The organism is Methylobacterium sp. NEAU K (assembly GCF_030700285.1).
In the GTDB taxonomy this organism is placed as follows: domain Bacteria; phylum Pseudomonadota; class Alphaproteobacteria; order Rhizobiales; family Beijerinckiaceae; genus Methylobacterium.
In genome coordinates, this window is sequence record NZ_JAUYZJ010000015.1 from 55086 (window position 1) to 111723 (window position 56638).

The window sequence follows — 56638 nt, forward strand, 5'->3', positions numbered from 1 at the left end:
ATCCCGTCCATCTCCCTCATCCTGAGGGCCGGGCGATCGAGGATCGCGCGGCCTCGAAGAAGGCCTCCAGGGATCGCGCGCCACCTGGAAGACTCCTCCGAGGCCCGCTGACGCGGGCCCCTCAGGATGGGGTTTGGTCGGAATCTCTGGTCGTGGAACGAAAGGTCACGTCACTCGGGCGCGCGGAAACCCAGCACCCGGTCGGTCGGGAAATCGTAGATCTTGCCGGTCTCGGTCCAGTCCGGTGCGGCCAGACGCACGAAGTGGGGGGCAAGTTCCTCGGGCGTCCTGAGCGTCTCGGGATCCTCGCCCGGCATCGCCGAGCGGCGCATGCCGGTGCGCAGGGGACCCGGGTTGAGCAGCATCGCCCGGATCGCCGTGCTCTCGTTCTCGGCCGCGTAGGTGCGCACCAGTGCCTCCAGGGCCGCCTTGGAGACGGAGTACGGACCCCAATAGGCCCGGCACTTCGAGGCCGCGCCCGAGGAGACGAAGATCGCCCGGCCGGCGTCGGACATGCGCAGCAGCGGGTCGAGGGAGCGGATCAGGCGCCAGTTGGCGGTGACGTTCACGTCCATCACCTGCCCCCAGATCTTCGGGGTGATGTGGCCGATCGGCATGAGCGCGCCGAGGATGCCGGCATTGGCGACCAGGATGTCGAGCCGCTGCCAGCGCGCGTGGATCGCCGCGCCGAGCCGGTCGATGGCGTCGTAATCCGCGAGGTCGAAGGGCACGAGCGTGGCGCTGGATCCGGCCGCCCGGACGGCGTCGTCCAGCTCCTCCAGGGCCCCGACCGTGCGGGCCACCGCGACCACGTGGGCTCCGGCACCGGCCAGCGCCAGGGCGGCAGCGCGCCCGATGCCCCGGGACGCGCCTGTGACGACCGCGACCCGGCCTTCCAGTTTCTTCTGAGACTCAGCCATGCGGGTGACCTAGCGCATTTCCACGCGCAGGGGATGCCCGTTTCCGCGACGAATGTGCAGGCCGGGTCAGTCCGCCTCGGCCAGCATGGCGAAGCGCTTCGGACCGGCGATGGAGAGATCCGTCAGGCCGGTGGGATAATCGCCCGTGAAGCAATGGTCGGTGTATTGCGGGCAGGCCTCGTCCCGGACTTCCTCGCCCATCGCCCGATAGAGGCCGGGGATCGACAGGAAGGCCAGCGAATCGGCGCCGATATACTTGCGCATGCTCTCGAGATCGTGGGTCGCGGCCAGCAGCTTCTCCCGCTCCGGCGTGTCGATCCCGTAGAAATCCGGGTAGGTGATCGGCGGCGAGGCGATCCGGAAATGCACCTCCGCGGCACCCGCCTCCCGCATCATCCGGACGATCTTCACCGAGGTCGTGCCGCGCACCAAGCTGTCGTCGACGAGCACGATGCTCTTGCCCTCGATCGCCGCGCGGTTGGCGGAGTGCTTCATCCGGACGCCGAGTTCGCGCACCGACTGGGTCGGCTGGATGAAGGTGCGGCCGACATAGTGATTGCGGATGATCCCCATCTCGAAGGGGATGCCGGTCTCCTGCGCGAAGCCGAGCGCCGCGGGCACGCCGGAATCCGGCACCGGCACGACGATGTCGGCAGGCGCGGCGGCCTCCCGGGCGAGTTCCCGGCCGATCGCCTTGCGCACCGCGTAGACGCTCTTGCCGTTCACAATCGAATCAGGACGGGCGAAGTAGATGTATTCGAAGATGCAGGGACGCATCGGCACGGCGTCCGCGAAGCGGATCGACTCGATGCCCTCCTCGGAGATCACCACGATCTCGCCGTTCTCGATGTCGCGCACGTAGCGGGCGCCGATGATGTCGAGGGCGCAGGTCTCGGAGGCCAGGAGGTAGCGGCCGTCGAGCTCGCCCAGCACCAAGGGGCGGATGCCCAGCGGGTCGCGGGCGCCGATCAGCTTCTTGTTGGTCAGCGCGACGATCGCGTAGGCGCCCTGGATCGCCTGCAGCGCATCGATGAAGCGCTCGATGATCCTGGGCTTCCGGGATCGGGCCGCGAGGTGCAGGATCACCTCGGTATCGGAGGTCGACTGCGTGATCGCGCCGTCGCGCACGAGGTCCCGGCGGATCGACAGGGCGTTGGTGAGGTTGCCGTTGTGGGCGACCGCGAGACCGCCGCTGGCGAGCTCGGCGAACAGCGGCTGCACGTTGCGCAGGATCGTCCCACCGGTGGTCGAGTAGCGCACGTGCCCGATCGCGGCGCGGCCCTTGAGCCGGGCGATGGTGTCGCCGTCCGAGAAGGAGTCGCCGACGAGGCCGGGCCGCCGCTCGGAATGGAACACCGAGCCGTCGAAGGAAACGATGCCGGCCGCCTCCTGGCCGCGGTGCTGCAGGGCGTGCAGGCCGAGCGCCACGATGGCGGAGGCATCCGGATGCCCGAAGATGCCGAAGACCCCACACTCCTCGCGAAGCGTGTCGCCGTCGAGGTCGAAATCGGCGGCGGAGGTGGCGGCAGATTGGGACATGCTGCGATCGATCACTTCAGGAGTCCCTGCGGCGACGGGCCGGGCGCCGGTCGTCGCGGATATCATCCGAGCGTCTCCGGAGCCGCTATCTAGGCGCTCCGGGCGCGCCGACCAACGGCGCTCGCCGCAGGTCAGCGTCGCGTCGGGCTCGGCGCGGTCTCGGTGCGGCGCTGGGGCGCCGTATCGGTCTCGGCAGGCGCGTCGGAGGCCTCATTGGGCGGCGTGACCGCCTTCGGCTTCTTGAACTGCTTCAGGAAGCCCTCCGGATTCTCGGGCAGCTGCGCCACCAGGGCGTCGCCGGATTTCTCCAGCATCGGCCGCGTGCGCGCCTGCGCCGCCCAGTCGGGTACCTTGCCCTGCACCAGCCAGGACAGGAACACCCAGCCGATCACGCAGATCAGGAAGCCGCGGCCCGCGCCGAACAGGAACCCCAGCGAGCGGTCGACGGCGCCGATGCGCGAATCGAGCACCACGTCGGAGATCTTCACGGTGATGATCGAGACGACGATCAGCGTGCCGAGGAAGATCGCCGCGATGGAGGCGACGAGCGCCACGGTATCGCTGTTCACGTGCTGCTTCACGGTGGGAAGCAGCATCGGGTAGAACGACCAGGCGACGGCGGCGGCGGCCACCCAGGCGATGATCGCCAGCACCTCGCGGGTGACGCCGCGCACGGCCGCCAGCAGCGCGGAGACCGCGACGATGCCGAGCACGGCGAGATCGAGGACGGTAAACGGCATCTGTAAACTTTTTGGCACCAGAGGGGATGCCGCGACGGCCCTGCGGCTCCCCTGGACCGCGGCCGAAGTATACCAAGCCGAACCTCGGCCGTCACCCTCGGGCACCGGCCTCCGGCGAATCCTGTGCCGTCCCTGTATCAGCGGCGCCCAGCCGTGAGCGCGCACCGGGCCGCCGGCGGTCCCGTTTACCTCGTTCCGATCGCCGGCCTGCTCGGCGCGGTGCCGATGATCGCGCTGGTGCTGGCGGGCAAGATCGCCTGAGACCGATGCCGCGAACCGACTCGCGTCGCGGGTCCGCATCGTGCATCGGTCCGCGGGGAATCGCGGATCGGGAGCGCTTCGGTGGCGGGTAGCGGGTCGGTGACGGAATCCGGGACTGACATCGGCGCCCACGGCGCCCGGCTGACGATCGATCTCGGGGCGATCGTGGCGAACTGGCGGATGCTGTCCGCCCGGGGCGCTGCCGACTGCGCCGCCGTGGTGAAGGCCGATGCCTATGGCTGCGGCGTCTCTCGGGTCGGGCCGGCCCTGTTGGAGGCCGGGTGCCGGACCTTCTTCGTCGCCCACCTGTCCGAGGGCGTCGCGGCCCGGGGCGCCCTGCCGGAGGCCGCGATCTACGTCCTGAACGGCCTGCCGCCCGGCGCGTGCGAGCCCTTCGCGGCCCACGGCCTGCGCCCGGTGCTCGGCAGCCCCGAGGAGCTATCGGAGTGGGCGGCGTTCTCGGGCGGGCGCCTGCCCGCGGCGCTTCACGTCGATACCGGCATGAACCGCCTGGGGCTGCCGGTGCCGGAGGCGCTGGCGCTGGCCGGCGACCCGCGCATCGCCGCCTGCGGCATCGACCTGATCCTCAGCCACTTCGTCAGCGCCGAGAAGCCGGCGGACCCGGTCAACGCCCGGCAGATCGCCGATTTCGGCCGGGTCAGGGCGGCCTATCCGGGCCTTCGGGCATCGCTGGCGAATTCGTCGGGTGTGTTCCTCGACGGCGCCCGGCACGACCTGCTGCGGCCGGGCTATGCCCTGTTCGGCGGCAACCCGACACCCGAGGCCGCCAACCCGATGCGCCCGGTGGTGCGGCTGGAGGCCATGATCACACAGGTGCGGAACGTCGAGGCCGGGGCCAGCGCCGGCTATAACGGCCGCTGGACGGCCCCCGCCCCGAGCCGGCTTGCGACGCTGTCGCTCGGCTACGCCGACGGCTTCCCGCGGGCGATCAGCGGGCGCGGGCAGGCGCTGGTCGGCGGCGTGCCCTGCCCGATCCTCGGCTTGGTCTCCATGGACCTGATCATCCTCGACGTCACAGCTGCGCCCGCGGCCCGGCGCGGTGCCACGGCGGTGCTCATCGGCGACGGGCTCGACATCGACACGGTCGGCCGCGCTGCCGGCACGATCGGCTACGAGATCCTGACGGGCCTGGGTTCGCGTTATGTTCGAATCTATGTAGGGTAGTGCGATCCTTCCCTCGGACGCCGGACCGGCGGCGCACGGACCCGAATGGCCAAGATCCACCAGACCTTCGTCTGCCAGTCCTGCGGGGCGGTCTACAACCGCTGGCGCGGGCGCTGCGAAGCCTGCAACGGCTGGAACACGATCGTCGAGGAGGCAGCCGCGGCCCCCGGCCAGTCCGGTCCGGTCGCGACCCGGCCGTCCCGCGCCCGCGGCCGGGTGTTCCCCCTGGAGGGGCTGACCGGCGAGGCCAAGGAGGCGCCGCGCAGCCCCTCGGGGATCGGTGAGCTCGACCGGGTTACCGGCGGCGGCTTCGTGCGCGGCTCGGTGATCCTGCTCGGCGGCGATCCCGGCATCGGCAAGTCGACCCTTCTGATGCAGGCCTCGGCCGCCATGGCCGGCACCGGCGAGCGGGTCGCCTACATCTCCGGCGAGGAGGCGGTGGGGCAGGTGCGCCTGCGGGCCGAGCGCCTGGGGCTCAGTTCCCGCCCGGTGGACCTCGCCGCCGAGACCAATGTCGAGGACATCATCGAGACCCTCAGCCAGGGCCGTCCGCCGGCGCTGGCGATCATCGATTCGATCCAGACCATGTGGACCGAGACGGTGGAATCGGCCCCCGGCACGGTCACGCAGGTGCGCTCCTCGGCCCAGGCCCTGATCCGCTTCGCCAAGACCACCGGCACGGCGGTGATCCTGGTCGGCCACGTCACCAAGGACGGGCAGATCGCCGGCCCCCGGGTGGTGGAGCACATGGTCGACGCGGTCGCGTCCTTCGAGGGCGACCAGGGCCACCATTTCCGCATCCTGCGCGCGGTAAAGAACCGCTTCGGCCCCACCGACGAGATCGGCGTGTTCGAGATGACCGATGCCGGCTTGGCCGAGGTACCGAACCCCTCGGCCCTGTTCCTGGCGGGCCGCGACCACCAGGCCGCCGGCACCGCGGTGTTCGCCGGCATGGAGGGCACCCGGCCGCTGCTGGTGGAGATCCAGGCGCTGGTGGCACCCTCGTCGCTGGGCATGCCCCGGCGCGCGGTGGTCGGCTGGGACCCGAACCGGCTGTCGATGGTTCTGGCCGTTCTGGAGGCCCATGGCGGCATCCGCCTCGGCACCCACGACGTCTATCTGAACGTCGCCGGCGGCCTGCGGATCACCGAGCCGGCGGCCGACCTAGCTGTGGCCGCCGCCTTGGTCTCGTCCCTTTCGGGGGCGGTGCTGCCGCCGGAGACGGTGTATTTCGGCGAGATCGGCCTGTCCGGGGCGATCCGGCCGGTGGCCCAGGCGGGCGCCCGGCTGAAGGAGGCCCAGAAGCTCGGCTTCGCCAAGGCCTTGATCCCGCAGGGCCGCGGCGAGGGCGACAAGGCGCTGTCGGTGGAGACGCTGCGCCACATCGCCGACCTGGTGGCCGGGATCAGCGCCGGAGCGCCGCGGCGCGGCTCGGGCCAGCGCGGGCGGGCGTCGTCGCGCTACGCAGACGAGGAAGTGTGAACTCTACCCCCCGGTCACGCTCATGTGCCGCGGGACGGCCGCCGGGCGCTGGCGTTCGATAACGAAGTCGTGCCCTTTGGGCTTGCGGGTGATCGCCTCGACCACCGCCGCCGCCAGCACGGCATCGTCCTGGGAGGCGCGCAGCACCGCGCGCAGGTCCGCGGAATCCTCCTGGCCGAGGCAGAGGTAGAGCTGGCCGGTGCAGGTCAGGCGCACACGGTTGCAGCTCTCGCAGAAATTATGGGTCAGCGGCGTGATGAAGCCGAGCTTGCCGCCGGTCTCCTCGACCCGGACATAGCGCGCCGGGCCGCCGGTGCGGTCGGGCAGCGGCGTCAGGGTGTAGCGGCTCTCCAAGCGCTGGCGGGCGACCGACAGGGGCAGAAACTGGTCGGTGCGGTCGGCCTCGATCTCGCCGAGCGGCATCACTTCGATCAGCGTCATGTCCATGCCGAGGCCGTGGGCCCAGGCGATCATGTCGGGAAGCTCGTCGGCGTTGACGTCGCGCAAAGCCACCGCGTTGATCTTGACCTTCAGGCCGGCCGCCCGAGCCGCCGTGATTCCGTCGAGCACCACGGCGAGATCGCCCCGGCGGGTGATCGCCCGGAACTTGTCCGGGTCGAGCGTGTCCAGGGAGACATTGATCCGGCGCACGCCGAGGCTCGCCAGCTCGTCCGCGAAGCGGGCGAGCTGGGTGCCGTTGGTGGTCAGGGTCAGCTCCTCCAGCGTGCCGGCTTCGAGGTGGCGCGACAGCCGGCGGAACAGGTGCATGATGTCGCGGCGCACCAGCGGCTCGCCGCCGGTGATCCGGAGCTTGCGCACGCCCCGGGCGATGAACACGCCGCAGAGCCGGTCGAGCTCCTCCAGGGTCAGCAGGTCGCGCTTGGGCAGGAACTCCATGTGCTCGGACATGCAATAGGCGCAGCGCAGGTCGCAGCGATCCGTCACCGAGATGCGCAGATACGAGATCGCCCGCTGGAACGGGTCGATCAGCGGCGCGGGAGCCGGCGCGCGGGGCACGTCGACCGGAAACCCCTGCGGCGTGAGGGAGATGTCATCGAGCATCATTGGGCATATGATGCCGTCTCCAGTCATGGGCAAGCCGGCTCTGGGCCGCAGCCCCGGATTGCGTGAGGAGTGTGACCCGTGAACGAGGATCTGTGGCCGACCGAGATCCGCCTGTCGGCCGACCGGCGGGTGCTCAACGTCGCCTTCGAGGACGGGTCGCGGTTCGCCCTGCCGGCCGAATATCTGCGCGTGTCGAGCCCGTCCGCCGAGGTGCAGGGCCATTCGCCGCTCGAGCGCAAGGTGATCGGCGGCAAGCGCGCGGTGGCGATCCTGGCGGTGGAGCCCATCGGCAACTACGCGATCAAGCTCGGCTTCGACGACATGCACGATACCGGCATCTACGGCTGGACCTATCTGCACACGCTGGGCCGCGAATATGACAGCCGCTGGCAGACCTATCTCGCCGAACTCGCAGAGCGCGGGCTCGACCGCGAGACGGCACGCACCGCCCCGGTGAAGCAGGGCGGGGGCTGCGGATCGGGCTCCTGCGGCTGCCATTGAGGGCCTTGCCTCGCAGCCTCCCCCTCCTCCCCCGCAGGATGAGGGGGAAGGAGGGATGTTCATTGGTCTTGAATGTGGCTCGACTGAACGTGTCGATTCACAGGCCCCAGCGCATTTGATCCACTCTCGAGGATGTCCTCTGATCCAGAGTGATCGACGCATCCACGACGCAGCACGAGCCCCGGAACCGACATGGCCTTCACCTGCACGATTCCCGCCGTGCCCACCGTCCAGCAGGACGATTCTGCGGTGCGCATCACCCGCTGGGATTTCTCGCCCGGCGCCGTGACCGGCTGGCACGAGCACGGCTGGCCCTACTTCGTGGTGATGCTGGTGGACGGCGTGCTGCGCGTCCATGACGGCGCGGCCGTGAGCGAGACGGCGCTGGCAGCCGGGCAATCGTACATGCGCCCCGCAGGCATCCGGCACGACGTGATGAACGGATCCGACCACCCGATCGCGTTCATCGAGATCGAGGTGAAGCGCCCGGACGCATTGGTGACGCTGCCCGGCGCGGTCTGAACGCGAGAAGGCCGGCCTCGTCGAGGCCGGCCCTTTATATCCGGCGTACCGGGGACGATCAACGCTGGACGATGACCTTCGTGCCGACCTTGGCGTGGGTGTACAGATCCATCACGTCGTCGTTGGTCATGCGGATGCAGCCCGAGGAGACGGCGGTGCCGATAGTCTCCGGCTCGTTCGAGCCGTGGATGCGGTAGATCGAGCCGCCGAGATACATGGCGCGGGCGCCGAGCGGGTTCTCGATGCCGCCCTTCATGTAGCGCGGCAAATCGGGACGGCGGCGCAGCATGGTCGCCGGCGGGCGCCAATCCGGCCATTCGCGCTTCATCGTGATGGTCTGAACACCGCCCCAGGTGAAGCCCGGGCGGCCGACGCCGACGCCGTAGCGCAGGGCCTGGCCGCCGCCCATCACGTAGTACAGCCGCCGCTCGGCCGTGGAGACCACGATCGTCCCCGCGCCGTAGGGGCCGTTATAGGCCACGATCTCCCGCGGGATCGCCGACATCTGCGGCACGGCCGCATCCATCGGGTCGGCCGGGTTGAGCGAGGCGTTGGCCACCGGCACCGCCACGGTCTCGACGGCCTGTGGGCGCACGCGCACGGAGAGCGCGTCGTTCAGCGGCTGACGGGTCAGAGGGTCGATCTCGTAGGCGAGGACAGGCGCGGCACACGCGGCCGCGCCGAAGAGCCCGATCAGGGCGGGGAGGAAACGACGCATCAAAGCCTCTCGGGGCAGGCGCGAAATCTGTTGGGAACGCGGCGAATTACCGGGGCACGATGCCGTGCCGATCCTCGCCAAGGGGTAAACGCTCGCGCCCCAAAGCCAAGCCTGAAACCGCCTCGCTGAGCCGGTTCCGACCGCCCGTGACTCGATGGCAACACTGTGGCAGCTTGGCCGTAACGCCGCGGATGACCCGGCCGAGATTGGCGTGCTCGTCTCGTCCTGAACGGGGTCGCCGACCCTCAGGCCTCGTCCGCGGCGAGCCAGATGGCGGGCTCCCGCGACACCGGCCGGGCCAGAGCCTGAGCGGCCGGCGGAAGGACCGCCAGGCCGCGGATCTGGGCAAGCTCGGCCAGTTCGGGCGCCTGCGCGGTGTCGTCCGCGGTGAGGAACAGGCCCCGCGCCCGGGCAGCGCGGCCGAGATCCGCTCGACTCGTCCAGACGCTCTGGGCCGGGCTCGCCAGCAGCGCCAGGGCGAGCGGGGCCATCCAGAGGCCGAGCCACGCATCGCCGACGAGGACGAGGGCGAAGACGATCAGCGCCCCGACCACCACGGCGTCGGCCTGGAGCCGGAAGGCCTCAGACCAGGAGACCTGCCGGTCGTCGCGGTCCTGGGTCTCCCAGCGAACCACCCGGCCCAGGAAGGTCGAGACCACGGCGCCGGCGGTGAACAGGGTCAGCACCGGCCACAGGAGCACCCAGGCGGCCTGTTCCAGGGCGGCGCTTGCCAGCAGCGCACGGGTGCCGCCGAATGCCGCCCGGCGCTCCGGCGAGGCCAGGACATGGCCGAGGCTGAGGACCTTGGGCAACGCCAGCACGGCGAGGCTGAGGGCGGCCAGGGCCTGCGCCGCTGCGCCGTGCCCGGTCAGCCCGTAGGCGAGCAGGCCGAGATCGCCGGTCCGGGCGGCCTGCCAGGCTGCGAGCCCCAGGAAGGCGATCCAGAGCGGCAGCATCCCGTAGGCGAGGATGCCGACGGCGAGATGCCAGCGGCTCGCGGCGTGCAGGCCCGCCCAGGGCAGCACCCGCAGGTGCTGGAGATTGCCCTGGCACCAGCGGCGCTCGCGGCCGAGCAGGTCGACGAGGTTCGTTGGCATCTCCTCCCAGGTGCCGCCCATCTCCGGCAGCAACCGAACCTCCCAGCCGGCGCGGACCATCAGCGCCCCCTCGACGATGTCGTGGCACAGGATCTCGCCGCCGAGCGGCGCCCGGCCCGGCAGGACCGGCAGCTGCGCGTTCGCGGCAAAGGCCTCGATCCGCAGGATGGCGTTGTGGCCCCAGTAGCTGCCCTCGGGGCCCTGCCAGGTCTCCAGGCAGCGGAGCGCCAGCGGCGCGTAGAGGCGCACGGCGAATTGCTGGATGCGGGCGAACAGCGTGTCCCGGCCGGCCGCGTAGGACACGGTCTGGATCAGGCCGGTGCGGGGGCTCTCGTCCATCAGCCGCACGAGCCGCGTCATGGCGGCGCCGGTCATCAGGCTGTCGGCGTCGAGGACGATCATGTAGGCGTATTCGGCACCGTGGCTGCGGCAGAACGCGTCGATGTTGCCGGCCTTGCGGCCGACATTCTCGGTCCGGCGCCGGTAGCGGATCCGCGGCAGGGCCGGATCGGCCGACGCCCAGGCCCGGATGCGCGCGAATTCGTGCTCCTCCACGGCCGCGATGGCCCCGTCCCGCGTGTCGGAGAGGACGAAGATGTCGATGTCCCGCGCACCCGCATGGGCGAGCGAGCGGGCCATCACCCGGAGCCGGGCGAACACCGCCACCGCGTCCTCGGCGTGGATCGCCACCACGGCGGCGGTACGGCCCGAGACCGTGGAGATCGCGCACGCCACCTCGGAGCGACGCTCCAGCATCGACTTCGCCCGGTCGCCCAGGATGGCGGCGGCGAGCCCGTAGACGTATTGGCAGGCGACGAAGGCCTGCCAGCCCATGACCAGGCCGAACAGCACGAGGATCGCCCAGGCCAGGGGGCTGGCGCCGGCCGGGTAGGCGAGAGCGGCCAGCCAGGCGAGGCCGCCCGCGGTAACGAGGCTCGGGACCGCGAGGGCGAGGCGCCGGGCGCGGAGACTCCGTCGGCGGCCCGCGCCGGTCCAGACCTCGCTGTCGGTCGCCGCGGGCGAGGGATCGGGAGCGCCTGGGACTGCGTTCCGGTGCGGCCGCTCGGCGGAGGAGGTGACGCGTGGGGACATGGCGCGAGGAACTCGACCGTGGAAGGCTGCCGGCTGCCCCGCCGCGCGAGGGCGGAGACCGATGAGCGTGGACACCGATATGCGGGGCGAGGACACGGAGCCGACCCGGCCGCACGGGCGGCCGGAGGCCGAACGGATCGATCCCCCCTCCCGGCGCCGCGTTCTTGGGACCGTCCTGACCGCGGCTGCCGGCAGCATTCTACCTAGCGCCGCAGATCTGAATGGCGCCCGAACATGGGCCGGGCCGGCGCTTCAGCCGCAGGCTCCGCACACGTCGCAGGAGGGGGCGATGACCTTCGAGGCCCTGTCGGCGCGGGCGGAGCGGCTCGCGGCCGCCCCCTACGCGGCACCGCCCGCCGACCTGCCGCCGGCGCTCGCTGGTCTCGACTACGACGGCTACCGGGGTATCGTGTTCCGGCCGTCCGAGAGCCTGCGTCTCGGCAGCCATTTCAGCGCGCAGTTCTTCCACCGCGGCTTCCTGCAACGCAAGCGCGTGGCGCTCTACCTCCAGCCGCGCGGCGGGCCGGCGCGGCCGATCCCCTACGAGAGCCGGTTGTTCGACCTCGGCAGGCGGCTCGCCGGCCAGGCCTTCTCGCCGGATCTCGGCTTCGCGGGATTGCGCCTGCACTATGCTTTCCCGGACACCCCCGCCTGGCGGCCGAAAGGCTTCCAGGAGGAGTTCCTGGTCTTCCTCGGCGCGTCCTATTTCCGCCTGCGCGCGGCCAACCAGGAATACGGCCTCTCGGCCCGCGGGCTCGCCATCGGCACCGGCGCGCCGGAGGGCGAAGAGTTTCCCGACTTCATCGCGCACTGGATCTGCGAGCCGGAGGCCGGGGCGCGCACGCTGACGCTCCTCTCGCTCCTCGACAGCCCGAGCGTGGCCGGCGCCTACCAGTTCGAGATCGCCCCCGGGGACCCGGCCCGGATCACCGTATCCGCCGCGCTCTACCCACGCAGGTCGATCGCGCGGCTCGGGCTGGCGCCACTCACCAGCATGTTCCTGTACGGCCAGAACGGGCCCGGCGCCCGCGGCGCCAAGGCGTTCGACGATTTCCGCCCGCAGGTGCACGATTCCGACGGGCTCTGCGTCGCCGCCGGAGGGGGGGCGAGCGCTGACCGGATCTGGCGCCCCCTGGTCAACGGGCGCAGTCAGCCGCAGATCTCGGCCTTCGCGGCCAAGCCGCTCGGGGGTTTCGGGCTGTTGCAGCGCGAGCGGAGCTTTGCCGCCTATCTCGACGTGGAGGCGCGGCAGGAAGCCCGGCCCGGCCTGTGGGTCGCGCCCGACCCGCAGGCCGGGGCCGCCTTCGCGGAGGGCGCCGTGCAGCTCTTCGAGATCCCCTCGGGTGAGGAGTACATGGACAACGTCGTCGCGGCCTTCGTGCCGGCGGTTCCGGCCCCGGCGGGCACAGCTCTGCGGCTCGCCTATCGCCTGACCACGGTGGGGGCGGAACCCGTGGAGTCGATCCCGGAGGCGGCGCTCGCCCGGGTGACCTCGACCCGGTTCGGCTCGGCGGAGCGCCTGCGGCCCATGGATCCGCCGAGCCCGCAGCGGCGGCTCTGCGTGATCGACTTCGAAGGACAGAGCCTGCCGAAGGGCGTCGACGACGCCGTGGCCGCGGAGGTCTCGGCCAGCGCCGGGACGCTGCACGAGCCGGTGGCCAATTTCGTGCCGCAGACCGGCGGCTGGCGCATCTACGTGGAGTGGCGTCCGCCCCAGCCGATGCCGGCGGGGGACGTCGTGCTGCGCGCACGCCTCGTCCGCGGCACGGTGCCGATCAGCGAGACCTGGGACGCGGTGGTCTGAGCCCGTCTCAGGCCGAGCGCCGGTCGCGCTCCAGCCGCCGGGCGAGGCGGGTGGCACCGTAGACCTCGCTCAGGCGGCGCCGGGCGGCGTGGACCGGGGGCGCCTGCCGCTCGACATGGGCGGCCTCGATGACGCGCAAAGCGGCCGCCACCGAGCGCTCCAGGCGACGCTCGGCCGTGGCGGCCGTCTCCTGCTTCGTGTCCGGCATGCGATGATCCCTCGTGCGAGGCCGGGCCCGCCCTCTCGGGGGGCGGTGACCGGCGGCAGGGGGCAGCTTCCGCACCCGGCTTGGCCGGAACAAGGCAGCTTGGCCGTATGGCTTCAGCCCATCGCGCAGGCCCTATCGCAGCTCCTCGTGCCAGGTCCGCCCGTCGCGCTCGATCAGCGCGATGGCGGCGGTCGGCCCCCAGCTGCCGGCCGGGTAGGGCCGGGGCGCCTCAGGCCGGTCCGCCCAGGCCTTGAGCACCCCGTCGGCCCAGGCCCAGGCGGCCTCGACCTCGTCGCGGCGCATGAACAGGGTGGCGTTGCCCCGGACTACGTCCATCAGCAGGCGCTCGTAGGCATCCGGGTAGCGCTGCTTGAAGGTCTCCTCGAAGGAGATGTCGAGGTCGGTCGGGCGCAGCCGCAGGCCGCCGGGGCCGGGATCCTTGGTCATCACCTCGAGCTTCATGCCCTCTTGCGGTTGGAGCCGGATGACGAGGCGATTCGGCTCGCGCCCGAACGCCTCCTCGGGGAAGATCGAGAACGGCGACGCGCGGAACTGGACCACGATCTCGGACAGCTTCCGGGGCAGGCGCTTGCCGGTGCGCAGGTAGAACGGCACTCCGGCCCAGCGCCCGGACTGCACCTCGAGCTTCATGGCCACGAAGGTCTCGGTCCGGCTCTCGTGGCCGAGCTCGGCCAGGTAGCCCTCCACGGGTTTGCCGTCGACGGCGCCCGCCACGTACTGGCCGCGCACGGTCATGGCCTGGATGTCGTGGGCGGTGATCGGCTTGAGTGCGCGCAGCACCTTCAGCTTCTCGTCGCGGACGGAATTCGCTTCGAGGTTGAGCGGGCTCTCCATGGCGGTCAGGCACAGGAGCTGCAGCATGTGGTTCTGCAGCATGTCGCGCATCGCGCCCGAGGTGTCGTAGTAGCCGGCCCGGCCCTCAACCCCGACCGTCTCGGCCACGGTGATCTGGACGTGGTCGATCACGTCCGAGGTCCAGAGCCGCTCGAAGATGGTGTTGGCGAAGCGCAGGGAAAGCAGGTTCTGCACCGTCTCCTTGCCGAGGTAATGGTCGATCCGGAAGATCTGCGATTCTGGAAAGACCTCGCCGACCGCGTCATTGATCGCCTGGGCGGATTTCAAGTCCTTGCCGATCGGCTTCTCCAGCACGACCCGGGATTTCGGGCCGATCAGCCCGCTGGCGGCGAGGTTGCGGCAGATCGAGCCGTAGAGGTCGGGCGAGGTGGCGAGATAATAGGGCCGCACTTGGTCGGGCCGCTCGCCGAGCTTGGCCGCGAGGTCGCCCCAGCCGCTCTCCCCCGCGCCATCCACCGCGACGTAGTCCACGTGGTCGAGGAAGCGGGCCAGCACGTCCTCTGCCAGGTCGGCGGCGGGCACGAAGCGCTTGAGCGCGTCCCGGGCATGCTCCCGGAACGCGTCGACCGACAGGTCCGAGCGCGAGGCGCCGATGATCCGGCTGGTCTCCGGGATCTGCCCGTCGCGGAACCGGTAGAACAGGGCCGGCAGGAGCTTTCGCGCGGTCAGATCGCCGGTGGCGCCGAACACGACGCAGTCGAAGGAGGCGACGGGGATGATCGTGGCCAAGTGCGGCTCCCTGGTGTCGTGCGCGGTTGCGGTGCGGCGGTCACGCCGCACTGACCTAACCTGAGTGCAGTCGCTTCGCCAGACGAGGGGGCGCTCAGAGCGCTGTGGCACGCCCCTATAAGGACGGCCGGAAGGCATAAAAATCCGGCGTCCGGCGCGACGGCACGTGGCGGTTGTGGACAAGACCCTCCATCCGCCAACTTCTAAGATTCTAAGTCGGTGTGGTAGCGAGCCGTTCGGTCAAATTGCTTTTTGATGAGCATATCTACCAGCCATATCACACGCCATCCGCAGGAATGTCCGATAGTTGTCTTGATCACCAAATCCGATTTATGATCTTGAATTTTTCAAAATGGCCATCAATTACTCTTGTTTTATATTCGTAATTAATATTTTTAAATCAATGACGTAAATCAATCGACAGTTGTTTACAAATAATTGAAATATTTATTATACTAATACATTAAATTTCTGATCATGCAGATCATTATCTTAATGAAATAACTTATAAAATTCATGCGTGGCGGGATTTATAGCTGCCACCTCTAGATTTATGAATCAATCGAGGCCGGAATTATTCGGGTAGGCAGTGATAATTCGATATTCTCGGGCATTTGAGGCATCGCGAACGGCCAAAACAACAAATTCGTAAATATTTTTGATTTAAATAGGCGATCATTTAGAACTTATTACTTTCTCGCGGCCGGTTTAATCGCAAAATATTATTTATACAAAAGCGTTATATCCACAACTGTCAAACATTACCATGAATTATTACTGGCTTTTCAAAATATCTTGTGAGATATAATATTTCTTTGCCTCGATACCATCGGATTTTTCAGATATACTTCTTATATAGATTGGGAATAAACCCCAGCGCAGAGAACTCTTGTGACTCGGCGACACGCGCTATCAGTTCTTGATCGGTCCTCCCGACATGCCTGTCTACAATAGACGATTGAGGCAGGGATCTTTCGCAAGTTCTTGCCCAGATAACCGGTCACGTTCCTGGCCGGCTGCTGGCTGGCTCAGAGAGCCATCATTGGCCCACTGACCACCCTCACGATGTCCCGCAGGCACACGCGGCTGGAGCGGATTGAAGAGTTTGGAATGCGCGGCGCAGCCGGACTAGAGCCAGTTCGTCAGCGAGACCCCTGAGTTCCCACCGGATCTGCTGAGCCACACGAGCGAAGCGTGGCTGTGTCTTCGCTGCCTGCCGCCGACCCCGCGGGCGATCTAAGACATCAAGCAGATAATGCCAGGATTTTCCTACAGTCAGCCGACGCCTGTGGGTGGCCAGCCTTCACCCTGCCATGAAACGCTTGAACGCCACCGCGAAATCCGGGTGCCAGCGCGACAAAGCGGGCCGGTTCTCGATGATGTCGCCGGCGGCCCAGGCGATCCGCTTCTCGTCCTGCGCCCGGGTGGTCTCGTTGTCGGGGCAGAGGATGTAGAAATCGCCGGCTTCGAGCCGCTCCAGCAGGAATGCCACCGTTTCCTCCGGCGTCCAGGCACCGGCGGGCTTCTCGGCGACGCCGCGGGCCTTGGTCAGGCCGGTATAGACGAAGCCCGGGATCAGCAGGTGCGCGGTGGTTTGGCAGCCTTCCCGGCTGCGCAGCTCGTGGGCCAGCGCCTCCGTGGCCGCCTTCACGGCCGCCTTCGAGACGTTGTAGGGCGCGTTGCCGGGCGGCGTGGTGATGCCCTGCTTCGAGCCGGTGACGATGACCGCGCCGGGCTTCTCGCCCGCGATCATGCCGGGCGCGAAGGCGTGGATGCCGTTGACCACGCCCCCGAGATTGGTGCCGAGGATCCGGGTCCAGGTCTCGGCGTCGGAGAACAGCTTGCCGCCGGCCTCGATCCCGGCGTTCAGCATCACCACGGCCGGCGGCCCGGCCTTCGCCACGGCGGCCGCCAGGGCCTCGACGGCGCCCCGGTCCGATACGTCGGTGGGGACCGCGCGGACCTCGACGGCAGCGAGTTCGGCGACCGCGCTCCGGGCCTCCTGCAGGGCCGGACCGGGCAGGTCGGCGAGCCAGACATTCATGCCGGCCCGCGCGAAGGCCTTCGCGGCAGCGAGCCCGATGCCGCTCGCCGCCCCGGTGACGACCGCGCTGCGTCCGGGGCTGATCGCGGGATGCTGGCTCATGGGTCTGTCCTCGGCTGGATGGCGCCCATCAGATGGGGCGAGCCGGGGCGAAGGCGAGTTGGAATTGGCGCGACCGGGGATTGCGAGTGCGCTTGCTTACCCGCGGGATCGCATGAAGAGATCCTGGTCTTTCAAGGGTTGATCATTTCCTGGGCGCCCGACCTGCCACCCTGTCATCCCGGGGCCGCGAAGCGGAGCCCGGGAATGACCGGGTGATCGGTCCGGATAACCTGTCACCAAAGGGACGCGGCATGAACCCAGGACCCGGCCTGCCGAGCCGCCGCGCGCTCCTCGCCGGGGCAGCCTGCGCAGGGCTCGCCACGGCGGCACGGGGCGCCCCTGGCGGGTTCGGTCCGCTCGGCAAGCCGTCCTGGTCGGGTGACAGCCTTCAGGCGGCGGCGGCGGCCAAGGGGCTGCTCTACGGCTGCGAGGTGCCGTTCCACCGCTTCGACTCGACACCCGCCTACCGGCAGGCGGTGGCGCGGGAATGCGGGATCCTGGTCTGCGGCACCGAGATGAAGATGGAGGAGGTGCTGCCCGCCCCCGGCCGCACCGACTTCGCCCGGGGCGACGCGATCCTGCGCTTCGCCAGGGCCAACGGCCAGCGCATGCGCGGGCACACGCTGGTCTGGCACGCAGCGCTGCCGCCCTGGGTCGGCCCGCTGCTGGGCCGGGCGAATGCCGCCCAGGGCGAGGATTTCATGCGGCGCTGGATCGGGACCGTGGCCGGGCATTATCGCGGCCAGGTCGTCGCCTGGGACGTGGTCAACGAAATCCTCGGTAACGAGAGCGACCCGGACCGGGGCGGGGGCCTGCGCGACTCGCCCTGGCTGGCTTCGATCGGCCCCGGCTATGTCGATCTCGCCTTCCGCATCCTGCACGAGACCGACCCGGCGGCGGCAGGGACCTGGAACGAGGACGCGGTGGAGCAGGGCGCGCCCTGGATGGAAGCCAAGCGCACCAGGGTCCTGCACAGGCTGGAGGCGATGCGGTCCCGGGGCGTACCGATCCGGCGCCTCGGGCTGCAATCGCACCTCACCAGCACGGTTCCGATCGATCAGGGCCAGTTGCGGCGCTTCCTGCACGAGGTCGGCCAGATGGGCCTCGGGATCGAGGTCACCGAGTTCGACATCGACGACCGGGCCTTCCCGTCCGACGTGGCGACCCGCGACAGGATGGTGGCCGACTTCGCCCGGCGCTACCTCGACGTGGTGCTGGACGAGCCCGCCCTGCTCAACGTGGTGAGCTGGGACATCTACGATCCGGACACGTGGTTGAACGACCACCCCTACCGCAAGCGGCCGGACGGCCTGCCCCAGCGGGCGCTGCCGCTAGACGCGCAGTTCCGGCGCAAGCCCCTGTGGCACGCGATGCTGGCGTCCTTCCGCGCGGCGCCGAACCATGCGGCGGCGCGGGACAAGCTCAGGCGGGCGTGACGGCCCGGCGCCCACCGTCGGCAAGGGCGGGCTCGGGCGGCCGATCCGCCAGCAGCCGGCGCCGCAGGCGCGCGCAAGGGCGCTCGACGAGCCCGTACATCCCCCAGCACCAGAGCAGCGTCGCCGGGAAGGCCGCGCCCATCAGCGCGAGTCCGGGCAGCCCTGGCGCCATGTGCAGCACCAGCGCCACCACGCTCATATGCGCGAGGTAGAAGCTGTAGGACCAGAGCCCGATCTGGCGCATCGGCCGGCTCGCGAGCAGACGGACCGCCCTTCCCTCCCCGTGCAGCAGGTAGGCGAAGGGCACGAACAGGGCCGCGCTCTGGAGGCTGTAGCGCAGGCTCTCGCGGAAGGCGGCCTCGCGCAAAGCCAGCGTGCCGAGGACGACGGCGAGGCTCGCGGCGACGTGCCAGGGCCTCGGGCGCCACGCCCGGTCGGCCGGGATAACCGGGTTGTTCCACAGGCCGAGGCAGCAGCCGAATAGGATCGCGTCGATGCGGGTGTGGGTCCAGGAGTAGTTCAGGCTGTAATCCGGAAGCCGCCAGACGTTGAGGCACCGGATCGCCAGGACCACCCCGCAGATCGCCAGGCAGGCGAGCGCCGCCCGGCGCGGATGCAGGCGGCCGAGCCACAGGACGAAGGCCAGCGGGAAGACCAGGTAGAAATGCTCCTCGATGGCGAGGCTCCACAGGGGCACCGGCAGCACCGCCTCCGTGCCGAACAGGCCGGGATAGTTGGTCAGGAACGTCACCTGCCCCAGCAAGGCCGCCGGCTCGACCCGCATCCAGTCGAGGAGCCCCGCCGCGTAGAGCGCCCCGGAGGCGACGAGCGTCAGGTACATCGGCGGCAGGATGCGCAGGCTGCGCCGCAGATAGAAAGCGGGGAGCGACACCGCGCCCGTCCGCGCGCGCTCGATCCGCAGGAGCGTCGTGATCAGGTAGCCGCTGAGGAAGAAGAAGACCGTGACGCCGAAGCCCCCCGGCACCACGTGGCCGTAGCCGCAATGGGCCGCGAACACGATCAGGATGGCGAGCGCCCGCACCCCGTCGAGCTGCGGCAGGTAGGGCATCGCCCTGGGGACTTCCTGGGAGAGCTGGTGTCCGGAATCCGGCATGGCGGAGGCCGATCTCCCTTCGCGGCACGGCGTGACAGTAAGCGCCATTTTCGCGCGAACGGACATCCGCACAGGCCCCGGAGCGGCTGATCCGGTCACCGCATGGTGAATGGCTGTCACGGGCCGCCCAATGCCCCTGAGGAGATTGGTAACCGTACCACCCCATCATCCCGCCCGACTGCGCCGCCCCGGGCGCCGTCGGGAGTGTTGCGTATGGTCCCGGCCCAATCCCGCCGTCCCGCCCGCCTCCGCGCCGTCGGCGCGGGCCTATCGGTTCTGGCGCTGCTCGGCACACCGGTCGGCGCGCTGGCGGAGGGCGTGCCCGGTGCGGCGACCCCGGGGGGGCCCGGTCCCGCGCCGGTCTCCGCACCACCGGCCGCCGGCCTGCTCCCGGAAGCCGCGGCAGTGGCCGCGAAGGGCCAGGAAATCAGAAGCTCGGACAGCACGATCTCGGAAACCAAGGCCCCGGAGAGCCGGACACCGGACGCGAAGCCTCCGGAGAGCCGGGCACAGGAGGCCAAGCCGCAGGAAGCCGCAAAAAAAACGCGCGAGCCGGCGCCGCTGGTCTACGCCAAGGTCTCCACCGACCCGACCCCGACGCTGACCGCCCGCACCTTCCTGGACACCCTCCGGGCGGCCGAGCGCTACGCCGCCTTTGCGGAGGCCGGCGGCTGGGAGCGGCTGCCCGACGACCTCGCCCGCCTGAAGCCCGGCGAGCGCAGCCCGGCGATCCCGGCGCTGCGCCATCACCTGACGCTCACCGGCGACCTGCCGGCGGACGCACCGCCGAGCGACCGGCTCGATCCGCCGCTGACCGCCGCGGTCGCGGCATTCCAGGGCCGGCACGGCTTGCCCGACAGCGGCATCCTCGGCCGGCTCACGATCAACGCGCTGAACGTGCCGGCGGCGACCCGCCAGCGCCAACTCGCCGCCTCCGCGGCCCGGCTGATGGGCTCGAAATTCCCGTTCGGCGACCGCTACGTGGTGGTCAACATCCCGTCGGCGACCGTCGAGGCGGTGGAGAACGGCGCGGTGGCGCGCCGCTACGTCTCGGTGGTCGGCTCCCCCGACAAGGCCACGCCGACGGTGGAGACCCGGATCACCGACATCAACTTCAACCCGACCTGGACCGTGCCGGCCTCGGTCGTGAAGAACGAAATCATCCCGCAGATGCGCAAGAACCCGGGCTACCTCGCTCGGAACCACATCCGCATCCTCGGGCCGGGTGGCGAGGTCGACCCCACCCGGATCGACTGGTCGAGCGACAAGGCCGCCAACTACACGCTGCGCCAGGATGCCGGCTTCGACAATTCGCTCGGGCAGGTGCGGATCGACATGCCGAACCGCTTTGCCGTCTACATGCATGACACCCCGGCGAAATCGCTGTTCGCCGCGAGCGTGCGCTTCCACAGCCACGGCTGCGTCCGGGTCGGCCAGGTCAAGGAGCTGGTCGGGTGGCTTCTGCAGGGGACCGACGGGCCGAACGGGCCCGGTACGACCTGGGGACCGATCGAGATCGAGACCGGCATCGCAGACGGCGAGCGCCGCGACATCAAGCTGGCCAAGCCAGTGCCGGTGACCTTCGTATATCTCACGGGCTACGCCACCCCGGACGGGCGGGCGCATTTCCGCGACGACATCTACAACCTCGACACGCCGGCGCCGGAGCCCGCGGCCACGGGCGCGATCCCGCCGGTCGCCGCGACGGCGGCCAACAGCCCCGCGGTGAAGCCGGCAGCGGCGAGGCCCGTGGTCGCCCAGCCCGCAGGGGCCAAGCCCGTGGCCGCCAAAGCCGCGGCGGTGAAACCGACATCCGTAAAGTCGGCGGCAGAGGGCCGCAGCCTGGAATCGCTCCAACCTATCCGCTGAAGCCAATCCAGCCATGCGCGTCCGTGACGGCCGGAACAATCATACCGGCTGGTCATTGGCCGGGTGAACGCGCAGCCGCCCTCCCCCGGGGACGCGATGCGGCGCGCCGACCCACACATGACGGACTGGAGACGATCATGGCGAAGGCCAAGCCGAGCAGCCGCATCGAAAGTTCGCGGCTCAACACCCCGACCGATCTCGATCCGAACGACGTGAAGAAGATCGCCGAGGGCCTGACGGTGCTCAGCGCCGACCTCTTCGCGCTCTACATCAAGACCAAGAACTTCCACTGGCACGTCAGCGGCCCGAATTTCCGCGACTACCACCTGCTGATGGACGAGCAGGCGGCGCAGATCTTCGCGATCATCGACTCGGTGGGCGAGCGCGCCCGCAAGGTCGGCGGCACGGTGCTCCGCTCGATCGGACAGGCCAAGAGCCTGACCCGCGTGCCGGACAATGACGCCGACTACGTCTCGCCCCTCGACATGCTCAAGGAGCTGCGGGACGACAACAAGGCGCTCACCGCGCACATGCGCGAGCTGCACGCCGTCACCGACGAGGCCAACGACGTGGCGACCACGTCGCAGCTCGAGGAGTGGATCGACCAGTCGGAGGAGCGCACCTGGTTCCTCTACGAGGCGACCCGCGACGCCACCGAGGGCGGCCACTGAGCCGCCGCCCCGCGCCAATGGTTGGCCCCGCCTCCCCGGAGGCGGGGCTTTTTCGTATGCGCGGCCGATCGCGCGCTACATCGCGCCGAGGTCGAGCCTGACCTTCACAAGGCCCGGATCCTCCGGGTCACGCCCCTGCGCGAACCCCAGTCGCCGGCAGACCGCCAGCATCGGCCGGTTCTCGGCCAGCACCATGCCCTCGACCCGGCCGATCCCCTCGGAGCGCGCCCAGTCGATCATCAGGCGCATCAGCGCGAAGGCGAGCCCGGTGCCCCTTGCGTCGCGGCCGACCGCGATGGCGTATTCGCCGCTCTCGTGGTTGGCGTCGGCGTGCAGCCGGACGGCGCCGAGCATGCGCTCGCGCCCCTGCGGATCGACCTCGGTGGCCACGAACGCGATGGCACGGGCGTAGTCGAGCTGGGTCAGGCGAGCCAGGAAGGCGTGGCTGAACTCGCGCACCGGCCCGAAGAAGCGCAGCCGCAGGTCCTCTGGGTCGAGCCCCTTGAAGAAGGCGAGGAACAGGCCCTCGTCCTCGGGGCGCACCGGGCGCACGCGCACCGTGCGGTCCTTGAGGTTGAGGGTGCGGACCCATTCCGCCGGGTAGGGCCTGATCGCGAAGCGCGGATGACCGCGGTCCTGCCCGCCCCGCTCCGCACGCCCGATCCGCACACGGGCGTCCAGCGCCAGAACGCCGGTCTCGTCGGCGAGCAACGGGTTGATGTCGAGTTCCCGCACCTGCGGCAGGTCGGCGGCGAGTTGCGAGAGCTTCACCAGCGTGAGCGCGATCGCGTCCATGTCGGCGGCGGGCACGTCGCGATAGGCCTCCAGGCGCCGGGCGACCCGGGTGCGGGCGATGAGGTCGCGGGCGAGGATCATGTCCAGCGGCGGCAGGCCCAGCGCGCGGTCGTCGATCACCTCGACCGCCGTTCCGCCGCGGCCGAACACCACCACGGGCCCGAACACGGAATCCTCGGCGAGCCCGGCGATCAGCTCGCGGCGCTGACCCTGGCGGATCATCGGCTGCACGGCGAAGCCGGTCACTCGCGCGTCCGGCCGCTCCCGCCGTGCCCGGGCCAGGATGCTGCGCGCGGCCTCGCGGACATCGGCCTCGCTGGTCAGGTCGAGATGCACGCCGCCGATATCGGATTTGTGTACGACGTCGGGCGAGACGACCTTGAGCGCTACCGCTCCGCCGGCCGCGATGATCGGCCAGGCGGCTGCCGCTGCGGCATCCTTGTCGGGGGCGAGCGTGATCGGCACGGTCGGGATGGCGTAGGCCTCCAGCAGCCCGGTCACGGCGATCGGATCGAGCCAGGCAGCGCCCTGGCGCAGGGCACCGGCGATGATTGCGCGCGCGCGGGCCGTATCGGGCGAGAAGTCGCGCGGCAGCGAATCCGGCGTGCGCATCAGGTCGTCCTGCGCCTCGCGATAGCGCACGAGATGCAGGAAACCCTCGATCGCCTCGGAATCGGTGGAGAAGTGCGGGATTCCGGCCTGCGCAAAGGCTTCGCGTGCCGCCTCGGCATCGCCCAGCGACACGGCGAAGACCGGCTTCTTGCGCGTCTGGCCGGCGCGGGCGCGTTTCACCGTCTCGGCGATCGCGCCGGCCACCGCGCCGGCATCCGACCGGACTGTGGGGACATGGATCGCCAGCACCGCGTCGCTTGTCCGGTCGGCGAGCAGCGGCTCCAGCGCGGCGGAGAAGGCCGGACCGGCGGCGTCGATGCCGAGGTCGAGGGGGTTCGCCGCCGGCCGGCCCTCGACCCTGGCGGGCTCGGCGAGTGTCCCCGACCGCTCGATCAGCCGGTCAGCGGCGAGGAGCCCGATGCCGCGGCCGTTGGTCAGGATCGCGAGCCGCTCTCCCGGGAACGGGCGCTGGCGCCCCAGGGTCTCGACCGCGGAGAACATCGCGTCGAGATCCGGCACGGCGAGCAGCCCGGCCCGTCGAAAGGCCGCGGTGTAGACCGCGTCCGGCTGGGCGAGCGCGCCCGTATGAGTGTCGGCGGCCCGGTTGTCCGGCCGGTGCCGCCCGGCGCGCAGAACCACGACGGGCTTGGCGCGGGCGGCCGCGCGGGCGGCCGACATGAAGCGGCGGGCATCCGCCACGCGATCGAGGCAGAGCAGGATCGCCCGGGTCCGGTAGTCGGCGGCGAAATAGTCAAGGCAATCGGCGACCCCGATGTCGAGCACGCTGCCGAGCGACAGCACCGCTGAGAAGCCCGTGCCGTGCCGGCCGGCCCATTCGACGATGGCGGCCGCGACCGTGCCGGATTGCGAGACCAGCGCGAGGTCGCCCGCCGCGGGGGCGTGCGCGAACAGGCTGGCGTTGAGCTTGGCGCTCGGAACCGCGAGGCCGGCGCTGTCGGGGCCGAGCAGGCGCAGTCCCTTCGCGCGGGCGATCCTGTGCGCGGTCGGTCCGGGATCGTCCGGTTCGCGGCCGAGCCGGGCCGTCAGGATGACGGCGGCGCCCGCGCCGATCGCGGCGGCCTGCGCGACCACCTCGGGCACGCTCGGCGGCGGCACTGCGATGAGGACGAGGTCCGGCACGACGGCGAGATCGGCGATCCGCGGCACGCAGGCCAGACCGTCGACGGTCGCGTGATCGGGCTGGACCGGCAGGATCGCACCGGGAAAGCCAGCCCGACGCAGGCTGTCCAGCACGCTGCGCCCGAGCGAGCCCTCGCGCGCGACGGCGCCGACCAGGGCGACCGAGCGCGGCGCCAGCAGCTTGTCGAAGCGGTAGGTGCTCACGACGATCGGCTCACGACGGTCTCGTCACGGGATGCGTTTCGGGAAGCCGATCCTGCCCGCGTGCATCCCGGTGCTCCCTCGCTCGGGTATGGAAAGCGGCCAAGCCCCCTCGAGCGTGCCCGCCGCGGTACCAGATGGCGCAGTCCGCCGCGGGTGCAACGCCCGGATGACCCGATGCCGGCCCCGACGCGCGGCAGGGCGCGGAGGGGCTCAGTTTGTCCAGTATCCGACAATGCTTGCTCTTACCATATTGACTGTCGTCGGCACATGTAAATTGGTCTTGCCCTTAAATTCACCACACCATAGTAACTGCGCCATTGTAGCCCTGTATCGGGCCGATCAGAGATAGATTCCAGCCGGCCAGCGCCGAATGACGGCGGCTGACGGGGATCGACAGGAGGTTTCGCGATGGACCCCACGATGGGAGAAGATCCGGACTATCTCACGCTGTCCGTCGACATCGTGTCGGCCTTCGTGAGCAACAACCCGGTGCCTGTCCCGGAACTGCCCGCGCTGATCGCCGCGGTCCACGCGACGCTGCACGGACTGAGCCAGCCCTCGGCTCCCCCGGTGGATGAGCTTCGTCCTGCCGTGTCGATCCGGCGCTCGGTCCAGCCCGACTTCATCGTGTGCCTGGAGGACGGGAAGAAGTTCAAATCGCTCAAGCGCCACCTGCGCACCCACTACAACCTGACGCCCGACGAGTACCGTCAGAAATGGGGGCTGGCGCCCGACTACCCGATGGTCGCGCCGACCTACGCCGCGGCCCGCTCCAGCCTCGCCAAGAGCATGGGGCTCGGGCACCAGCGCCGGAAGGGCCAGGATCGGTAGGCCGTCGTCCCGCGCGGGCGCCGAGCCCGGGCTCCTGTGCGGGCGTCCACAGCTTTCCGGGCGCGATTAGCCATCGGGCAAGCGGGGCCTGCGAGGATCCACCGGCTCGCCCGCGCCCTGAGATCCGATGCCCGGCAAACCCAGCCTCGTCGCCCGCCTGTTCTGGACGGCCGTGATCGGCTGCCCGCTCGGACTCTGGTATGGCCCGCGCGCCTTCGCGGCGACGGGGCTCGCCCTCGCCCTCGTGCTGATGCGCCATCTCGGGCGCCCCCGCCGCTTCCGGGCCCGGGTGCGCCGGATCGCCCGGGCGCATGCCGAGACGCTGGCGCTGCGGCGGCGGCAGGAGAGCTTCTGCGACGCCTACGGCAACCGGATCGAGGACGGTTGGCTGCGGGAGCGGGCGTATTTCCTCGAGCGCACCGTCGTGCCGCAGGTCGGGCCGCGCTTCGCCGACCTCGCCGAATCGGAACGCCCGCGGATGCTGGCGATCGTCGAGGCGGAGGCGGCCGCTGTCGCGTTGCCGGAGGAGGACGAGGCGCCGGGGGACGGGCTCGACTACGAGCGCTACTGTGCCGAGCGCCTCACGCGGGCGGGTTGGCGGGCGCACCGGACACCGCCGAGCGGCGACCAGGGCGCCGACATCGTCGCGGTGCGCGACGGCCTGCGCCTCGTCGTGCAGTGCAAGCGCCTGGCCAAGCCCGTGGGCAACGCGGCCGTGCAGGAAGCGGCCGCGGCCCTGCGCTACTGGGCAGGCGACCGGGCCGCGGTGGTCTCGAATGCCGGATTCACGCCGGCGGCGCGGCGCCTGGCGGCAGCGACCGGCGTGCTGCTCCTGCATCACGATGCCCTCGACGACATCGAACTCGCGGGGGCACAAGGGGTCTAGCGCGTGTTAGTGCAGAATAACGCAGATCTGCATTGGCTTACGGGCTGGACAATGGGCCTCCAGAGGGCCCGACGCCCTCTGGCCGGGTTCCGGGGGAGCCCCGAGGTTCGCAGGGCTCGTGAAACCAGGATTTTCCGGCACGCGATAGGCGGAAGGTCCCGCTCAGAGCACCTTCAGCAGCGCCTCGGCGCCGGAGGCCTCGGCCTTCGACGGGGTCTCCTCGACGTTCAGAATCCGCACCACGCCGTCCTCGACCAGCATCGAGTAGCGCTTCGAGCGGATACCGAGGCCGAACCCGGTGCCGTCCATCTCCAGGCCGATGGCCTTGGCGAAGTCGGCGTTGCCATCGGCCAGGAATTCCAGGCCCTCGGCGCCGCTCGCCTTCGACCACGCGTCGAGCACGAACACGTCGTTGACGCTCGTGACCGCGATGGCGTCGACGCCGCGGGCGAGGATCTCGTCCTTCTTGGCTACGAAGCCGGGCAGGTGGCTGCGGTGGCAGCTCGGCGTGAAGGCGCCCGGCACGCCGATCATCACCACGCGCCGGCCCTTGAACACGTCGTCGGTGGTGCGGGCGATCGGACCCTCAGGGCCGATCACCCGGAAGGTCGCCTGGGGCAGATGGTCGCCGACCTGGATCATCGCGGGTCCCTCGTTGCCGCGCGCTCGGATCGCACGCGTGAGAAGCGCGCCTGACCTAGCGTGATGGGCGGGGCCTGTCGAGGAAGCGGCAGCCGCTTTCCGCAGCGGAGCGGCGCGCTTTGTCCGCTGGACAAGCTGGGGGGGCGGCGTAGCATGCGCGCATGTCGAACCCAGCGTCCCCAGCGCAAGCCGCGCTCACAGGATCGAGCTTCCTCGACGGGCAGTTCCTCGTGGCGATGCCCGGGATGGCGGATGAGCGCTTCGCCCGCGCGGTGATCTACGTCTGCGCCCACTCGGCCGATGGCGCGATGGGCATCATCGTGAACAAGGCGGCCACCGACATCAGCATGCCGGACCTCCTGGTCCAGCTCGACGTCGCTTCGGATGCGGACGCGATCCGGCTGCGCGAGCGAGTCGGGCACATGCCGGTCCTGATGGGCGGCCCCGTGGAGGGACGGCGCGGCTTCGTGCTGCACACCGACGACTTCCACATCCAGCAATCGACGCTGATCATCGACGACGGCATCTGCCTGACGGCCACCGTCGAGATCCTGCGCGCCATCGCCAGCGGCGAGGGGCCGGCGAGTGCCGTCCTGGCCCTCGGCTACGCCGGCTGGCAGGCGGGCCAGCTGGAGAGCGAGATCATGGCCAACGGCTGGCTCAACTGCCCGGCCGATCCGGCGCTGATCTTCAACACCGACCTCGAGGCCAAGTACGAGCTGGCCCTGCGGACCAACGGCATCGACCCCGCCATGCTGTCGATGACCGCCGGGCGGGCCTGAGGGTCTATTCCTGGGGTACGTCGCCGCCGCCGGCCGCATCCGGGTTCATCCCGTCCACGGCGGGTTCCATGGCGGGCTTGGGCCGGGGCCTGCGCGGGGCGGCCGCGGCAGTGGGAACCGCCGTGTTGGCGCCGAGCCGCGAGGCGAGCGCCAGCGCCCGGTTCTCGGTGACCCGCAGGTGGCAGAAGCCGTGGGTCCCCTCACGGGCGTAGCCGCGGCAGAGCTGCTCCCGGTCGGCCGAGAAGGCCGCCTGCTCGCTCACGACCGGCCGCACGTCCTCGCGCCGGGCGCGCTGGGTCATCACCTTGTAATTGTCGCGCACCGCCTTGTCGGCCACGCCTCGCGCCGCGTCGAATTCGCCGGCGCGCGGGATCAGGCCGGCGGCGGCCGGTCCCCAGAGGCCGGCGGGCGTGGTCGCGCAATCCGCGGCCGAGAAGGTGCAGACCGGACCCTGGCCCAGCATCGAGACCAGGACCCCGCCCTCGACCACGTCGAAGCGCAGGGGGCACTCGGCCCCGGCGGCCTCGAAGCGCGGCACGCCCTCGGGCTTGCCCTCGGAGGCCAGGGTGATGGGATTGCCTCGCGCCAGCGGCACCGTGCAGGCCTCGGCCGGCTGGGAGATCTTGGTGCCCGGCAGGGTGATCCGCGCCGTGACGGCCGGGCCGGAGCGCTCCAGCTTCAGCGTTCCGGAAAGCCCGTTGAGCTGGAGATCCTGGCCGATCACGCTGTCCTCGGAGGGGGTCTTCAGCACCACCGGGCGGGCCGGGGCGGGGGTGGGCCGGGGGGCTTCCGGGGCACCGGGCGGTCCCGGCTCGCCCGGTGCCCCGGGCGCCGCCGGGGCCGGGGGCTGCGCCTCGGGCACGCCGCGGGGCGGGACCGGCGGCCGCTCGGGCCTGATGCCGAACAAACGCTCGAAGAAGTTCTGGGCCCGCGCCGGAGGGGCGGCGAGCACCGCGGGAACCGCGACGGCGGCCGCCAGGACGGGGAGCAGGAGGCTGCGGGTCGGGCGCATCGGGCTCTGACGGGGAAGACGAAGTGGCGGGGCCACACTCAACCCCTTGTCGAAGCGTTAACACGCCATCGATGGCGCGGACGTGGCAGCGGAGCAACAAAATGCATCCGCACCATTGCGCTCCACACCCCTCCCGGGCCGGATCCTAGCGGAACCGCAACGAGATAGCGGGAAGACCGGCCGCCGCAGCCAACGCGCAGGCTTCGCCTTGCGAGCCCGTCCGGGGCTTCTTATATCGCCCTCGACGCGGGATTATGCGCTGGATTTCAGCCGTTCACGGCCCTTGATCCGGCCCGGGTCCCATACTCACATCATTCTCGACACCGCCATGGGCCGAGCTGCTTCGGGGCTCGGCGGTCTGCTTGAACGCGACAGAAGAGGGATCCCGCCATGGGTAAAGTTATCGGCATCGATCTGGGCACCACCAATTCGTGCGTGGCCGTGATGGAAGGCACGCAGCCCAAAGTCATTGAGAATTCGGAAGGCGCCCGCACCACGCCGTCGATCGTCGCCTTCACGGATGACGGCGAGCGGCTCGTCGGCCAGCCGGCCAAGCGCCAGGCGGTCACGAACCCGGAGCGCACCTTCTTCGCCATCAAGCGGCTCATCGGTCGCACCTACGACGATCCGATGACCCAGAAGGACAAGGGCCTCGTGCCCTACAAGATCGTCCGCGGCGACAATGGCGACGCCTGGGTCGAGGCCGACGGCAAGAAGTATTCGCCCTCCCAGATCTCCGCCTTCACGCTTCAGAAGATGAAGGAGACCGCGGAGTCGCATCTCGGCCAGCCGGTCACGCAGGCGGTCATCACGGTCCCGGCCTACTTCAACGACGCCCAGCGCCAGGCCACCAAGGACGCAGGCAAGATCGCCGGCCTCGAGGTGCTGCGCATCATCAACGAGCCGACCGCGGCGGCCCTCGCGTACGGCCTCGACAAGAAGAAGGCCGGCACCATCGCGGTCTATGACCTCGGCGGCGGCACCTTCGACGTCTCGATCCTGGAGATCGGCGACGGCGTGTTCGAGGTGAAGTCGACCAACGGCGACACCTTCCTGGGCGGCGAGGACTTTGACAACCGCGTGGTCGAGTACCTGACCGCCGAGTTCAAGAAGGAGCAGGGCATCGACCTGACCAAGGACAAGCTCGCCCTCCAGCGGCTCAAGGAGGCCGCCGAGAAGGCCAAGATCGAGCTGTCCTCGGCCACCCAGACCGAGATCAACCTGCCCTACATCACCGCCGACAACACCGGCCCGAAGCATCTCGCGCTGAAGCTCAGCCGGGCGAAGTTCGAGTCGCTGGTCGACGACTTGGTGCAGCGCACGATCGAGCCCTGCCGCAAGGCGCTCAAGGATGCCGGCGTCTCGGCCTCCGAGATCGACGAGGTGGTGCTGGTCGGCGGCATGATCCGCATGCCCAAGATCCAGGAGGTGGTGAAGTCCTTCTTCGGCAAGGAGCCGCACAAGGGCGTCAACCCCGACGAGGTCGTGGCCATCGGCGCCGCCGTGCAGGCGGGCGTGCTTCAGGGCGACGTCAAGGACGTGCTGCTGCTGGACGTGACCCCGCTGTCGCTCGGCATCGAGACGCTCGGCGGCGTGTTCACCCGGCTCATCGACCGCAACACCACGATCCCGACCAAGAAGTCCCAGACCTTCTCCACCGCGGAAGACAACCAGAACGCGGTGACGATCCGGGTCTTCCAGGGCGAGCGCGAGATGGCGGCCGACAACAAGCTGCTCGGCCAGTTCGACCTCGTCGGCATCCCGCCGGCCCCCCGCGGCATGCCGCAGATCGAGGTGACCTTCGACATCGACGCCAACGGCATCGTCAACGTGACGGCCAAGGACAAGGCGACGAACAAGGAGCACCAGATCCGCATCCAGGCCTCGGGCGGTCTCTCGGACGCCGATATCGACCGCATGGTGAAGGACGCCGAGGCCAATGCCGAGGCGGACAAGAAGCGCCGCGAGCTGGTCGAGGTGAAGAACCAGGGCGAGAGCCTGATCCACGCCACCGAGAAGTCGGTGGCCGAGTACGGCGACAAGGTCCCGGCGGCCGACAAGGGCGCGATCGAGACCGCGATGACCGCGCTCAAGACCGCGCTCGAGGGCGAGGATGTCGAGACCATCAAGGCCCGCACCACGGACCTGATGCAGGCCTCGATGAAGCTCGGCGAGGCGATGTATGCGGCCAGCCAGGCGGCCGGCCCCGAGGCCGGTGCCGAGGGGCATGCTGCCGAGAAGAAGGACGACGTCATCGACGCCGACTTCCAGGAAGTCGACGAGAAGGACCAGAAGAAGCGCGCCTGAGGCGCGACTTCGACGGTAGCGTGCGGGGCCGGAGCGATCCGGCCCCGCCTTTGCTTGGCAGGCGCTGTTGCGCGGGCGCCGCAGGAGACCGGCGATCGCTCGAATTCAGCCTCGGGCTGGCCAGCCCGTGCTAGATCGCGACGATCGCGAAGGTGCATCAGCCCGCCCATCCTGGTCGCGGCCACATCCTGAGGTACCCGCCCCGGCGGGTCCCGAAGGATAGGTCCAGGGATCAAGGCGCCTTGTGGAGGCCTCCTTCGAGGCGGCTGCGCCGCACCTCAGGATGAGGTCGCGGCTGGGATTGTCCGGAGACTGGGTGGGATGTCGAAGCGGGACTATTACGAGATCCTGGGGGTCACAAAGACCGCCACGGAAAGCGAGATGAAGGTCGCTTTCCGGAAGCTCGCGATGACCTTTCATCCGGACCGCAATCCCGGCGACAAGGAAGCCGAGATCAAGTTCAAGGAATTGAACGAGGCCTACCAGTGCCTCTCCGACGGCCAGAAGCGCGCCGCCTATGACCGTTTCGGCCACGCCGCCTTCAGCCAGGGCGGGGGCGGACCCGGATTCGGCAACGAGTTCGGCGACTTCATGTCGGACATCTTCGACAATTTCTTCGGTGACGGACGCGGTGCAGCCGCCCGCGGCGGGCGCGGCGGGGCGCCGGGGCGCGAGCGCGGGGCCGACCTGCGCTACAACCTCGAGATCACCCTGGAGGAGGCTTTCGCCGGCAAGGCTGAGACCATCCGCATCCCGACCTCGGTGAGCTGCGAAGCCTGCGACGGCTCGGGCGCGAAGCCCGGCTCGAAGCCCCGGACCTGCCCGACCTGCGCGGGCTACGGCCGGGTCCGGGCCGCCCAGGGCTTCTTCGCCATCGAGCGCACCTGTCCGAACTGCCACGGGCGCGGCGAGATCGTCGACGATCCCTGCGCCACCTGCCAGGGCGCGGGCCGGGTCAACCGCGAGCGTACCCTCTCGATCAACGTGCCCGCAGGGGTCGATGACGGCCTGCGCATCCGGCTCGCCGGCGAGGGCGAGAGCGGCCTGCGCGGTGGCCCCGCGGGGGACCTCTACGTTTTCCTCTCCATCAAGCAGCATGAGTTCTTCCAGCGCGACGGGGCCGACCTGTTCTGCCGCGTCCCGATCTCGATGGTCACCGCAGCGCTGTCGGGCGAGATCACCGTGCCGGTGATCGACGGCACGCAGACCCAGGTGCGGATCCCGGCCGGGACGCAGACCGCCAAGCAGTTCCGCATTAAGGGCAAGGGCATGCCGGTGCTTCGCTCGCGCGAGGTCGGCGATCTATACATCCAGGTCTTCGTCGAGACGCCGCAGAATCTGACCAAGCGCCAGCGCGAGCTGCTCCAGGAGTTCGACCAATCGGCCTCCCCGGAGAATCATCCCGAATCGTCCGGCTTCTTTTCCAAGGTGCGGGACTTCTTCGGGAGCGCCGTCCGGCCGTGAGGCCGGATCCGAAACATGCGATGATCGGTTATGCATCCTGCCGGCGTGGCATGCATACCCTAGGCGCCGAGCCGGCTAGACTGTATGACAGCGTCGTCGCCTAGCCTTTCTTTCTCATCCGGCATCAAGGAATTCAGGACTTGCCGCCGCTCCGCCGTCCCAGCGCGAAGGCCCCTGCCGCCAGGGGTGACATTTTCGGGCCGCGGCGCGACCCACTCGAGGACGAGGCCCGGTTCCTGCGCTCCTGGTTCGAGCGGCCGCTCGTAACCGGCGCGGTGACGCCATCGGGCAAGATGCTCGCCCGAACCATGGCGTCCTATGTCGACCCGCGCCGCGAGGGCCCGGTGGTCGAGCTCGGCCCCGGCACCGGTCCCGTGACCGAGGCGTTGATCCGGCGGGGTGTCGCGCCCGAGCGGCTGATCCTGGTCGAGTTCAATCCCGATTTCTGCCGTCTGCTGACCCGCCGCTTCCCCGGCGTCACGGTGATCCGCGGCGACGCCTACGACATGCGCAAGACCCTCAAGACGGTGCTGAACCAGCCGGCCGCCGCGACGATCTCGAGCTTGCCGCTCTTCACCAAGCCTTTGGAGCTGCGCCTCGATCTGCTCAACGCCGCGCACGACCTGATGCAGCCAGGCGCGCCGTTCATTCAGTTCACCTACGCGGTCGTGCCGCCGATCCCGGCCCGCTGCGAGGCGGGAAGCTACACTGCCGACCGCTCGAACCGGGTCTGGCTGAACCTGCCGCCCGCCCGGGTCTGGGTCTATCGCCGGCCCTGAGCTGAACAACGCCTGAGGGAACAAGTCACGTTCTCGTCAACTTATGGGGTCCAGACCTGACGCATGGCCGGTCGCAGAACCGCGGCCAGCGTCATCCGGGAGGACACCGATGTTCACCAAGACCGCACGCATACGCCTCGCAGCCGCCGCCCTGGCGCTCGGGGGGATCGCCCTCGGGGGCCCCGCGATGGCCGCGCCTCTGGGCCCAGATGCCAACCTGCACCAGGGCTCCGGCGATATCGTCGCCGTCCAGTACGGCTACGGGCACGGCCGCGGCCATGGCTTCGGACCGCGCTTCGGTCATCATCACTACGGTTGGGGTCCTGGACGCGGACACCATTACGGCTGGCGGCATCGCGGCTTCGGTCACCATGGTGGCTGGGGCCATCGTCACGGCCACGGCCGCTGGTAAGGCTAGCGGGAGGGCCGGATCCTATCCGGCCCCGACCCGCTCGATGATCGCCGGCCGGATAGCGGGCGCCTCCCCCATGCAGTAGGCCGCCCGCAGGGCCGCTTCGGCCCGGTCTGCGGCGGCCTCGTCGGCCGCGTGGACGATCCCGAGCAGGCCCGCGGAATCCCCGGGACCGGCGAGGTCGGTGAACCCGACCCGTGGGTCGACAGCGTCCTCCGGCCGGATGCGGCCGCCGCCGAGCCCGATCACCGCCAGCCCGATCGCCCGCGTGTCGATGCCCGCCACCGTGCCGGCCAGACGGACCGGCCGCTGCACCGGCGCAGCGGGCAGGTATCGCGTCGGCATATCCAGAAGGTCGCCCGGACCGCCCAGGGCATCGACCATCTCGCAAAAAATCTCGGCCGCCCGTCCCGAGTCGAGGACCGCTTCCAGCCGTTGGGTGGCTACGGCGGTGTCCGGCGCCAGCCCTCCGGCGGTGAGCATCTCGGCCCCGAGCGCCAGGGTCACCGCGTGGAAGCGCGGCTCGCGGCGCGCGCCCGTCAGGTAATCGATCGCGTAGGCGACCTCGACGGCGTTGCCGGCCGCACTGGCGAGCGGCGCGTCCATGTCGGTGATCAGCGCGGCGGTACGCAGGCCCGCGCCGCCGGCCACCGTGACGATGCTGTCGGCCAGCGCCCGCGCCTCCGCCAGGCTCGCCATGAAGGCGCCGGAACCCTGCTTGACGTCCATCACCAGCCCGTCGAGCCCGGCGGCGAGCTTCTTCGACAGGATCGACGCGGTGATCAGATCGAGGGATTCGACCGTGCCGGTGACGTCGCGGATCGCGTAGAGGCGCCGGTCGGCCGGGGCCAGCTCGACGGTCTGGCCGATGATCGCGCAGCCGACTTGGCCGACCACCCGGCGGAACGTCTCCAGTCCCGGGGTAGTGTCGTAACCCGGGATGCTGGCGAGCTTGTCCAGGGTGCCGCCGGTATGGCCGAGGCCGCGCCCCGAGATCATCGGCACGTAGCCGCCGCAGGCCGCCACCATCGGCGCCAGGGGGAGGCTCACCGTGTCGCCGATGCCGCCGGTGGAGTGCTTGTCCAGCACCGGCCCCGGCAGGTCCCAGGCGAGAACACGGCCGGATTCCGCCATCGCCCGGGTCAGCGCCACCCGCTCCGGGAGCGAAAGGCCGCGGAAGAACACCGCCATGGCGAAGGCCGCCGCCTGTCCCTCCCCGACCGAGCCCTCCGTGAGGCCCTGGACGAAGGCCCGGATTTCTGCGGGATCGAGGGGCAGGCCGTCGCGCTTGGTCCGGATCGTCTCCTGCGGCAGACGCATGCTCAGAGCCCCCGAGCCTGCATCAGCGCGCCGAACAGGCTGCTCGCTCCGAGCCTGAAGCGCCCGGGGCCGACCCAGCCCGCACCCATGACGCGGTCGGCGAGTGCCAGATAGGTCGCGGCGTCGGCGACGCTGCGCAGGCCGCCGGACACCTTCAGCCCTGCCGGGCGGCCGCTCGCCCGGATCTCGACGAGCATCGCCTCGGCGGCCTCCGGGGTCGCAGAGACCGGGCTCTTGCCCGTGGAGGTCTTGAGGAAGTCCGCGCCCGCCTCCAAGGCGAGCCGGCTCGCCCGCCGGATCGACTCGGGATCGGCGATCGCGCCGGTCTCCAGGATCACCTTGAGAGTCGCGCTGCCGCTCGTGTCGCGAACGGCCTCGACCATGTCCCGGGCCGCGGCCACGTCCCCGCGCAGGAAGGCGCGGTAGGGCAGGACGAGATCGATCTCGTCCGCCCCGTCGCGCAAGGCCTCGGCGGTGTCGTCGGTCGCCCGCGCGCAATCCTCACCACCTGCGGGGAAGTTGATCACCGTGGCGACCCGGATGCCGCTGCCCTTGAGCGCCCGCGCGCCCTGCGCGACGAAATGCGGCCAGACGCAGATCGCCGCGACGCCCCCAGCCTTCGCATCCCGGCAGAGCGCGTCGATTCTCGGCTCCGTGCAGGTCTCGGTGAGGTCGGTGAGATCGAGGAGCGGCAGCGCCCGGCGGGCGACCGCACCGGCATCGCGTTCATCCATGGCAGGTCTCCTCGGCGGGCAGGCCGGCGACGAAGGCTCGGACGAGGCGACCGAGATCCTCAGCGGCCCGGGCCGCCACCGCCTTGGTCTCGGCGTGATGGGGGGCGCCCCCGGCGACCCCGGCTGCGAGATTCGTCACCACGGAGATCGCGGCGACCGGCAAGCCGAGGAAGCGGGCCAGGATCACCTCGGGCGCCGTGGACATGCCCACGAGATCGGCCCCGAGGAGACCCGCCATCCGGACCTCCGCTGGCGTCTCGAAGCTCGGGCCGGAGAACCACGCGTAGACGCCCTCGCCGAGTCGCATCCCGCAGGCACCGGCCGCCGCCCGGAGCCGCGCGCGGAGCGCCGGATCGTAGGCATCGGTCATCGGCACGAAGCGGGCGTCGCTCGCCTCGCCGATCAGCGGGTTCAGCCCGGAGAGGTTGATGTGGTCGGCGAGAAGGACCAGGCTGCCGGGGCCGGTCTCCAGCCGCAGCGACCCCGAGGCGTTGGTGAGGAGCAGACGGGTCGCGCCGAGCCCGTGCGCGCAGGCGAGCGGCACCCGCATCGCCGCGGCATCACCGCGCTCGTAGGCATGCGCCCGCCCCTCGAACACCAGCACGGGCCGCCCGGCAATCCGCCCGCGATGCAGCCGGCCGCCATGGCCGCTGACGCCCGCGCCGGGGAAACCCGGGATCTGCCCGTAATCCACCGAGACCCGATCCTCGATCCCGGCCGCGATCCCGCCGAGCCCGGTGCCCGTCACGAGGGCGCAGGCGTAAGCGCCCGCGAAGCCGGCGGCCCGGAGCGTATCGAGGGCGCTGGCCTCACTCACCGAGGGTTTCCGGCCCGAACGATTCGGGCAGCAGCTCCGCCAAGGTGAAGCTCTTCGCGATCCCGTCCGGACCTGCGGCGTGGATCGGCGTGTCCGGTCGGGCGAATTCGCGGATGCGCTGGCGGCAGGCGCCGCAGGGCGTCACGAGGCCCGCGCCGTCGCCATAGACCAGGATCGCCGCGATATGCCGGCCGCCGGCCGCAATCATCGCGGCGATCGCCCCCGCCTCCGCGCAGGTACCGACGGGATAGGCGGCGTTCTCGACGTTGCAGCCGGCATGGATGACGCCCCGCTCGTCGCGCAGCGCCGCTCCGACCCGAAACCGGGAATAGGGGGCGTGCGCCCGCGCGCGCACCGTCCGGGCGGCCTCGAACAGGGCCGTCAGCCCATCATCACCCTGCCCTGAAACTGCGGCCCGCATGGTCGATCTTTGGCACCCGGCGGGGCGCCCTGTCGAGGGCCGGGTGGTCTCAGCGCGTGGCCGCGCCCGCGCCGAGCAGATCCGCGGCCTGCCGCAAGGCCGCGTCGTCCTGCGGTCCGCTCAGGGCGTAGGCGGTGTCGCCCGCGGTCCAGGACAGGACGGCGCCGTCATCCGACCCCGTCAGTGCCGCAGGGCCGCCGCGGCTTCCCCGCGTGGCGAACAGCGACGCCTCGCCGAGGGTGCCGGCCTCGAAGGCGATCTCGATGCCGGTGCCGTGGCGACCGGGGAAGACCTGGATGTCGCGCACGCGCCAGCCTGCCGGGAGGGCCGGCAGGTCGATCCCGGTGACGGATTGCAGGCGGGCCCGGTCGTAGATGGGGCTGTCGCCCTGGCTGGAGATGCTCTTGCGAAGCTGCGCCACGGCGCGCGCCTGTCGCGCATCCGCGATCAGAGCCGGGTCGGGGGTCGAGGCCAGGGTGTTCGGGACGCCGAACTGACCGATCTCGTCGTGGGCGAGCCAGCCCGCGCCGACCAGCACCGCGATGGCTGCGGCCCGCTTGAGGCGCGATGCGACGCGGCGCCAGCGCAGGCCGCGGTCGAGGCGACGCGCCAGGGCGATGTTGCGGTCGGGGCCCGGCCCGGGAGCGCGCTCGAAGCAGGCCCGGAGGGCATCGCGATCGTGCATCTCGGCCATCACCCGGGCGGCGGTGCCGGGATTGGCCGCCAGATGCGCCTCCACGTCGAGGCGGCGCATCGGGTCGATCTGCCCGTCGACGAAGGCGATGAGATCGTCGTCTGTGATCGGATCCATCATGGGTGAAGTCCTCGATTCCAGCGTGCCGCCGGGGCGGATCCGCCGGTCGTCATCGTCATCGTGAGCCGGCAAAGCCAATATCGCGCGTCTCGGACGCCTCAGGCATCCCCGACGGCGCGCCGGAAGGACGGGGGCGCCCGGTCCCGTGTCTCATCGGATACGACGAGGCGCAGGCCGGGGAATGCGCCGCGCCGCGCATCGGGCCGGCTCGGGTCGGGTTCGGCATCGGACCGGCCTGTCCGGGTGCCTTCCTCGAAGGCGCGCAGCGCCGCCCGGCCGCGGCCGAGGCGGGACATCAGCGTACCGATCGGGATCCCGAGAACGGCGGCGGCGTCGGCATAGGCCATGCCTTCGAGCGTGACGAGGTGGAGGGCGGCACGCTGCTCCTCCGGCAAGGTGAGGAAGGCCTGCCGGATCTGGGCGAGGCGCACGCGCCCCTCCTGGGCAGGCGGCGCCATATCCTCGGACATCCGCACCAGCGCGTCGGCGTGACGCGCCTCGACCTGCCTGCGGCGCTGCTCGTCGATGAAAGCGTTGTGCAGCACCGTCATCATCCAGGTGCGCAGATTGGTGTTGGGACGCAGGGAATCCTGCATCTCCAGGGCGCGCACCAGGGTGTCGTGCACAAGGTCGTCCGCCCGCAATGCATCGCGGGTGAGCGAACGGGCGTAGCGCCGCAGGGGCACCAGCAGGTCGACGATGTTCGGACGCGTGTGCGTGTCTGATGCCATGAGGTGTGAACGCGGGAGCCCCGGCGTTTAATCCCCGGCCCCGGCGGGGCCGCGGACTACGCTTGGTCGAGGGCGGCCGCGATCCCCGAGATCACCCGCGGGTCGGTGGGCTCGACCTGCGTCGCGAAGGCGGCAGCGAGCGAGCCGTCGCGAGCGATCAGGTACTTGTGGAAGTTCCAGCGCGGCGTCTCGCCCGGCCGCTCGGCCGCCGCCCACCGGTAGAAGGGATGGGCGCCCGGCATCCGCACGCGGGTCTTGGCGGTCAGCGGGAAGGTCACGCCGTGATTCTTGCGCGCGGCCTCCGCGATGGCCGGGCCATCCAGCGGCTCCTGGTTGCCGAAATCGGGAGAGGGCACGCCGAGCACCGTGAGCCCCCGGTCGCCGAAGCGGGTCCACAGGGTCTGAAGCCCGGCGAGTTGCCCGGCATAGCCGCAGGCGGTGGCGGTGTTGACCACGAGGATCGGCCGCCCGGCATAGGCCGACAGCGGCATCGGCTCGCCCCCGGGAGCGTCGAATGCGAAGTCCGTAGCCCGGGCGGTCTCCGCCGCGTGCGCCACGCCGGTGAGCCCGGCGCCGATCAGGATCATGGCCTCGCGGCGCAACAGGGTCATGGCGGTGGCCTCGTTCTGTCCCGGGCGTCGTCGCGCCCGGGAACAATCTAGGGCGCTGCCCGGCCATGGGACAACCCAGAGGTGTACCGCGTCCCGTTCCGGCCCCGGGCTGGCCCGACACGACGCCTCAGGCGGCGCGTACCGTGTCGAGGAAGCGATGGACCTCCGCGTCGAGCTGCTCGGCCTGGGACGAGAGTTCGGAGGCCGAGCCGAGAACCTGCGCGGCGGCCGCCCCCGCCCCCCCGGCGGCGCTTGCGACCCCCGCGATATTCGCCGTGACCTCGCTGGTCCCGGCCGCCGCCCGCCCGACGTTCCGGACGATCTCCTGGGTCGCGGAGCCCTGCTCCTCGATCGCCGAGGCGATACCGGTGGCCAGCCCGCTCATCTCGGTGATGCGGCCGACGATGATGTCGATCGCGTCGGCCGTCTCCCCGGTCCAGGACTGGATCTCGCCGATCTGCCGGGCGATCTCCTCAGTGGCTTTGGCGGTCTGCCCGGCGAGTTCCTTGACCTCGGTGGCCACCACGGCGAAGCCCCGGCCCGCCTCCCCGGCCCGGGCCGCCTCGATCGTCGCGTTGAGCGCGAGAAGGTTCGTCTGGCCGGCGATCCCGCTGATGAGGCCGACCACGTCGCCGATCCTCGTGGCGCTGTCGCGCAGGTTGCGCACCAGCCCAGAGGACTTCCCGGCCTCGGACACGGCGGCGTCGGCGAGATCGGCCGAGGCCTGCACCTGGCGGCCGATCTCCTTGACGGTAGCGCCGAGCTCCTCCGCGGCCGCCGCCACCGTGTTGACGTTCGACGCCGCCAGCTCGGCGGCCGAGGCCACATTGATCGACTGGCTCGCGGTCTCGGCCGCCGCCGCGCTCATGCGCCCGGCGGTGTCCTCCAGCTCGGCCGCCGCGGCGGAGACGGCGCGCACGATGCCGCCGACGGCGCTCTCGAAGGCGGCGGCCATCTCGCGCGTCGCGGCCTTGCGCTGCGCCTCCAGCCCGGCCCGGGCCTGGGCGCCCTCCTCCTCGAGCAGCTTCGCGCGGGCGAGCCCGTCCCGGAAGACCTGCACCGCGCCGGCCATGGCGCCGATCTCGTCGCGGCGGCCGACCCCGGGAATCGCGACCGCGAGATCGTTGCCGGCGAGCCGGGTCATCGCCCCGGTCATGACGTGGATCGGCCTGCCGATGCCGAGATGCAGGAGCAGCAGCCCGACCATGGCGGTGACCGTCATCGATCCGAGACTGACCAGGCTGGCGGCACGCGACGACGCGATGGCCGCCGCCGAAGCGGCCGCGCGGACTTTCAGCAAGTCGCGCTCGGTCTGCGCGAGTTCAGCCGTCTTGGCGCGCAATGCGTCCATCGCCGCCCTTCCGACACCCGAACTCTCGAGCCGGCGCGCCACCTCCTGGGTCGCGGGGTTCTTCATGAGCGCGATCTCGCGATCCGTGACATCCGCGCTCCAGCGCTCGGCCAGGGCCTTCAGCTCCGTGAGCCGCGTCTGTTGCAAGGCGTTGCGGGCGGTCAGCTGCCGCGCCGTGGCCCAGGCCGCAGCGAAGGCCGCCCGTCCCGCCCGCTCGGTTTCGAGGAAGCCGGGATCGGCCGAGATCAGATAACCGCGCGTTGCGGCCTCCCGATCGACCATCGCGACGATCATCCGATCGACCTCGGAGAGCACCTCGTGGGTATGGACCGTCCACGCCTCGGTGTCCTCGATCTTGCCGATGTTCCGCAGCGAGATCGTCGAGACGCCGACGGTGATCGCCAGCATCATCGCCATGACGAGCGCGATCTTCACGCCGGTCTTGAGATCGACCAGACGAAATCTCATGGCCCGTCCTCGAGTCGAGAATAGCCGAACCCGGCCGGCGCCCTCTCCCGTATCAGGATCCAGGCAGCCCGTAAATCAACTGCCGCCAGCAGAATTTTATACTTTCGATTTCTGAGAATCGATTCATATTATTTCATAATAAGACAAAAATACGCAGTTATTTTATATTTTATTAGGATGCCATCAATCAAATACGCACCTAATTACAGAACTCGCCCCCGAAACCGGCGGCTTACTGATAGGCTTGCCGCAGGTCGATGGTGCACGCCCGGCCGACAGTCTCGTAGGTCTCGGCGAGCCAAGCCTGCGCGGCGGCCCGGCCCTTGTCGCGCAGGCGCTTGAGCACGGTCCAGCGCGCGTCGAGCTTGGAGGCGGCGTTGTAATCCTCAAGCGCGTCGGTGCCGTCGATGCGGTGCACCAGGACCCGCTGGTAGCCGCCCTGACCGAGGGTGCCCTCCTCGATCAGTCCGTCGATGAAGTCGATGGCCCGCAATTCCCGCATCAGGTTGGCGTTGAAGGTGATCTCGTTGAGGCGGTCGCGGATCTCGCTCTCCGTGCGGGGGGTTTCCCGCCGCTCGACCGGATTGATCTGGACGAGCACGATGTCGCGGGTCTGGGCGCCCCGGTGCAGCGGGTAGAGGGGCGGATTACCGAGATAGCCGCCGTCCCAGTAGGGCACGCCGTCGATCTCCACCGCCTGGAACACGGTCGGCAGGCAGGCCGAGGCCATCAGGTGGTCCACGGTCAGCCGCTCGCGCTCGAACACCGCAAGCTTGCCGGTCCAGACATTGGTGGCCGAGACGAACAGGCCAGCGGTGTCGGCCTCACGCAGGCGCTCGAAATCGACCTGCTCGGCCAGGGCCTTGCGCAGCGGATTGATGTTGAGGGGGTTCGACACGTAGGGGCTCGGCGAGACCATCTTGGCCCAGAACTCGGCAACCGGGTTGCCCTTCCACAGGCTGAACAGGCCGCTGACGAAGTTGCGTTGCGTGGGACCCAGGTCGCCATCGAGGCTGACCTCGCGCCAGAACCGTTCGAGCCCCTCTCGGGCTCCATCGGGGCCACCCTTGAGCCATCCGTCGACCATCACGACGGCGTTCATCGCTCCGGCGCTCGCCCCCGTCACCGCCTCGAAGCCGAGGCGCCCGTCCTCGACCAGAGCGTCGAGGACGCCCCAGGTGAAGGCGCCGTGCGCGCCGCCGCCCTGCAGCGCCAGCGCGACCGGCTTCTCGGCCCGGGGGCCGGACAGGATATGGTGGGGCGGATGCGATGGATGCGACTCGATCGCGTCCGAGACCGGCGCCTCGGGGACCGCGGTCGCCGGGTTGTGCGGCTCGACGCCGTGGGAATGCTCGCACATGTCCGCCTCCTGGATCAGCCTCTCCTAGATGGGATGCTGCAGTGCAGCATCAATCGGGCGCCGGGATGGCGGCCCGTCCCAAGGCCGGCGACCGGGCGTGAATCGGCAACAGGAGTGGACGAAAACCGGTGCTGCGCGCGCGGCAACCTCGACATCCGCGCCCGGATACGACATGACAGCCGCGATGCTGTCATGCGCGGCATCGGCTTGACGCTGCGCCGCGTCGTCCGCAGCTAACCCGCGGCCCCGAAGCTCCGGCGAGTCGCGCGCCCCGACATGCCCGGCAGGCCCGAGAGGGTTCCGGTGCCACGGCAGGCGCGCGCACGCGAAGGTCCACGATGGAAGTCATGGAAGACATCCGGTCCGAAATCCCCGCCGCTGAGAACGCCCTGGCCGCCGGCGGTCCGGAGATCGCCGGCCCCGCGCCGCGCCACCGCACCGTGGGTGTCACGGTCGGCGAAGGTGAAGGCGCGGTCATGGTCGGCGGCGGCGCCCCGATCGTCGTGCAGTCGATGACCAACACCGACACGGCCGACATCGACGCCACGGTGGCGCAGGTCGCCCAGCTTGCCCGGGTCGGCTCGGAGCTGGTCCGCATCACCGTCGACCGGGACGAGGCCGCGGCCGCGGTGCCGAAGATCCGCGAGCGCCTCGACCGGATCGGCGTCCACGTGCCGCTGGTCGGCGACTTCCACTACATCGGCCACAAGCTGCTCGCCGACCATCCGGCCTGCGCCGAGGCGCTGGCCAAATACCGGATCAACCCCGGCAACGTCGGGTTCAAGGAGAAGAAGGACACCCAGTTCTCCTCGATCATCGAGCAGGCGATCAAGTACGGCAAGACCGTGCGGATCGGCGCCAACTGGGGCTCGCTCGACGGCGAACTGCTCACCCACCTGATGGACGAAAACGCCAAGGCTCCCCGGCCGATCGATGCCCGCGCCGTCATGCGCGAGGCGATGGTGCGCTCGGCGATCGGCTCGGCTGACCGGGCGGTGGCGCTGGGCCTGCCGCAGAACCGGATCATCCTCTCCGCCAAGGTCTCGGCGGTCCAGGACCTGATCGCGGTCTACCGCGAGGTGGCGCGCCGCTCGGACTACGCCATCCATCTCGGCCTCACCGAGGCCGGCATGGGCTCCAAGGGCCTCGTGGCGGCCTCGGCGGCCATCGGGGTGCTCCTCCAGGAGGGGATCGGCGACACGATCCGCTACTCGCTCACCCCCGAGCCCGGCGGCGACCGGAGCGTCGAGGTCAAGGCGAGCCAGGAACTTCTGCAGACGATGGGGTTCCGCACCTTCGTGCCGATGGTGGCGGCCTGTCCCGGCTGCGGCCGGACCACCTCGACGACCTTCCAGGAACTGGCTCGCGACATCCAGAACTGGATCGTCACGTCCATGCCGGAGTGGAAGAAGACCTATCCGGGGGTCGAGGGGTTGAACGTCGCGGTCATGGGCTGCATCGTCAACGGGCCGGGCGAGTCGAAGCACGCCGATATCGGCATCTCGCTGCCCGGCACCGGAGAGACCCCGACCGCGCCGGTGTTCATCGACGGCAAGAAGGCCATGACTCTGCGCGGCGCGACGCTCGCCAAGGACTTCGAGGCGATCGTGATCGACTACATCGAGCGTCGATTCGGGCAGCAGGGCGGCGGCACGCGTACCGCGGCCGAGTGAGGCCCGCAGCGCGACGCCTTCTCGAACCTCCCGGGCGTGGGCGCGCGCCAGGCCCGATCCCCGCAGACGTGATCGGGTCCGGCGCGAGCGCCCGACAGCAGCGGCGCCCGGACGGAGACGCGATGCCGCGATCTTCGCCACACCACACGGTTCCCGGCCGCCCGAGGCCGTGATAGCAAGGCCGCACGATTCCGTGAGCGGTCGGCCCGGCGGCCGGCCCGCGGTTCGGCGGAGTTTTCGCGTTTCCCGCACGGCCCCGATTGGCCCCCTGAGCCGAACCGCGAAGCGCCGGCCACGCCCGAGCCTCCAACGATCCGTATGAGCCAGACCTTCGCACCCGGCGTAGCACCTCAGCCCGCGCCCGCGGCGTCCGACGCCACGCCCAGCAATCCCGCCCTAAGGGCCGATGAGGCCGGCGGGCCGGATCCCGGACAGGGGCCGGCGCCCTCCGGCTCCCTCGACGCGCCCGAGAAGGCCGAGACCCGGCAGGGCCATGCCGGCTTCTGGACGCTGCTGGTCGGCTCGGTCGGCGTCGTCTACGGCGATATCGGCACGAGCCCGCTCTACGCCTTCCGCGAGGCGCTGGTCCCCGCCCGTACCGACGGCATCCTGCTGCCCGAGGAGGTGATCGGCACCGTCTCGCTGATCTTATGGGCGCTGTTCATGATCGTGACGGTGAAGTACGTCGCGATCCTGCTGCGCATGGACAACAACGGCGAGGGGGGCATCCTCTCGCTGATGGCGCTGGCCCGGAAGGCGCTCGGCGGCTCGCGCATCGTGTTCATGCTCGGGCTGCTCGGTGCCTCGCTGTTCTACGGCGACGCGGTGATCACCCCGGCGATCTCCGTGCTCTCGGCCGTGGAGGGGCTGAAGCTCGTCACCCCGGCGCTCGACGACTACGTGCTGCCGATCACGGTGGCGATCATCGTCGCCCTGTTCCTGGTGCAGAACCGGGGTACCGGCAAGGTCGCCGCCTTCTTCGGGCCGATCACCGTCGTGTGGTTCCTCGCGATGGCGCTCGCGGCGCTACCGCATATCGGCCTGCATCCGGAGGTGTTCCGCGCAGCCAATCCCTGGCACGCCGTGAACTACCTGCTCGGGCACGGCACCGGCGCGCTGGTGGCGCTCGGCGCGGTGTTCCTGGCGGTCACCGGCGCGGAGGCGCTGTTCGCCGATCTCGGGCATTTCGGCCGCAAGCCGATCCAGGTCGCCTGGGTCGGACTCGTCTTCCCCGCGCTCGCCCTGAACTACCTGGGCCAGGCGGCCCTGGTGCTGGAGAAGCCCGACACCGCCGACCCGTTCTTTCAGCTCGTGCCAGCCTGGGGCCTGCTGCCGATGGTGGTGCTCGCCACGATCGCCACCGTGGTGGCGAGCCAGGCGGTGATCACCGGCGCCTTCTCGCTGTCCCGGCAGGCGATCCAGCTCGGCCTGCTGCCGCGGCTGGAGATCCGCCACACGTCCGAATCGCATGCGGGCCAGATCTACCTGCCGCAGATCAACGCGCTGCTGATGTTCGGCGTCGTCCTGCTGGCCGCCCTGTTCAAGACATCCTCGTCGCTGGCCTCGGCCTACGGTATCGCGGTCACCGGCACGATGCTGCTCACGGCCTCGCTGACCTTCCTGGTGATGTGGCGGATGTGGGGCTGGTCCCCGGTGGCGGCAGCGGCGGTGATGCTGCCCTTCATCGTGGTCGAGTTCCTGTTCCTGCTCTCCAACCTGATCAAGGTCGTGGAGGGCGGATACGTGCCCCTGCTGCTCGCGGGCGGCCTCGTCGTGCTGATGTGGACCTGGGTGCGCGGGGTCACGATCCTGTTCAACAAGACCCGGAAGACCGACGTGCCGCTCATCGAGCTGGTCGGGATGCTGGAAAAGAGCCCGCCTCACCACGTGCGCGGCACCGCGGTGTTCCTGACCAGCGACCCCGAGATCGCCCCCGCCGCGCTGCTGCACAACCTCAAGCACAACAAGGTGCTGCACGAGAAGAACGTCATCCTCACCGTCGAGACGGTAGACACGCCGCGCTCCAACGAGGCCGACAAGGTCCGGATCGAGCCGGTGGGCCCGCACTTCTTCCGGGTCGTGATGAAGTTCGGCTACATGGAGACGCCGAACATCCCCAAGACCCTGGTGCTGCTGCGCCGCCAGGGCTTCAAGTTCGACATCATGGCGACCTCGTTCTTCCTGTCGCGCCGCTCGATCCGGCCGGCAGCCCATTCGGGCATGCCGCTCTGGCAGGACCGGATTTTCATTACCCTCGCCAAGAACGCCAACGACGCCACGGACTTCTTCCAGATCCCCACCGGGCGGGTGGTGGAGGTGGGGACCCAGGTGACGGTATAGATCAAGTGTTCGATCTCCGTAGCATGCGGACTAAACCTTTGATGTCCCACGTATCAAATTTGCGATTATCTATATTTGCGATCCTTTAACCGAAAAAATCCGACAAAAGACCCGGTTTTTTAAATGATTGAGTGCAAGCGGGCATTGCCCGCATCCATCTTGATAGGCATTTGTCACTGATTTTCTGACAAACATCTTGTAGTCGGCACGGGCTTGGCGGAGGCCGCAATGCGGACAAGCCCCGAAATCGGCACCCTGATCGCTCTGCGGCGCGTGGAGTTGGCTCATCTTCAGCGCGATCGACACACTTGGGACCGGGCTCCAAGTCAAAGAATATAATCCAAACCAGCCTCGTATCCCTGCGCATCAAACAGCTGGGGGACGCTGGACGAATGACGAGTCCACCGCCGAAATTCTGATGGTGAATTTATGATCATCGCGGAGCGATCTCTGTCAGTATAAAATGGTCCCGAATCCACAGAATGTAAAATTACAATGCATGTCCCGGAACGGTCGGACGGCATGTGGATCTGCCGCTATAGCATCGGGTGGCCGGAGTCTGTACGGGACAGTTTTGGCGCCGGCGTCGATTCCATCCAGGCTCTTCACCTGACTCTATAGAAGTTTGGGATCGAGCTTTACGCGAGCGCCTATCACAAAGCAGGTGTCTTGGTGTTCGATCGGCCCGGTAACGGCTACGGATTTCCCATTCCGAAGAACGGACGCGACCTTCTGATCGGGAACGACAAGATCTTTGAGGGGTGAGCTCGGGAGTAGGTCGCCTCGCTCGCCGCTCGGCGCTGTCTTCGCGGGCGATGAGACGGTCCTGGGCGGCGCGACTGCCATGAGCGTGGCGCCGCCGGATTGCTTGGCTGCGTTCGCAAGGACGGCGGTGTGGCCGAGCCATGCTGACCGGACCGGATCCCGTCGAACGCCGGGCCGAAAACGCCGTTCTCCCTTCGCCGGCCAGGAACGCGACGGACCGCCTATTACGCCTGGTCGCGTCCTTCACCCTCCTCGGACCAGGATCCGAGCCGAAAATCGGAAGGTTGGACCCGCAACACTTGGTTGCGCGGCTGGACAGGTAGCGCCGGCTGAGCGGACACAAATTTTGGCTGTTGCTACTGCCGATCACCTCATGTGCGCCTCCACACGCGGCATGCTCTGGACGCAACCACTCAAGGATGACCGGCCCCATCCCGTGCGTTGCACCCGACCCAGGGCCTGCTTTAGAATATTTATTATTCTGAGCTTGAGCGTTGGTCCTGAAGTGTCCCCGCACCGGCACACGTGAGCCGGCAAAACCGGCATCGGCCTCAGGGCCCGGCTCAGACCCGACTTAACGCCGCTCCGGCGCCGCCAAACAGGACGAAGCGATGATCAAACTCACCGTGAACGGGGCTGCGCGCAGCTTCGACGGCGACCCCGACATGCCGCTGCTGTGGTACCTACGGGACGAGCTCGGGCTCACCGGCACCAAGTTCGGCTGCGGCGTCTCGCTGTGCGGGGCCTGCACCATCCATCTCGGTGGCGCGGCGACACGCGCCTGCATCACGCCGGTCTCCGCGGCCGCGGGCCAGGAGGTCGTGACCATCGAGGGCCTGTCGCCCGACGGCAACCACCCGGTGCAGGCGGCTTGGCGCGACCTCAACGTCGCCCAGTGCGGTTACTGCCAGTGCGGCCAGATCATGCAGGCGGCTGCGCTTCTCAAGGACACGCCCAAGCCCACCGACCAGGACATCGACGACACGATGAGCGGCAACATCTGTCGCTGCGGCACCTATCCGCGCATCCGCGCGGCGATCCATCAGGCCGCCGGCCAGCCGGTGCCCGCCAGCAAGGGAGAGCGCCTGTGATTCACGACGCGAAATTGATGGCCGAACTGGCCGCCACCAAGCCGGCCACGGCGCCGGTGCTCGCCAATGTCAGCCGCCGCGGCATCCTCGGCGGCGGCGCCGCCCTCGTGCTGGCCCTGTCCCTGCGCGATGCGCGCGCCGACGAAGGCCAGACCGAGGAGCAGAAGCAGCAGAAGTTCGGCGCCGACGGCATGCCGCACGGTTGGCGCGACGACCCGAAGGTGTTCATCGCGATCGCGCCCGACGGGATCGTCACGGTGACCAACCACCGCTCCGACATGGGCCAGGGCGTGCGCACTTCCGTGGCGCTCACGGTGGCCGACGAGCTGGAGGCCGACTGGCCGAAGGTGAAAGTGGTCCAGGCCTGGGGCGACGAGACCCGCTTCGGCAATCAGGACACCGACGGGTCGCGCTCCCTGCGCCACTTCTTCCAGCATTTCCGCCATGCCGGCGCGGCCGCGCGGCTGATGCTGATCCAGGCCGCCGCCAAGCAGTGGGGCGTGCCGGCCTCCGAGGTGAGCGCCGTCAACCACACGCTCACGCACGCCAAGTCCGGGCGCACGCTGGGCTACGGCGCCGTGGCGCAGGCGGCGTCCGAGCTGCCGGTTCCGACGAACGTCGAGCTGAAGAACCCTAAGGACTTCCGGTACATCGGCACCGGCAAGGTCGGGCTGATCGACAACTTCGACATCACCACGGGCCGGGCCGTCTACGGCCTCGACACCAAGCTCGACGGGATGCTGTACGCGGTGGTCGCCCGGCCGGCGGTCTATGGCGGCAAGGTCAAGTCCTACGACGACAGTGAGGCCAAGAAGGTCGCGGGGGTCGTCAAGATCTTCAAGATCGACGGCGGCGAGATCCCGAGCGAGTTCATGCCGCTCGGCGGGGTCGCCGTGGTGGCCAAGAACACCTGGGCGGCCCTGAAGGCGCGCGACGCCCTCAAGATCACCTGGGACGACGGCCCGAACGCCGGCTACGACACCGACGCGTTCCGCAAGGAGCTGGAGGCGGCCGCGCGCAAGCCCGGCAAGGTGGTGCGCAACCAGGGCGACGTCGACGGCGCGATGGCCAAGGCCAAGACCAAGGTCGAGGCCGAGTACTTCGTGCCCCACCTGGTCCAGGCCCCGATGGAGCCCCCGGCCGCCGTGGCCCGGGTCAAAGACGGCTTCTGCGAGGCCTGGGCCTGCACACAGGGTCCGCAAGCGGCCAACGACCGCCTGATGAAGGCGCTCAAGCTGCCCGACGACAAGGTCAAGGTGAACGTCACGCTGCTTGGCGGCGGCTTCGGGCGCAAGTCCAAGCCGGATTACGTGGTCGAGGCCGCCCTGTGCTCGCAGGCGGTGGACGGCGCGCCGGTCAAGCTCGCCTGGACCCGCGAGGACGACATCCACCACGGCTACTACCACACCATCTCGGTGGAGCATCTGGAGGCCGGCCTCGACGAGAAGGGGATGCCGGTGGCCTGGCTGCACCGCTCGGTGGCGCCGACGATCGGCTCGATCTTCGCGCCCGATCCGAAGCACGAACTGCCGTTCGAGCTGGGGATGGGTCTGGTGAACACGCCGTTCAACCTGCCCAACGCCCGGATGGAGAATCCGGAAGCCGCCGCCCATGTCCGGATCGGCTGGTTCCGCTCGGTCTCGAACATCCCGCACGCCTTCGCGATCCAGTCCTTCGTGTCGGAGCTGGCGCATGCCGCCGGCCGCGACCCGAAGGAATACCTGCTGGATCTCATCGGGCCGGCCCGGAAGATCGACCCGACCTCCATCGGCGACGTCTGGAACCACGGCGAGGACCCGAAGCTCTACCCGATCGACACGGGGCGCCTGCGCGGCGTGATCGAGACGGCAGCCAAGGGTGCCGGCTGGGGGCGGACGATGCCGAAGGGCCGCGGCCTCGGGATCGCCGGCCACTACAGCTTCGTCACCTACACGGCGGTGGCAGCCGAGGTGGAGGTCGACGACAAGGGCCAGGTGAAGGTGCACGCCATCGACATCGCCGTCGATTGCGGCCCGCAGGTGAACCCGGAGCGCATCCGCTCGCAGATGGAGGGCGCGGTGGTCATGGGGATGGGGCTCGCCCTCACCTCCGAAATCACCTTCAAGCAGGGCCGAGCCCAGCAGAACAACTTCGACGGCTACGAGATCATCCGGATCGACGCCGCCCCGAAGGTGGTCCGCGTGCACCTCGTGCCGAGCGGCACCTATGACGGGCCGCTCGGCGGCGTTGGCGAGCCCGGCGTGCCGCCGGTGGCGCCGGCCATCGCCAACGCGGTCTTTGCCGCCACCGGCCGCCGGGTGCGGCAGTTGCCGATCCGCGACCAGCTCAGCTCCTGAACCGCGGCGCATCGCGACGCGTTGGGGGACCGGGGACCAGATCCCCGGCCCCCCGACACGGAAAGTCCGACACGATGATGCGTTCCGCCGCCTTCACGATTCCCGTGGCCTTGATCCTGATGGCGGCCCCCGCCCTCGCCTCGCCCTGCTCGGACAAGATCGACGGCCTGTCCAAGCGGGTCCAGTCCGAGTCGACCGCCTCGATCTCCGCCTCGACCAGCGGCCAGGGCAACGCAGCCAAGCGCGGCGGCGAGGGCATGACCGGAACCGAGGGCCAGCGCGCGAACGAATCCCCGCAGGCCCCCCCGGAGAAGTCGGCCCAGGCCGGCCAGGGCGCGGACGCCGCGCAGCAGGCCAAGGTCGCCCTGGACGAAGCCCGCACCGCGGATTCCAAGGGCGACGCGCAGGCCTGCCAGGCCGCCGTGTCGCGCGCCGAGCAGCAGCTCAAGAAAGCACCCTGAGGCGTCGCCGGATTACCGGCCCAGCGCGCTGATCTCGATCACGAATTTCCGGCGCAGCGCTCGCGAGAAGTCGCCGTAGCCGGCCGCCGCCAGAAGGAAGGCCCCAGGGCCGCCGATGACGTGGGCGCGGTACCACGTCTCGAGGCTGGTGCGTTCCTGCGGCAGCGGGGTCGCGCGCAGGCCGTATCCGGGGGCCCGGTAGGCGCCAGCCCCGACCACGTCGTTCTCCCCGGGCACCAGGATCGGCAGGCCGTTGACCGTCGCGCCGGTGGCGAGCAGCGCGTCGTGCGCGTCCGCCAGCGTGTCGGCGTCGGTGCAATTGTCGATCCCGTCGCCCGAGACGTCGACGACCATGCGCTCGGCCGGGACCGGCAGGGCCGGCAGCACGCGGGCGCTGACCGTCCGGAACATCTGCCCGATGCAGGTGAACTCGCCAGCCTGCCGGGGTGTGGCGCGCACCAGCGCCGCGGTCGCCGCCGCGTCGGCTCGGCTGGCGATCCGCCGCCAGCCGACCACGAGGTCGGCCCGGTCCGCCCAGGTCACCATCGCGAACAGGATGCCGCCCGGGTTGCCGGTGATTGCGCCGACGACGGACGGGTCCTCCAGTGCCTCGGCGATCCCCTCCATCTGCAGCCGGAAGCGGGTGTCGTCCACGGATTGCGACACGTCCACGGAGACGAGCAGCGCGGTGGCGACGCTCTCCGACGCGGCGGCGGGATCCGCGGCAAGGATCAGCGCGCCGGCCACCCGCATTGCGCCGCGGCGCAGCCACCCCGAACCCGACCGCGATATCGGCAACGGCGCCCCCGGACCTCGCCCGGCCGAAGGACCGTCGCGGCCTCCTTAGGGCATGTTTTCCGGCGCGGCGAAATCGGCCTTTCCGGGGGTATCCCGGCGGGCACGGCAGATCGGAGCTTGCGCAAGGGGTCCCGGCCGCGGCTCGAAAGGGAGCCCGGTCCGGCGATGGCCCGCGCCATCCCTATGCTCTGTGCCGGCTACTGGATTCCAACATCCCGTCGCGGATCACTTGGCCCGGGACGGTCTACGGGGGGTGCATCGTCCCGGGCCAAGTGATCGGGGCCGGCGCGGTACGCCGGATGTGACGGCGGGCCGATCTGTGTCCATCCCGGCCCGACCGGGGATCGATTTCGCTCCGGCGGCGGCATCGCTCATCTCGGACGCGACGATCCCCGGCCCCGGCTCATGGGCGGCCGGGCATTCGGGGGCAGAGAGGAACCCGCCCCGCGAGGCAGCCTCAGGCGGCGGCCAGGGCGTGCGGGTTGCCGTTCAGGCCGGCGCAGAGATCGTCGATCTCGGCGAGGTCGAGGGCCTCACCGGCCCGGCCCGCGATGGTGTCGATCAGGTGGTCCTGGCGCGGGTCGAACGGGTGACCCTGCATCCGGTAGAACTGGTAGTAGCGCAGGGCCGCCAGGACGGTGTCGCGCTCGCGGTCGGTTACGGTGAAGTGCTGCATGGGTCTTTTGCTTCCCCTTGTGGCTTCAACGAACGCTTGGGCGGGCCGCGACGCCAAACCCAAGCTTGACGGTTGTAACCCGCGGGCAACTGTCCGAACAGTTCTTGACAGCTCGCGCGGATGTGATTCGCGCTATTTAAGATTTTGGTCTTTGGCCGAGAACCGCCGAGACGAATCAAAAACCTCAGTCGGTGCAACACGTTGCATCCGGTCGGAGCGTTACAGACCGAGTTCGGCCAGGAAGCGTGGCAGGGCCGTGCTCGCCGGCCCGTAGCGGGCGTCATCGAACGCGTCGGCGTTATCCGGGGGCTCCAGGTTGATTTCGCAGGTCGGAATGCCGAGGGCTCGAGCCTGCCGCACGTAGCCCGCCGCCGGGTAGATCGCCCCCGACGTGCCCACCGCGACGAACAGGTCGGCGGCCGCGAGCGCGGCGTCGATCGCGTCGAGGTGCATGGGCATTTCGCCGAACCAGACCACGTCCGGCCGCATCCGGCCCACCGTCGCGCAGGCCGGGCAGGACTCCGCCCGGCTCAGGTCTGCGCGCCAAGGCGTGACCGTCCCGCAGGCGGTGCAGCGGGCCTTGAGCAGTTCGCCGTGCATGTGGGTGACGGCCTGGGACCCCGCCCGCTCGTGCAGATCGTCGACGTTCTGCGTGCACAGGAACAGTCGGCCGCCCCGCTCGGCCAGCCGCGCCTCGGCCCGGGCCAGGGCGGCGTGCGCCGCGTTGGGCGCGGCAGCGACCACGCCCCGGCGGCGATGGTCGTAGAAGTCCAGAACCGTGTCGGGATCGGCCGCGTAGGCCTCGGGGGTGGCGAGCCGCATCGGGTCGAATCGCGCCCAGATCCCGCCGCGGTCCCGGAACGTGCCGAGCCCGCTCTCGGCCGAGACCCCGGCCCCGGTCAGCACGAAGATCGTTTCAGGGCTTGCCGTCATGTCCGTGCTCCGGCGCCGCACGCCCGTCCATCGCATAGCGGGCGCGGCGGCGAGCGCTCAGTCAAGGCCATCGTTGGACCGGGTCGGCGCGGCGATTGCTTGAACCTCCGAGCCGAACGCACTTGTTATGGCGCCCATGCGGTCCGCCGCAGAAGAGCGGGCTGGACCCGAGACGGAGCGAGGGGAAGCGCATGCCCGAATTCGACCTGGCGATCCGCGGCGGCACGGTGGTTACCGCCAGCGACACGGTGCGGGCGGATGTCGGCGTGCGCGGCGGGCGGATCGTGGCGGTCGCCGAGGGCATCGCCGACGCCGCCCGGGTGATCGACGCCTCCGGGTTGCTGGTCCTGCCGGGCGGCATCGACAGCCACGTCCACATCGCCCAGGATCCCGGGCCGGGCATCGTCATGGCCGACGATTTCGCCAGCGCGACCCGGGCCGCGGCGGCGGGCGGCAACACCTGCGTGATGCCCTTCGCGGTCCAGCCGCGGGGCGGGTCCCTGCGCGCCGCCGTCGACGCCTACCGGGCCAAGGCCGAGGGGCAGTGCCACGTGGACGTGGCGATCCACATGATCATCTCGGACCCGAGCGAGGCGGTGCTGGGCCAGGAGCTGCCGGCACTGGTCGCCGACGGCTACACCTCGTTCAAGGTGTTCATGACCTACGACGACTTGGTGCTGAACGATCGCCAGCTGCTGGACGTGTTCCACGTGGCTCGGCTGCAGGGCGCCCGGGTGATGGTCCACGCGGAGGGGTACGACGCGATCCGCTATCTCAGCGACCGCCTGGAGCGGGCGGGTGAGACGGCGCCCTACGGCCACGCTTTGTCCCGACCAGAGGTGGTCGAGCGCGAGGCGGCCCACCGGGCGATCAGCCATGCCGAGCTGATCGACCTGCCGATCGTCATCGTCCACGTCTCGGGCCGCGAGGCCACGGAGCAGATCGCCTGGGCGCAGGCGCGCGGCCTGAAGATCCGGGCCGAGACCTGCCCGCAATATCTGACCCTCACGGCCGAGCACATGAAGGGGCTCGGCCTCGACGATCCGATGGCGGGCGCGAAATACGTCTGCTCGCCGCCGCCCCGGGATGTCCAGAGCCAGGAGGCGGTGTGGTCGGGGATCCGGCGCGGGATCTTCGACGTGGTCTCCTCGGACCACTCGCCGTTCCGCTACGACGACCCGCAGGGCAAGCTGAACCCGCGCGGCAAATCCTCGTTCCGCTGGATCCCGAACGGCATCCCGGGGGTCGAGACCCGGCTGCCGGTGTTCTTCTCCGAAGGCGTCTCGAAGGGACGGATCAGCCTCAACCAGTTCGCTGCGCTCACCGCGACGAACCATGCCAAGCTCTACGGCCTGTACCCGCGCAAAGGCTCGATCGCCCCGGGCTTCGATGCCGACCTGACGCTGTGGGACCCCAACAAGCGCGAGACCATCCGCCAGGAGATCCTCCACCACGGCGCCGACTACACCCCCTGGGAGGGGTTTGCCGTCACCGGCTGGCCGGTGATGACCATCGCGGGCGGGCAGGTGATCGCGGAGGACGGCAGGGTGCTGTCCGAGCCGGGCCGCGGCCGGGTGCTCGACCGGGCGGTCGATCCGGCGGAGCGCCGGGACGCCTGACGAGCCCTGGCCCGGCCCTTGCCTCCCCGCCGCGGGGAGCCTCGCATGAATGTCGAGCTGATCGGCCTGACCAAGCGCTACGGCACGGCCATCGCGGTGGATGCCATCGACCTGAAGGTACCGTCCGGGGCCTATTGCTGCCTGCTCGGCCCCTCCGGCTGCGGCAAGACCACGACGCTGCGGATGATCGGCGGCCACGAGCGCGCCAGCGCGGGCGAGGTGGTGATCGGCCCGAAGGCGGTGGGCGACGCGGCGCCGTCCGAGCGCGGCACCGCGATGATGTTCCAGAGCTACGCTCTGTTCCCGCATCTCGACGCGCGGGACAACGTCGCCTTCAGCCTCAAGATGCGCGGGGTCGGCAAGGCCGAGCGCCGGGCTGAGGCCATGGCGATGCTCGACCTCGTGCAGATGGGCCACCTCGCCGGGCGCCTGCCGGCCCAGCTCTCGGGCGGGCAGCAGCAGCGCGTGGCGCTGGCCCGGGCTCTCCTCACCGGCCCGAAGGTGCTGCTGCTCGACGAGCCGCTCTCGGCGCTGGACCCGTTCCTGCGGGTGCGCATGCGGGTCGAGCTGAAGCGGATCCAGACCGAGCTGGGGCTCACCTTCATCCACGTCACCCACAGCCAGGAGGAGGCGATGGCGCTCTCCGACCTCGTGGTGGTGATGAATGCCGGCCGGATCGAGCAGGCCTCCGACCCGCGAACCGTGTTCGAGCGGCCGGCCACCGCCTTCGTGGCCCGCTTCATCGGCGGCCACAACGTGATCCGCTTGCCCGGCGGGATGATCGCCGTGCGGGCGGACCGGATGCGGCTGGGCGCCGAGGCCGGCCACGCCGCGATGCCGGCCCGCGTGGTGGCGGTGGAATACCAGGGCACCAGCGTCCATGTCGGCCTCGATGCCGACGGGCTGGAGCGCCCCTCCGAGGGTTCGGCCGCGCTGACAGCCGTGCTCAGCGACGTCGACTTCGCCGCCCGCCCGCTCCGGCCGGGCGACACGGTGACGGTCGGCTGGGACATGGCCGCCGCCCACCGCCTCGACGCGTGACCCGCACGGAGACGATCATGAACCAGTTCCCGAGGCCGAGCCGGCGCGCGCTGCTGAAGGGCGCGGCGGCATTCGCCACCACGCCGGTGACCGGTTTCCCGGCGGTGCACGCGGCCGAGCCCGTGACCCTGCGCTACCTCGGCACCGCCGTGAACCAATCCGCCGACATCGCCCGGAAGGTGAAGGAGGATCTGGGCCTCACCATCGAGTACATCCCGGTGGTGACCGACGAGGTGACGAAGCGCGTCGTCACCCAGCCGAACTCCTTCGACTTGGTCGACACCGAGTATTTCAGCCTGAAGAAGATCCTGCCGTCCGGCAACCTGGCCGGGATGGATGCCAAGCGGATCAAGCTCGCCGACAAGATTTCGTCGGTCTTCACCCAGGGTGAGGTGGCCGGCAAAAAAATCGGCGACCAGGGTACCGCGCCCAAGAAG

The 56638-nt window shown here is 69.9% G+C and carries 48 protein-coding genes (1 of these 48 running past the window's edge); 23 read left to right on the forward strand and 25 right to left on the reverse strand.

Features of this window, described 5'->3' with window-relative positions; translation table 11 throughout:
• Positions 1 to 170: 170 nt before the first annotated feature.
• The 3 genes from Q8W67_RS14030 to Q8W67_RS14040 all read right to left on the reverse strand — a co-directional run bounded on the left by Q8W67_RS14030 (position 171) and on the right by Q8W67_RS14040 (position 3199).
• Positions 171 to 920 carry an SDR family NAD(P)-dependent oxidoreductase gene (locus Q8W67_RS14030; RefSeq protein WP_305546445.1) on the reverse strand — a complete coding sequence of 250 codons (750 nt, stop codon included), beginning with the start codon at positions 918 to 920 and terminating at the stop codon, positions 171 to 173.
• A 66-nt stretch (positions 921 to 986) separates the two neighbouring features.
• The gene (gene purF, locus Q8W67_RS14035) at positions 987 to 2459 is read right to left on the reverse strand and encodes an amidophosphoribosyltransferase (RefSeq protein WP_305546447.1); all 1473 of its coding nucleotides are present in this window, start codon (positions 2457 to 2459) and stop codon (positions 987 to 989) included.
• Positions 2460 to 2590: 131 nt separating this feature from the next.
• Positions 2591 to 3199, reverse strand: coding sequence for a CvpA family protein (locus tag Q8W67_RS14040; protein ID WP_305546449.1), 609 nt, complete (start codon positions 3197 to 3199; stop codon positions 2591 to 2593).
• Positions 3200 to 3559: 360 nt separating this feature from the next.
• Here Q8W67_RS14040 and alr point away from each other — a divergent pair, with 360 nt between their 5' ends.
• Positions 3560 to 4645: an alanine racemase gene (gene alr, locus Q8W67_RS14045; protein ID WP_370693881.1), complete on the forward strand. Its 1086-nt coding sequence runs from the start codon at positions 3560 to 3562 to the stop codon at positions 4643 to 4645.
• A gap of 45 nt (positions 4646 to 4690) precedes the next feature.
• On the forward strand, positions 4691 to 6127 hold the full coding sequence (gene radA / locus Q8W67_RS14050; RefSeq protein ID WP_305546453.1) for a DNA repair protein RadA: 1437 nt from the start codon (positions 4691 to 4693) through the stop codon (positions 6125 to 6127).
• 3 nt (positions 6128 to 6130) lie between these two features.
• On the opposite strand, the gene moaA is transcribed toward radA, so the two are convergent.
• The gene (gene moaA / locus Q8W67_RS14055) at positions 6131 to 7189 is read right to left on the reverse strand and encodes a GTP 3',8-cyclase MoaA (protein WP_305546564.1); all 1059 of its coding nucleotides are present in this window, start codon (positions 7187 to 7189) and stop codon (positions 6131 to 6133) included.
• A gap of 81 nt (positions 7190 to 7270) precedes the next feature.
• On the opposite strand from moaA, the gene Q8W67_RS14060 reads away from it, so the two are divergent.
• Both Q8W67_RS14060 and Q8W67_RS14065 read left to right on the forward strand, forming a co-directional pair.
• Positions 7271 to 7693: a DUF971 domain-containing protein gene (locus Q8W67_RS14060; RefSeq protein ID WP_305546455.1), complete on the forward strand. Its 423-nt coding sequence runs from the start codon at positions 7271 to 7273 to the stop codon at positions 7691 to 7693.
• A 192-nt stretch (positions 7694 to 7885) separates the two neighbouring features.
• Complete coding sequence (locus tag Q8W67_RS14065; RefSeq protein WP_305546457.1) at positions 7886 to 8215, forward strand: cupin domain-containing protein; 330 nt, start codon at positions 7886 to 7888, stop codon at positions 8213 to 8215.
• Between the two features lie 58 nt (positions 8216 to 8273).
• Here the strand turns inward: Q8W67_RS14065 and Q8W67_RS14070 are convergent, their stop codons facing one another.
• Complete coding sequence (locus Q8W67_RS14070; protein WP_305546459.1) at positions 8274 to 8933, reverse strand: L,D-transpeptidase; 660 nt, start codon at positions 8931 to 8933, stop codon at positions 8274 to 8276.
• A 245-nt stretch (positions 8934 to 9178) separates the two neighbouring features.
• Positions 9179 to 11122: a glucans biosynthesis glucosyltransferase MdoH gene (gene mdoH / locus Q8W67_RS14075; RefSeq protein ID WP_305546461.1), complete on the reverse strand. Its 1944-nt coding sequence runs from the start codon at positions 11120 to 11122 to the stop codon at positions 9179 to 9181.
• A 289-nt stretch (positions 11123 to 11411) separates the two neighbouring features.
• On the opposite strand from mdoH, the gene Q8W67_RS14080 reads away from it, so the two are divergent.
• Entirely contained in the window at positions 11412 to 12926 is a 1515-nt protein-coding gene (locus tag Q8W67_RS14080) for a glucan biosynthesis protein (protein ID WP_305546566.1), read from the forward strand.
• Positions 12927 to 12933: 7 nt separating this feature from the next.
• On the opposite strand, the gene Q8W67_RS14085 is transcribed toward Q8W67_RS14080, so the two are convergent.
• The 3 genes from Q8W67_RS14085 to Q8W67_RS14095 all read right to left on the reverse strand — a co-directional run bounded on the left by Q8W67_RS14085 (position 12934) and on the right by Q8W67_RS14095 (position 16885).
• The gene (locus tag Q8W67_RS14085) at positions 12934 to 13134 is read right to left on the reverse strand and encodes a hypothetical protein (RefSeq protein ID WP_305546463.1); all 201 of its coding nucleotides are present in this window, start codon (positions 13132 to 13134) and stop codon (positions 12934 to 12936) included.
• 132 nt (positions 13135 to 13266) lie between these two features.
• Positions 13267 to 14739: a glucose-6-phosphate dehydrogenase gene (zwf, locus tag Q8W67_RS14090; RefSeq protein ID WP_305546465.1), complete on the reverse strand. Its 1473-nt coding sequence runs from the start codon at positions 14737 to 14739 to the stop codon at positions 13267 to 13269.
• 1303 nt (positions 14740 to 16042) lie between these two features.
• Entirely contained in the window at positions 16043 to 16885 is an 843-nt protein-coding gene (locus Q8W67_RS14095) for an SDR family NAD(P)-dependent oxidoreductase (protein ID WP_305546467.1), read from the reverse strand.
• Positions 16886 to 17136: 251 nt separating this feature from the next.
• Between Q8W67_RS14095 and Q8W67_RS14100 the strand changes: the two genes are divergently transcribed.
• Positions 17137 to 18321, forward strand: coding sequence for an endo-1,4-beta-xylanase (locus Q8W67_RS14100; protein ID WP_305546469.1), 1185 nt, complete (start codon positions 17137 to 17139; stop codon positions 18319 to 18321).
• On the opposite strand, the gene Q8W67_RS14105 is transcribed toward Q8W67_RS14100, so the two are convergent.
• Entirely contained in the window at positions 18308 to 19435 is a 1128-nt protein-coding gene (locus tag Q8W67_RS14105) for an acyltransferase (RefSeq protein ID WP_305546471.1), read from the reverse strand. The genes Q8W67_RS14100 and Q8W67_RS14105 overlap by 14 nt on opposite strands.
• 213 nt (positions 19436 to 19648) lie before the next feature.
• On the opposite strand from Q8W67_RS14105, the gene Q8W67_RS14110 reads away from it, so the two are divergent.
• Together Q8W67_RS14110 and Q8W67_RS14115 are read left to right on the forward strand one after the other, a co-directional pair.
• Entirely contained in the window at positions 19649 to 21304 is a 1656-nt protein-coding gene (locus Q8W67_RS14110) for a L,D-transpeptidase family protein (protein ID WP_305546473.1), read from the forward strand.
• 137 nt (positions 21305 to 21441) lie between these two features.
• Positions 21442 to 21975: a Dps family protein gene (locus Q8W67_RS14115; RefSeq protein ID WP_305546475.1), complete on the forward strand. Its 534-nt coding sequence runs from the start codon at positions 21442 to 21444 to the stop codon at positions 21973 to 21975.
• A gap of 75 nt (positions 21976 to 22050) precedes the next feature.
• On the opposite strand, the gene Q8W67_RS14120 is transcribed toward Q8W67_RS14115, so the two are convergent.
• Positions 22051 to 24726 (reverse strand): bifunctional acetate--CoA ligase family protein/GNAT family N-acetyltransferase, encoded by a 2676-nt coding sequence (locus Q8W67_RS14120; protein WP_305546477.1) that lies wholly within the window; start codon positions 24724 to 24726, stop codon positions 22051 to 22053.
• A 408-nt stretch (positions 24727 to 25134) separates the two neighbouring features.
• Here Q8W67_RS14120 and Q8W67_RS14125 point away from each other — a divergent pair, with 408 nt between their 5' ends.
• The gene (locus Q8W67_RS14125; RefSeq protein WP_305546478.1) at positions 25135 to 25557 is read left to right on the forward strand and encodes a MucR family transcriptional regulator; all 423 of its coding nucleotides are present in this window, start codon (positions 25135 to 25137) and stop codon (positions 25555 to 25557) included.
• Between the two features lie 127 nt (positions 25558 to 25684).
• Entirely contained in the window at positions 25685 to 26443 is a 759-nt protein-coding gene (locus Q8W67_RS14130; RefSeq protein WP_305546480.1) for a restriction endonuclease, read from the forward strand.
• A gap of 162 nt (positions 26444 to 26605) precedes the next feature.
• Here the strand turns inward: Q8W67_RS14130 and Q8W67_RS14135 are convergent, their stop codons facing one another.
• A complete protein-coding gene (locus Q8W67_RS14135; RefSeq protein ID WP_305546482.1) occupies positions 26606 to 27085 on the reverse strand; it encodes a peroxiredoxin in 480 nt (159 codons plus the stop codon).
• A 161-nt stretch (positions 27086 to 27246) separates the two neighbouring features.
• Here Q8W67_RS14135 and Q8W67_RS14140 point away from each other — a divergent pair, with 161 nt between their 5' ends.
• Positions 27247 to 27867 carry a YqgE/AlgH family protein gene (locus tag Q8W67_RS14140; protein WP_305546484.1) on the forward strand — a complete coding sequence of 207 codons (621 nt, stop codon included), beginning with the start codon at positions 27247 to 27249 and terminating at the stop codon, positions 27865 to 27867.
• A 4-nt stretch (positions 27868 to 27871) separates the two neighbouring features.
• On the opposite strand, the gene Q8W67_RS14145 is transcribed toward Q8W67_RS14140, so the two are convergent.
• Positions 27872 to 28879, reverse strand: coding sequence for a hypothetical protein (locus tag Q8W67_RS14145; RefSeq protein WP_305546486.1), 1008 nt, complete (start codon positions 28877 to 28879; stop codon positions 27872 to 27874).
• 390 nt (positions 28880 to 29269) lie between these two features.
• Between Q8W67_RS14145 and dnaK the strand changes: the two genes are divergently transcribed.
• The 4 genes from dnaK to Q8W67_RS14165 all read left to right on the forward strand — a co-directional run bounded on the left by dnaK (position 29270) and on the right by Q8W67_RS14165 (position 33841).
• Positions 29270 to 31186, forward strand: coding sequence for a molecular chaperone DnaK (gene dnaK / locus Q8W67_RS14150; RefSeq protein ID WP_305546488.1), 1917 nt, complete (start codon positions 29270 to 29272; stop codon positions 31184 to 31186).
• Between the two features lie 321 nt (positions 31187 to 31507).
• The gene (dnaJ, locus tag Q8W67_RS14155) at positions 31508 to 32650 is read left to right on the forward strand and encodes a molecular chaperone DnaJ (RefSeq protein WP_305546490.1); all 1143 of its coding nucleotides are present in this window, start codon (positions 31508 to 31510) and stop codon (positions 32648 to 32650) included.
• 140 nt (positions 32651 to 32790) lie between these two features.
• Positions 32791 to 33429: a class I SAM-dependent methyltransferase gene (locus tag Q8W67_RS14160; RefSeq protein WP_305546492.1), complete on the forward strand. Its 639-nt coding sequence runs from the start codon at positions 32791 to 32793 to the stop codon at positions 33427 to 33429.
• A 109-nt stretch (positions 33430 to 33538) separates the two neighbouring features.
• Entirely contained in the window at positions 33539 to 33841 is a 303-nt protein-coding gene (locus Q8W67_RS14165) for a hypothetical protein (RefSeq protein ID WP_305546494.1), read from the forward strand.
• 21 nt (positions 33842 to 33862) lie between these two features.
• Here Q8W67_RS14165 and deoA read toward each other — a convergent pair whose 3' ends face one another.
• From deoA to Q8W67_RS14210, 9 genes are all read right to left on the reverse strand, one after another.
• Positions 33863 to 35161 (reverse strand): thymidine phosphorylase, encoded by a 1299-nt coding sequence (gene deoA, locus Q8W67_RS14170; protein WP_305546496.1) that lies wholly within the window; start codon positions 35159 to 35161, stop codon positions 33863 to 33865.
• 2 nt (positions 35162 to 35163) lie between these two features.
• Complete coding sequence (gene deoC / locus Q8W67_RS14175; RefSeq protein ID WP_305546498.1) at positions 35164 to 35895, reverse strand: deoxyribose-phosphate aldolase; 732 nt, start codon at positions 35893 to 35895, stop codon at positions 35164 to 35166.
• Positions 35888 to 36712 (reverse strand): purine-nucleoside phosphorylase, encoded by an 825-nt coding sequence (locus tag Q8W67_RS14180; RefSeq protein WP_305546500.1) that lies wholly within the window; start codon positions 36710 to 36712, stop codon positions 35888 to 35890. The genes deoC and Q8W67_RS14180 overlap by 8 nt, the downstream gene beginning before the upstream one ends.
• A complete protein-coding gene (gene cdd / locus Q8W67_RS14185) occupies positions 36705 to 37133 on the reverse strand; it encodes a cytidine deaminase (RefSeq protein ID WP_305546502.1) in 429 nt (142 codons plus the stop codon). Before cdd ends, Q8W67_RS14180 begins: the two co-directional genes overlap by 8 nt.
• A 49-nt stretch (positions 37134 to 37182) precedes the next feature.
• A complete protein-coding gene (locus tag Q8W67_RS14190) occupies positions 37183 to 37947 on the reverse strand; it encodes an anti-sigma factor (protein WP_305546504.1) in 765 nt (254 codons plus the stop codon).
• 98 nt (positions 37948 to 38045) lie between these two features.
• Complete coding sequence (locus Q8W67_RS14195; protein WP_305546506.1) at positions 38046 to 38678, reverse strand: sigma-70 family RNA polymerase sigma factor; 633 nt, start codon at positions 38676 to 38678, stop codon at positions 38046 to 38048.
• A 56-nt stretch (positions 38679 to 38734) separates the two neighbouring features.
• Positions 38735 to 39289, reverse strand: a complete 555-nt coding sequence (locus Q8W67_RS14200; RefSeq protein WP_305546508.1) for a glutathione peroxidase — start codon at positions 39287 to 39289, stop codon at positions 38735 to 38737.
• 127 nt (positions 39290 to 39416) lie between these two features.
• Positions 39417 to 41108 carry a methyl-accepting chemotaxis protein gene (locus Q8W67_RS14205; protein WP_305546510.1) on the reverse strand — a complete coding sequence of 564 codons (1692 nt, stop codon included), beginning with the start codon at positions 41106 to 41108 and terminating at the stop codon, positions 39417 to 39419.
• A 232-nt stretch (positions 41109 to 41340) separates the two neighbouring features.
• On the reverse strand, positions 41341 to 42468 hold the full coding sequence (locus tag Q8W67_RS14210) for a patatin-like phospholipase family protein (protein WP_305546512.1): 1128 nt from the start codon (positions 42466 to 42468) through the stop codon (positions 41341 to 41343).
• Between the two features lie 338 nt (positions 42469 to 42806).
• Between Q8W67_RS14210 and ispG the strand changes: the two genes are divergently transcribed.
• From ispG to Q8W67_RS14235, 5 genes are all read left to right on the forward strand, one after another.
• Positions 42807 to 44141 carry a flavodoxin-dependent (E)-4-hydroxy-3-methylbut-2-enyl-diphosphate synthase gene (ispG, locus tag Q8W67_RS14215; protein WP_370693877.1) on the forward strand — a complete coding sequence of 445 codons (1335 nt, stop codon included), beginning with the start codon at positions 42807 to 42809 and terminating at the stop codon, positions 44139 to 44141.
• A gap of 318 nt (positions 44142 to 44459) precedes the next feature.
• A complete protein-coding gene (locus tag Q8W67_RS14220; protein WP_305546516.1) occupies positions 44460 to 46481 on the forward strand; it encodes a potassium transporter Kup in 2022 nt (673 codons plus the stop codon).
• 1376 nt (positions 46482 to 47857) lie between these two features.
• Positions 47858 to 48337, forward strand: a complete 480-nt coding sequence (locus Q8W67_RS14225; RefSeq protein ID WP_305546518.1) for a (2Fe-2S)-binding protein — start codon at positions 47858 to 47860, stop codon at positions 48335 to 48337.
• Positions 48334 to 50673 carry a xanthine dehydrogenase family protein molybdopterin-binding subunit gene (locus Q8W67_RS14230; RefSeq protein WP_305546520.1) on the forward strand — a complete coding sequence of 780 codons (2340 nt, stop codon included), beginning with the start codon at positions 48334 to 48336 and terminating at the stop codon, positions 50671 to 50673. Before Q8W67_RS14225 ends, Q8W67_RS14230 begins: the two co-directional genes overlap by 4 nt.
• Before the next feature lie 74 nt (positions 50674 to 50747).
• Complete coding sequence (locus Q8W67_RS14235; protein ID WP_305546522.1) at positions 50748 to 51134, forward strand: hypothetical protein; 387 nt, start codon at positions 50748 to 50750, stop codon at positions 51132 to 51134.
• A gap of 12 nt (positions 51135 to 51146) precedes the next feature.
• On the opposite strand, the gene Q8W67_RS14240 is transcribed toward Q8W67_RS14235, so the two are convergent.
• The 3 genes from Q8W67_RS14240 to Q8W67_RS14250 all read right to left on the reverse strand — a co-directional run bounded on the left by Q8W67_RS14240 (position 51147) and on the right by Q8W67_RS14250 (position 53541).
• On the reverse strand, positions 51147 to 51887 hold the full coding sequence (locus Q8W67_RS14240) for a DUF1194 domain-containing protein (RefSeq protein WP_305546524.1): 741 nt from the start codon (positions 51885 to 51887) through the stop codon (positions 51147 to 51149).
• Between the two features lie 502 nt (positions 51888 to 52389).
• The gene (locus tag Q8W67_RS14245) at positions 52390 to 52608 is read right to left on the reverse strand and encodes a hypothetical protein (protein ID WP_305546526.1); all 219 of its coding nucleotides are present in this window, start codon (positions 52606 to 52608) and stop codon (positions 52390 to 52392) included.
• A 219-nt stretch (positions 52609 to 52827) separates the two neighbouring features.
• Positions 52828 to 53541 (reverse strand): Sir2 family NAD-dependent protein deacetylase, encoded by a 714-nt coding sequence (locus tag Q8W67_RS14250; protein WP_305546528.1) that lies wholly within the window; start codon positions 53539 to 53541, stop codon positions 52828 to 52830.
• Between the two features lie 191 nt (positions 53542 to 53732).
• Between Q8W67_RS14250 and hydA the strand changes: the two genes are divergently transcribed.
• The 3 genes in view from hydA to Q8W67_RS14265 are tightly spaced (at most 45 nt apart) and all read left to right on the forward strand, a layout consistent with a single transcriptional unit that may run on beyond the window.
• A complete protein-coding gene (gene hydA / locus Q8W67_RS14255) occupies positions 53733 to 55160 on the forward strand; it encodes a dihydropyrimidinase (protein WP_305546530.1) in 1428 nt (475 codons plus the stop codon).
• A gap of 45 nt (positions 55161 to 55205) precedes the next feature.
• Positions 55206 to 56201, forward strand: a complete 996-nt coding sequence (locus tag Q8W67_RS14260) for an ABC transporter ATP-binding protein (RefSeq protein ID WP_305546532.1) — start codon at positions 55206 to 55208, stop codon at positions 56199 to 56201.
• 17 nt (positions 56202 to 56218) lie between these two features.
• Positions 56219 to 56638, forward strand: partial view of a PotD/PotF family extracellular solute-binding protein gene (locus tag Q8W67_RS14265; protein ID WP_305546534.1) — the 5' portion only. The gene runs 843 nt beyond the window's last position; 420 of the gene's 1263 nt are visible here — the first part of the coding sequence; it begins with the start codon at positions 56219 to 56221; the stop codon falls past the right edge of the window.

What these genes read in the sequence shown, in the direction of transcription:
- Q8W67_RS14205 (WP_305546510.1), bottom strand. Translation starts at nt 41,108, where the DNA reads ATGAGATTTCGTCTGGTCGATCTCAAGACCGGCGTGAAGATCGCGCTC.
- Q8W67_RS14190 (WP_305546504.1), bottom strand. Translation starts at nt 37,947, where the DNA reads ATGATGGATCCGATCACAGACGACGATCTCATCGCCTTCGTCGACGGG.
- Q8W67_RS14095 (WP_305546467.1), bottom strand. Translation starts at nt 16,885, where the DNA reads ATGAGCCAGCATCCCGCGATCAGCCCCGGACGCAGCGCGGTCGTCACC.
- purF (WP_305546447.1), bottom strand. Translation starts at nt 2,459, where the DNA reads ATGTCCCAATCTGCCGCCACCTCCGCCGCCGATTTCGACCTCGACGGC.
- Q8W67_RS14200 (WP_305546508.1), bottom strand. Translation starts at nt 39,289, where the DNA reads ATGACCCTGTTGCGCCGCGAGGCCATGATCCTGATCGGCGCCGGGCTC.
- Q8W67_RS14130 (WP_305546480.1), top strand. Translation starts at nt 25,685, where the DNA reads ATGCCCGGCAAACCCAGCCTCGTCGCCCGCCTGTTCTGGACGGCCGTG.
- Q8W67_RS14195 (WP_305546506.1), bottom strand. Translation starts at nt 38,678, where the DNA reads ATGGCATCAGACACGCACACGCGTCCGAACATCGTCGACCTGCTGGTG.
- Q8W67_RS14210 (WP_305546512.1), bottom strand. Translation starts at nt 42,468, where the DNA reads ATGTGCGAGCATTCCCACGGCGTCGAGCCGCACAACCCGGCGACCGCG.
- deoC (WP_305546498.1), bottom strand. Translation starts at nt 35,895, where the DNA reads ATGGATGAACGCGATGCCGGTGCGGTCGCCCGCCGGGCGCTGCCGCTC.
- Q8W67_RS14220 (WP_305546516.1), top strand. Translation starts at nt 44,460, where the DNA reads ATGAGCCAGACCTTCGCACCCGGCGTAGCACCTCAGCCCGCGCCCGCG.
- hydA (WP_305546530.1), top strand. Translation starts at nt 53,733, where the DNA reads ATGCCCGAATTCGACCTGGCGATCCGCGGCGGCACGGTGGTTACCGCC.
- Q8W67_RS14135 (WP_305546482.1), bottom strand. Translation starts at nt 27,085, where the DNA reads ATGATCCAGGTCGGCGACCATCTGCCCCAGGCGACCTTCCGGGTGATC.
- Q8W67_RS14235 (WP_305546522.1), top strand. Translation starts at nt 50,748, where the DNA reads ATGATGCGTTCCGCCGCCTTCACGATTCCCGTGGCCTTGATCCTGATG.
- dnaJ (WP_305546490.1), top strand. Translation starts at nt 31,508, where the DNA reads ATGTCGAAGCGGGACTATTACGAGATCCTGGGGGTCACAAAGACCGCC.
- ispG (WP_370693877.1), top strand. Translation starts at nt 42,807, where the DNA reads ATGGAAGTCATGGAAGACATCCGGTCCGAAATCCCCGCCGCTGAGAAC.
- mdoH (WP_305546461.1), bottom strand. Translation starts at nt 11,122, where the DNA reads ATGTCCCCACGCGTCACCTCCTCCGCCGAGCGGCCGCACCGGAACGCA.
- Q8W67_RS14260 (WP_305546532.1), top strand. Translation starts at nt 55,206, where the DNA reads ATGAATGTCGAGCTGATCGGCCTGACCAAGCGCTACGGCACGGCCATC.
- moaA (WP_305546564.1), bottom strand. Translation starts at nt 7,189, where the DNA reads ATGCTCGATGACATCTCCCTCACGCCGCAGGGGTTTCCGGTCGACGTG.
- Q8W67_RS14030 (WP_305546445.1), bottom strand. Translation starts at nt 920, where the DNA reads ATGGCTGAGTCTCAGAAGAAACTGGAAGGCCGGGTCGCGGTCGTCACA.
- Q8W67_RS14100 (WP_305546469.1), top strand. Translation starts at nt 17,137, where the DNA reads ATGAACCCAGGACCCGGCCTGCCGAGCCGCCGCGCGCTCCTCGCCGGG.
- Q8W67_RS14245 (WP_305546526.1), bottom strand. Translation starts at nt 52,608, where the DNA reads ATGCAGCACTTCACCGTAACCGACCGCGAGCGCGACACCGTCCTGGCG.
- radA (WP_305546453.1), top strand. Translation starts at nt 4,691, where the DNA reads ATGGCCAAGATCCACCAGACCTTCGTCTGCCAGTCCTGCGGGGCGGTC.
- Q8W67_RS14080 (WP_305546566.1), top strand. Translation starts at nt 11,412, where the DNA reads ATGACCTTCGAGGCCCTGTCGGCGCGGGCGGAGCGGCTCGCGGCCGCC.
- Q8W67_RS14070 (WP_305546459.1), bottom strand. Translation starts at nt 8,933, where the DNA reads ATGCGTCGTTTCCTCCCCGCCCTGATCGGGCTCTTCGGCGCGGCCGCG.
- Q8W67_RS14225 (WP_305546518.1), top strand. Translation starts at nt 47,858, where the DNA reads ATGATCAAACTCACCGTGAACGGGGCTGCGCGCAGCTTCGACGGCGAC.
- Q8W67_RS14240 (WP_305546524.1), bottom strand. Translation starts at nt 51,887, where the DNA reads ATGCGGGTGGCCGGCGCGCTGATCCTTGCCGCGGATCCCGCCGCCGCG.
- Q8W67_RS14115 (WP_305546475.1), top strand. Translation starts at nt 21,442, where the DNA reads ATGGCGAAGGCCAAGCCGAGCAGCCGCATCGAAAGTTCGCGGCTCAAC.
- Q8W67_RS14110 (WP_305546473.1), top strand. Translation starts at nt 19,649, where the DNA reads ATGGTCCCGGCCCAATCCCGCCGTCCCGCCCGCCTCCGCGCCGTCGGC.
- Q8W67_RS14085 (WP_305546463.1), bottom strand. Translation starts at nt 13,134, where the DNA reads ATGCCGGACACGAAGCAGGAGACGGCCGCCACGGCCGAGCGTCGCCTG.
- Q8W67_RS14145 (WP_305546486.1), bottom strand. Translation starts at nt 28,879, where the DNA reads ATGCGCCCGACCCGCAGCCTCCTGCTCCCCGTCCTGGCGGCCGCCGTC.
- Q8W67_RS14140 (WP_305546484.1), top strand. Translation starts at nt 27,247, where the DNA reads ATGTCGAACCCAGCGTCCCCAGCGCAAGCCGCGCTCACAGGATCGAGC.
- deoA (WP_305546496.1), bottom strand. Translation starts at nt 35,161, where the DNA reads ATGCGTCTGCCGCAGGAGACGATCCGGACCAAGCGCGACGGCCTGCCC.
- dnaK (WP_305546488.1), top strand. Translation starts at nt 29,270, where the DNA reads ATGGGTAAAGTTATCGGCATCGATCTGGGCACCACCAATTCGTGCGTG.
- Q8W67_RS14065 (WP_305546457.1), top strand. Translation starts at nt 7,886, where the DNA reads ATGGCCTTCACCTGCACGATTCCCGCCGTGCCCACCGTCCAGCAGGAC.
- Q8W67_RS14040 (WP_305546449.1), bottom strand. Translation starts at nt 3,199, where the DNA reads ATGCCGTTTACCGTCCTCGATCTCGCCGTGCTCGGCATCGTCGCGGTC.
- Q8W67_RS14105 (WP_305546471.1), bottom strand. Translation starts at nt 19,435, where the DNA reads ATGCCGGATTCCGGACACCAGCTCTCCCAGGAAGTCCCCAGGGCGATG.
- Q8W67_RS14125 (WP_305546478.1), top strand. Translation starts at nt 25,135, where the DNA reads ATGGACCCCACGATGGGAGAAGATCCGGACTATCTCACGCTGTCCGTC.
- Q8W67_RS14165 (WP_305546494.1), top strand. Translation starts at nt 33,539, where the DNA reads ATGTTCACCAAGACCGCACGCATACGCCTCGCAGCCGCCGCCCTGGCG.
- Q8W67_RS14250 (WP_305546528.1), bottom strand. Translation starts at nt 53,541, where the DNA reads ATGACGGCAAGCCCTGAAACGATCTTCGTGCTGACCGGGGCCGGGGTC.
- cdd (WP_305546502.1), bottom strand. Translation starts at nt 37,133, where the DNA reads ATGCGGGCCGCAGTTTCAGGGCAGGGTGATGATGGGCTGACGGCCCTG.